63 protein-coding genes and 1 pseudogene (1 of these 64 only partly in view) are annotated in these 55802 nt (G+C 70.6%); 18 read left to right on the top strand and 46 right to left on the bottom strand.

The features are described 5' to 3' along the window. From SSMG_RS01150 to SSMG_RS01095, 12 genes are all read right to left on the bottom strand, one after another. Nucleotides 1–947, bottom strand: partial view of an efflux RND transporter periplasmic adaptor subunit gene (locus SSMG_RS01150; RefSeq protein ID WP_009071986.1) — the 5' portion only. The gene continues 304 nt to the left of window position 1, outside the view; the window shows 947 of its 1251 coding nt (coding positions 1–947); the start codon lies at nt 945–947; its stop codon lies beyond the left edge, outside the window. A gap of 64 nt (nt 948–1011) precedes the next feature. After that, a complete protein-coding gene (locus SSMG_RS01145; protein ID WP_037712180.1) occupies nt 1012–1350 on the bottom strand; it encodes a hypothetical protein in 339 nt (112 codons plus the stop codon). Nucleotides 1351–1399: 49 nt separating this feature from the next. Next, a complete protein-coding gene (locus SSMG_RS01140) occupies nt 1400–1870 on the bottom strand; it encodes a hypothetical protein (protein ID WP_009071983.1) in 471 nt (156 codons plus the stop codon). After that, nucleotides 1870–2442 (bottom strand): hypothetical protein, encoded by a 573-nt coding sequence (locus tag SSMG_RS01135; protein ID WP_009071981.1) that lies wholly within the window; start codon nt 2440–2442, stop codon nt 1870–1872. Before SSMG_RS01135 ends, SSMG_RS01140 begins: the two co-directional genes overlap by 1 nt. Before the next feature lie 20 nt (nt 2443–2462). Beyond that, on the bottom strand, nt 2463–3434 hold the full coding sequence (gene hemB, locus SSMG_RS01130; RefSeq protein WP_009071980.1) for a porphobilinogen synthase: 972 nt from the start codon (nt 3432–3434) through the stop codon (nt 2463–2465). A 93-nt stretch (nt 3435–3527) separates the two neighbouring features. Next, entirely contained in the window at nt 3528–5060 is a 1533-nt protein-coding gene (locus SSMG_RS01125) for a bifunctional uroporphyrinogen-III C-methyltransferase/uroporphyrinogen-III synthase (protein WP_009071977.1), read from the bottom strand. Between the two features lie 82 nt (nt 5061–5142). Further along, nucleotides 5143–6090, bottom strand: coding sequence for a hydroxymethylbilane synthase (hemC, locus tag SSMG_RS01120; RefSeq protein WP_009071975.1), 948 nt, complete (start codon nt 6088–6090; stop codon nt 5143–5145). After that, nucleotides 6091–7404: a glutamyl-tRNA reductase gene (locus SSMG_RS01115; RefSeq protein WP_009071974.1), complete on the bottom strand. Its 1314-nt coding sequence runs from the start codon at nt 7402–7404 to the stop codon at nt 6091–6093. Next, a complete protein-coding gene (locus SSMG_RS01110) occupies nt 7405–8466 on the bottom strand; it encodes a redox-sensing transcriptional repressor Rex (RefSeq protein ID WP_286156924.1) in 1062 nt (353 codons plus the stop codon). It lies immediately after the preceding gene. Between the two features lie 370 nt (nt 8467–8836). Further along, complete coding sequence (locus SSMG_RS01105; protein WP_009071970.1) at nt 8837–10393, bottom strand: molybdopterin-dependent oxidoreductase; 1557 nt, start codon at nt 10391–10393, stop codon at nt 8837–8839. A gap of 58 nt (nt 10394–10451) precedes the next feature. Further along, on the bottom strand, nt 10452–10685 hold the full coding sequence (locus tag SSMG_RS01100; RefSeq protein ID WP_009071968.1) for a glutaredoxin family protein: 234 nt from the start codon (nt 10683–10685) through the stop codon (nt 10452–10454). Between the two features lie 13 nt (nt 10686–10698). Beyond that, nucleotides 10699–12198: an AMP-binding protein gene (locus SSMG_RS01095; protein ID WP_286156923.1), complete on the bottom strand. Its 1500-nt coding sequence runs from the start codon at nt 12196–12198 to the stop codon at nt 10699–10701. Nucleotides 12199–12485: 287 nt separating this feature from the next. Here SSMG_RS01095 and SSMG_RS01090 point away from each other — a divergent pair, with 287 nt between their 5' ends. The 3 genes from SSMG_RS01090 to SSMG_RS01080 all read left to right on the top strand — a co-directional run bounded on the left by SSMG_RS01090 (nt 12486) and on the right by SSMG_RS01080 (nt 15443). Further along, nucleotides 12486–13196, top strand: a complete 711-nt coding sequence (locus SSMG_RS01090) for a sigma-70 family RNA polymerase sigma factor (RefSeq protein ID WP_009071965.1) — start codon at nt 12486–12488, stop codon at nt 13194–13196. Nucleotides 13197–13292: 96 nt separating this feature from the next. Next, the gene (locus tag SSMG_RS01085; RefSeq protein WP_050788103.1) at nt 13293–14384 is read left to right on the top strand and encodes a DUF5667 domain-containing protein; all 1092 of its coding nucleotides are present in this window, start codon (nt 13293–13295) and stop codon (nt 14382–14384) included. A 165-nt stretch (nt 14385–14549) separates the two neighbouring features. Further along, entirely contained in the window at nt 14550–15443 is an 894-nt protein-coding gene (locus SSMG_RS01080) for an HAD family phosphatase (protein WP_037712177.1), read from the top strand. A gap of 4 nt (nt 15444–15447) precedes the next feature. On the opposite strand, the gene SSMG_RS01075 is transcribed toward SSMG_RS01080, so the two are convergent. Continuing rightward, nucleotides 15448–15855, bottom strand: coding sequence for a RidA family protein (locus SSMG_RS01075; RefSeq protein ID WP_009071960.1), 408 nt, complete (start codon nt 15853–15855; stop codon nt 15448–15450). Between the two features lie 71 nt (nt 15856–15926). On the opposite strand from SSMG_RS01075, the gene SSMG_RS01070 reads away from it, so the two are divergent. Further along, nucleotides 15927–16538 carry a TetR/AcrR family transcriptional regulator gene (locus SSMG_RS01070; RefSeq protein WP_009071958.1) on the top strand — a complete coding sequence of 204 codons (612 nt, stop codon included), beginning with the start codon at nt 15927–15929 and terminating at the stop codon, nt 16536–16538. Between the two features lie 3 nt (nt 16539–16541). Here the strand turns inward: SSMG_RS01070 and SSMG_RS01065 are convergent, their stop codons facing one another. The 13 genes from SSMG_RS01065 to SSMG_RS01015 all read right to left on the bottom strand — a co-directional run bounded on the left by SSMG_RS01065 (nt 16542) and on the right by SSMG_RS01015 (nt 28442). Continuing rightward, nucleotides 16542–17531 (bottom strand): lysophospholipid acyltransferase family protein, encoded by a 990-nt coding sequence (locus SSMG_RS01065; RefSeq protein WP_353611741.1) that lies wholly within the window; start codon nt 17529–17531, stop codon nt 16542–16544. Between the two features lie 35 nt (nt 17532–17566). Further along, nucleotides 17567–18613, bottom strand: coding sequence for an NAD-dependent epimerase/dehydratase family protein (locus tag SSMG_RS01060; protein WP_009071953.1), 1047 nt, complete (start codon nt 18611–18613; stop codon nt 17567–17569). 261 nt (nt 18614–18874) lie between these two features. Beyond that, the gene (locus SSMG_RS43100; RefSeq protein ID WP_007030867.1) at nt 18875–18976 is read right to left on the bottom strand and encodes an AURKAIP1/COX24 domain-containing protein; all 102 of its coding nucleotides are present in this window, start codon (nt 18974–18976) and stop codon (nt 18875–18877) included. 198 nt (nt 18977–19174) lie between these two features. Next, nucleotides 19175–19390: a helix-turn-helix domain-containing protein gene (locus SSMG_RS01055; protein ID WP_033291067.1), complete on the bottom strand. Its 216-nt coding sequence runs from the start codon at nt 19388–19390 to the stop codon at nt 19175–19177. Nucleotides 19391–19763: 373 nt separating this feature from the next. Further along, entirely contained in the window at nt 19764–20576 is an 813-nt protein-coding gene (gene proC / locus SSMG_RS01050) for a pyrroline-5-carboxylate reductase (protein WP_037712173.1), read from the bottom strand. Nucleotides 20577–20600: 24 nt separating this feature from the next. Beyond that, the gene (locus SSMG_RS01045) at nt 20601–21431 is read right to left on the bottom strand and encodes a thioesterase family protein (RefSeq protein ID WP_037716391.1); all 831 of its coding nucleotides are present in this window, start codon (nt 21429–21431) and stop codon (nt 20601–20603) included. Nucleotides 21432–21592: 161 nt separating this feature from the next. Beyond that, the gene (locus tag SSMG_RS01040) at nt 21593–22396 is read right to left on the bottom strand and encodes a sugar phosphate isomerase/epimerase (protein WP_037712171.1); all 804 of its coding nucleotides are present in this window, start codon (nt 22394–22396) and stop codon (nt 21593–21595) included. 34 nt (nt 22397–22430) lie between these two features. Then, nucleotides 22431–23090, bottom strand: coding sequence for a hypothetical protein (locus SSMG_RS45910; protein WP_199785746.1), 660 nt, complete (start codon nt 23088–23090; stop codon nt 22431–22433). Next, nucleotides 23090–24166 carry a hypothetical protein gene (locus SSMG_RS45905; protein ID WP_199785745.1) on the bottom strand — a complete coding sequence of 359 codons (1077 nt, stop codon included), beginning with the start codon at nt 24164–24166 and terminating at the stop codon, nt 23090–23092. Before SSMG_RS45905 ends, SSMG_RS45910 begins: the two co-directional genes overlap by 1 nt. Before the next feature lie 148 nt (nt 24167–24314). Continuing rightward, complete coding sequence (locus tag SSMG_RS01030) at nt 24315–25298, bottom strand: Ppx/GppA phosphatase family protein (protein ID WP_009071943.1); 984 nt, start codon at nt 25296–25298, stop codon at nt 24315–24317. Nucleotides 25299–25485: 187 nt separating this feature from the next. Then, complete coding sequence (locus tag SSMG_RS01025; RefSeq protein ID WP_009071942.1) at nt 25486–26175, bottom strand: response regulator transcription factor; 690 nt, start codon at nt 26173–26175, stop codon at nt 25486–25488. Continuing rightward, a complete protein-coding gene (locus SSMG_RS01020) occupies nt 26172–27410 on the bottom strand; it encodes a cell wall metabolism sensor histidine kinase WalK (RefSeq protein ID WP_009071940.1) in 1239 nt (412 codons plus the stop codon). Before SSMG_RS01020 ends, SSMG_RS01025 begins: the two co-directional genes overlap by 4 nt. 150 nt (nt 27411–27560) lie before the next feature. Beyond that, nucleotides 27561–28442, bottom strand: coding sequence for an oxidoreductase (locus SSMG_RS01015; RefSeq protein WP_037712169.1), 882 nt, complete (start codon nt 28440–28442; stop codon nt 27561–27563). Between the two features lie 75 nt (nt 28443–28517). On the opposite strand from SSMG_RS01015, the gene SSMG_RS44565 reads away from it, so the two are divergent. Beyond that, entirely contained in the window at nt 28518–29144 is a 627-nt protein-coding gene (locus SSMG_RS44565) for a response regulator transcription factor (protein WP_037716389.1), read from the top strand. Then, nucleotides 29141–30052 (top strand): hypothetical protein, encoded by a 912-nt coding sequence (locus SSMG_RS01005; protein WP_199785744.1) that lies wholly within the window; start codon nt 29141–29143, stop codon nt 30050–30052. Before SSMG_RS44565 ends, SSMG_RS01005 begins: the two co-directional genes overlap by 4 nt. 146 nt (nt 30053–30198) lie before the next feature. On the opposite strand, the gene SSMG_RS01000 is transcribed toward SSMG_RS01005, so the two are convergent. The 7 genes from SSMG_RS01000 to SSMG_RS00970 all read right to left on the bottom strand — a co-directional run bounded on the left by SSMG_RS01000 (nt 30199) and on the right by SSMG_RS00970 (nt 37329). Further along, nucleotides 30199–30948: a phosphoglyceromutase gene (locus SSMG_RS01000; protein WP_009071935.1), complete on the bottom strand. Its 750-nt coding sequence runs from the start codon at nt 30946–30948 to the stop codon at nt 30199–30201. Between the two features lie 420 nt (nt 30949–31368). Further along, on the bottom strand, nt 31369–32196 hold the full coding sequence (locus tag SSMG_RS00995; protein WP_009071933.1) for a DUF4349 domain-containing protein: 828 nt from the start codon (nt 32194–32196) through the stop codon (nt 31369–31371). 66 nt (nt 32197–32262) lie between these two features. Then, on the bottom strand, nt 32263–32775 hold the full coding sequence (locus tag SSMG_RS00990; protein ID WP_009071931.1) for a YbjN domain-containing protein: 513 nt from the start codon (nt 32773–32775) through the stop codon (nt 32263–32265). Beyond that, nucleotides 32772–34070 (bottom strand): D-inositol-3-phosphate glycosyltransferase, encoded by a 1299-nt coding sequence (gene mshA, locus SSMG_RS00985; protein WP_050788102.1) that lies wholly within the window; start codon nt 34068–34070, stop codon nt 32772–32774. Before mshA ends, SSMG_RS00990 begins: the two co-directional genes overlap by 4 nt. A 13-nt stretch (nt 34071–34083) precedes the next feature. After that, the gene (locus SSMG_RS00980; protein ID WP_009071926.1) at nt 34084–34905 is read right to left on the bottom strand and encodes an alpha/beta fold hydrolase; all 822 of its coding nucleotides are present in this window, start codon (nt 34903–34905) and stop codon (nt 34084–34086) included. Nucleotides 34906–34933: 28 nt separating this feature from the next. Next, the gene (locus SSMG_RS00975) at nt 34934–36121 is read right to left on the bottom strand and encodes an Ig-like domain-containing protein (protein ID WP_009071924.1); all 1188 of its coding nucleotides are present in this window, start codon (nt 36119–36121) and stop codon (nt 34934–34936) included. Between the two features lie 176 nt (nt 36122–36297). Further along, nucleotides 36298–37329, bottom strand: coding sequence for a UDP-N-acetylmuramate dehydrogenase (locus tag SSMG_RS00970; RefSeq protein WP_199786118.1), 1032 nt, complete (start codon nt 37327–37329; stop codon nt 36298–36300). A 177-nt stretch (nt 37330–37506) separates the two neighbouring features. Here SSMG_RS00970 and SSMG_RS00965 point away from each other — a divergent pair, with 177 nt between their 5' ends. The 5 genes and pseudogenes from SSMG_RS00965 to purU all read left to right on the top strand — a co-directional run bounded on the left by SSMG_RS00965 (nt 37507) and on the right by purU (nt 41058). Continuing rightward, nucleotides 37507–38007 carry a DUF2505 domain-containing protein gene (locus SSMG_RS00965; RefSeq protein WP_009071921.1) on the top strand — a complete coding sequence of 167 codons (501 nt, stop codon included), beginning with the start codon at nt 37507–37509 and terminating at the stop codon, nt 38005–38007. Further along, entirely contained in the window at nt 37986–38786 is an 801-nt protein-coding gene (locus SSMG_RS00960; protein ID WP_009071919.1) for a hypothetical protein, read from the top strand. Before SSMG_RS00965 ends, SSMG_RS00960 begins: the two co-directional genes overlap by 22 nt. A 69-nt stretch (nt 38787–38855) precedes the next feature. Then, nucleotides 38856–39653: a DedA family protein gene (locus SSMG_RS00955; RefSeq protein ID WP_009071917.1), complete on the top strand. Its 798-nt coding sequence runs from the start codon at nt 38856–38858 to the stop codon at nt 39651–39653. Further along, nucleotides 39556–40161 (top strand): annotated as a pseudogene (locus SSMG_RS00950) (maleylpyruvate isomerase family mycothiol-dependent enzyme); the annotation flags it as partial. The gene SSMG_RS00955 and the pseudogene SSMG_RS00950, both read left to right, overlap by 98 nt. Nucleotides 40162–40185: 24 nt before the next feature. Beyond that, a complete protein-coding gene (gene purU / locus SSMG_RS00945) occupies nt 40186–41058 on the top strand; it encodes a formyltetrahydrofolate deformylase (protein WP_009071915.1) in 873 nt (290 codons plus the stop codon). A 116-nt stretch (nt 41059–41174) separates the two neighbouring features. Here purU and SSMG_RS00940 read toward each other — a convergent pair whose 3' ends face one another. After that, a complete protein-coding gene (locus SSMG_RS00940) occupies nt 41175–42221 on the bottom strand; it encodes an NAD(P)-dependent alcohol dehydrogenase (protein ID WP_009071913.1) in 1047 nt (348 codons plus the stop codon). Nucleotides 42222–42330: 109 nt separating this feature from the next. On the opposite strand from SSMG_RS00940, the gene SSMG_RS00935 reads away from it, so the two are divergent. Continuing rightward, on the top strand, nt 42331–42960 hold the full coding sequence (locus SSMG_RS00935; protein WP_009071911.1) for a TetR/AcrR family transcriptional regulator: 630 nt from the start codon (nt 42331–42333) through the stop codon (nt 42958–42960). Here the strand turns inward: SSMG_RS00935 and SSMG_RS00930 are convergent. Continuing rightward, nucleotides 42941–43885 (bottom strand): YafY family protein, encoded by a 945-nt coding sequence (locus SSMG_RS00930; RefSeq protein ID WP_009071909.1) that lies wholly within the window; start codon nt 43883–43885, stop codon nt 42941–42943. The two genes, SSMG_RS00935 and SSMG_RS00930, sit on opposite strands and share 20 nt — an antisense overlap. Before the next feature lie 62 nt (nt 43886–43947). Between SSMG_RS00930 and SSMG_RS00925 the strand changes: the two genes are divergently transcribed. From SSMG_RS00925 to SSMG_RS00915, 3 genes are read left to right on the top strand one after another with little or no spacing between them, the layout of a single operon-like run. Next, a complete protein-coding gene (locus tag SSMG_RS00925; RefSeq protein ID WP_009071907.1) occupies nt 43948–44340 on the top strand; it encodes a RidA family protein in 393 nt (130 codons plus the stop codon). Further along, entirely contained in the window at nt 44337–44741 is a 405-nt protein-coding gene (locus SSMG_RS00920; RefSeq protein ID WP_009071905.1) for an SRPBCC domain-containing protein, read from the top strand. Before SSMG_RS00925 ends, SSMG_RS00920 begins: the two co-directional genes overlap by 4 nt. 54 nt (nt 44742–44795) lie before the next feature. Continuing rightward, nucleotides 44796–45455 (top strand): haloacid dehalogenase type II, encoded by a 660-nt coding sequence (locus tag SSMG_RS00915; protein WP_009071903.1) that lies wholly within the window; start codon nt 44796–44798, stop codon nt 45453–45455. On the opposite strand, the gene SSMG_RS00910 is transcribed toward SSMG_RS00915, so the two are convergent. The 3 genes from SSMG_RS00910 to SSMG_RS00900 all read right to left on the bottom strand — a co-directional run bounded on the left by SSMG_RS00910 (nt 45445) and on the right by SSMG_RS00900 (nt 48037). After that, complete coding sequence (locus tag SSMG_RS00910) at nt 45445–46470, bottom strand: NADP-dependent oxidoreductase (RefSeq protein WP_009071900.1); 1026 nt, start codon at nt 46468–46470, stop codon at nt 45445–45447. The genes SSMG_RS00915 and SSMG_RS00910 overlap by 11 nt on opposite strands. A 114-nt stretch (nt 46471–46584) precedes the next feature. Further along, nucleotides 46585–47019 (bottom strand): SRPBCC family protein, encoded by a 435-nt coding sequence (locus tag SSMG_RS00905; RefSeq protein WP_009071899.1) that lies wholly within the window; start codon nt 47017–47019, stop codon nt 46585–46587. 100 nt (nt 47020–47119) lie between these two features. Further along, nucleotides 47120–48037 (bottom strand): ABC transporter substrate-binding protein, encoded by a 918-nt coding sequence (locus tag SSMG_RS00900; protein WP_037712162.1) that lies wholly within the window; start codon nt 48035–48037, stop codon nt 47120–47122. A 140-nt stretch (nt 48038–48177) separates the two neighbouring features. Between SSMG_RS00900 and SSMG_RS00895 the strand changes: the two genes are divergently transcribed. Both SSMG_RS00895 and SSMG_RS00890 read left to right on the top strand, forming a co-directional pair. Next, nucleotides 48178–48870 carry an ABC transporter permease gene (locus SSMG_RS00895; RefSeq protein ID WP_009071894.1) on the top strand — a complete coding sequence of 231 codons (693 nt, stop codon included), beginning with the start codon at nt 48178–48180 and terminating at the stop codon, nt 48868–48870. Continuing rightward, a complete protein-coding gene (locus tag SSMG_RS00890) occupies nt 48867–49580 on the top strand; it encodes an ABC transporter permease (RefSeq protein ID WP_009071892.1) in 714 nt (237 codons plus the stop codon). Before SSMG_RS00895 ends, SSMG_RS00890 begins: the two co-directional genes overlap by 4 nt. Here the strand turns inward: SSMG_RS00890 and SSMG_RS00885 are convergent. The 5 genes from SSMG_RS00885 to SSMG_RS00865 form a co-directional block, all read right to left on the bottom strand. Beyond that, nucleotides 49534–50922, bottom strand: coding sequence for an aromatic amino acid lyase (locus tag SSMG_RS00885; RefSeq protein ID WP_009071890.1), 1389 nt, complete (start codon nt 50920–50922; stop codon nt 49534–49536). The two genes, SSMG_RS00890 and SSMG_RS00885, sit on opposite strands and share 47 nt — an antisense overlap. 10 nt (nt 50923–50932) lie before the next feature. Beyond that, entirely contained in the window at nt 50933–51478 is a 546-nt protein-coding gene (locus SSMG_RS00880; RefSeq protein WP_009071887.1) for a YbaK/EbsC family protein, read from the bottom strand. 31 nt (nt 51479–51509) lie between these two features. Next, nucleotides 51510–51803, bottom strand: a complete 294-nt coding sequence (locus tag SSMG_RS00875; RefSeq protein WP_037712157.1) for a DUF2516 family protein — start codon at nt 51801–51803, stop codon at nt 51510–51512. 446 nt (nt 51804–52249) lie between these two features. Further along, entirely contained in the window at nt 52250–52939 is a 690-nt protein-coding gene (locus SSMG_RS00870) for a hypothetical protein (protein ID WP_009071883.1), read from the bottom strand. Further along, the gene (locus SSMG_RS00865) at nt 52936–53361 is read right to left on the bottom strand and encodes a helix-turn-helix domain-containing protein (RefSeq protein ID WP_009071881.1); all 426 of its coding nucleotides are present in this window, start codon (nt 53359–53361) and stop codon (nt 52936–52938) included. Before SSMG_RS00865 ends, SSMG_RS00870 begins: the two co-directional genes overlap by 4 nt. A gap of 110 nt (nt 53362–53471) precedes the next feature. Here SSMG_RS00865 and SSMG_RS00860 point away from each other — a divergent pair, with 110 nt between their 5' ends. Then, entirely contained in the window at nt 53472–54611 is a 1140-nt protein-coding gene (locus SSMG_RS00860; protein WP_009071879.1) for a methyltransferase domain-containing protein, read from the top strand. A gap of 10 nt (nt 54612–54621) precedes the next feature. On the opposite strand, the gene SSMG_RS00855 is transcribed toward SSMG_RS00860, so the two are convergent. The 3 genes from SSMG_RS00855 to SSMG_RS43090 all read right to left on the bottom strand — a co-directional run. Then, nucleotides 54622–55263 (bottom strand): AAA family ATPase, encoded by a 642-nt coding sequence (locus SSMG_RS00855; RefSeq protein ID WP_050788101.1) that lies wholly within the window; start codon nt 55261–55263, stop codon nt 54622–54624. 1 nt (nt 55264) lies between these two features. Next, on the bottom strand, nt 55265–55597 hold the full coding sequence (locus SSMG_RS00850; RefSeq protein WP_078560681.1) for a zf-TFIIB domain-containing protein: 333 nt from the start codon (nt 55595–55597) through the stop codon (nt 55265–55267). A 33-nt stretch (nt 55598–55630) separates the two neighbouring features. Further along, the coding region (locus SSMG_RS43090) for a VOC family protein (protein WP_286157013.1) at nt 55631–55802 on the bottom strand (172 nt) is incomplete at its 5' end.

Here is a 55802-nt window from a genome sequence, read left to right as displayed (position 1 = left end):
AGCACGCCATCGGCTTCCGCGACCGTGATGACGACGCTCGCCGACTGTCCGGGACGCAGTCCCGTCGGCGGATTCGTCAACGCCAGCTTCGCGCCGTAACTGACGACATTGCTGCTCGTGGTCGGCGTGAGGTCAATGCTGGAAACGGTCGCCTGCAACGGTTGATCCGGCGTCGCGTTCAGCGTGACCGTGGCTTTCTGACCGGTTTTGACCTTGCTCACGTCAATTTCCGCCACCGAGGTATTGACGACGAGACTGCCCATGTCGGTGATGTCGATAAAGCCCGTGCTGCTACTGCTGCTGGACGACGACTGCTGTCCGGACTGACCGCCGGAACCGGATCCGGAATTGGCCGAGGACGCGCCCGCCGAACTGTTGCTGGAACCGCTGCCCGTTTGCTGCCCGACTGTCCCGTTAATCGCGGTAACCGTGCCTGCGCCCGGCGCGGTCAACGTGGTCGCGGCGAGCGCCGTTTCCGCGTTGTCGACGTCCAGCTGCGCTTGATCCACTTTGGCCTGGAGCGACGCGGTGCTGCTCTGCGCCTGGGCCGCGGTCTGGTTCGCGGGCGGGTTGTCCTCCGCCGTCGTCAGGTTGTCCTCGGCGACCGCGAGGTTGGCCTTCGCGACCTGAAGTTGTTTGCTGGCCTGGGAAGAGTCGATCGTGGCGAGCTTCTGCCCGGCGCTCACGACGTCGCCGACCTTCACGTCGATGCTCGTAACCTTGCCGGACGTCGTGAAGTTCGCGACGCCGGTGTACGTGCTCGCGATCGTGCCCGCCGCCGAAACGGTCTGGGAAACGTTCGCGCGCCGGACCGGCGTCGTGCGGGTTTGCGCCTGCGCGGTGGAACTGCTCGGGGAAAAGGCCTGATAAATCCCGAAAGCCGCGCCGCCGAGCAGCACGACAAGGACTCCGTTGATCACCCAGGTTCGTGTGCGCAGCCGCGTCATGGGCGCAAGACTGCGGGGCCTGGTTAGCAGTCAGCTGTTGGTTCCCTGTGGGCCAGCTGTGTAATCAGTCCTTCTTCTTTTTGTGCCGCGCCCGCACCGCGAGCAGCAATTGCCGGACCGCGTCCACGACCAATACCGCGGACAGCGTGCCGAGGCCGAGCGCCCCGGCGATGTGTCCGCCGAGGTACCGCTGCGACGGCAACGGGGTGCCGTCGCCCGCCGTGGTGACGACCGGGACGACCCCGGCGTGCCACAGCGCGAACGCGATCCAGAGCACCGCTGCGGCCGCCACGACCTCGCCGAGCGCGACGAACGCGCGCCACGGCTGGTTGAGCTTCGTCTGCGGCTGGATTTCCTCCGGCGGCCAAAGCCCGGCTCCGGTCGGCTGGGGTAGGTCGATCACGGGGTCCAGCCTTTCAGGTTCGCCGCCGTTCCGCGTCCCTCGTGGGGGTTCAGTTCCGGGAGTCATCGGCCTGTTCCTCGGGTCGGTTCTTCGCGGCCAGCTCCGCGAGCGCGGACTTCAGCGCCTCGACGTCGCGGGCCCAGGCGAGCACCACCGTGCCGTCCGTCAGCTCGACCGGCAGCTCGTCGTACTTCCGCGGCACCGACCAGCCGCCGCCGAGCACGCGCGTCCCGACCGGGGCGCCGACGTCGGTCACCGAGGCAATCCGCTCGGCGGCCAGCGTCTCCCGCCCTTGCCGCAGCCCCTCGGTGGTGACCTCGAGCGAAAGAAACCGCCGCCGCGCGTAAACCCAGGGCAGCGTCAGCCCGCACAACGCGGCCCCGATCAGCACCCAGCCGACGACGTGCGTCGGCCCGCCGGTGGCCAGTTCGGCGAGCGCGCCCAGCAGCGCGAACAGCGGGCCCCAGATCAGCGCCGACCAGCCGACACCGGCCTCGGAGTACAGCGTCCTCGCCGCCATTACAGGTTCTTGCCGACCTTCGGGAAATAGTCCGCGACCTTCGGCAGGTACAGCAGGATCAGCATGACGACCAGCGCCAGCGAAGCGGCGAGCGCGAAAATGCTGCGGACTACGCCGAGTTCGAACACGACGCCGAGCACCGCCAGCAGCGTCGCGATGCTGCGCGCCGACCGCGTGCCCTCGCGGGCTTTCCAGGCGAACAGCACGAGCAGCGCGCCGAAGCACAGCGCGCCGATCAGCATGGCCCAGACGAGGACGTTGGCGTTGGCCTGCACCTGTGCCGGGTCGACCTTCTGGCCGCTTTGGCGCACCTGCTCGATCGCGTGGTCGACCAGCTGCTGCTTGAGCAAGACGGTGACGACCTGCCCGATCACCACGAGCACCACGGCCACGATCGCGAGCACGAACGCGACGTGCACCGGCGTCGGCGGCTTGGCCTTCGGCGCGATCTGCCCCGGCAGCACCGGATCCGGCGCGCGCCCGCGCTTGCGGCGCTCGTCGTCGGTGAGCCCGGAAAGATCGTCCGGGGTCACCTCGGCTGGCTTCGGGGTGTTCTTGTCCTTCTCGGCCACCCGAAAGACCCTACCCGGGCTCAGTCCAGCCAGGTCGCGGCCTCGGCCGCCCAGTAGGTCAAGATCAGGTCCGCCCCCGCGCGACGGATGGACGTCAGCACCTCGAGGACCGTGCGCTCACGCTCGAGCCAGCCGTTCGCCGCGGCCGCCTCGACCATCGCGTACTCGCCGGAGATGTTGTACGCCGCGACGGGAACCGGCGAGATGTCCGCGGCCGCCTTGATGATGTCCAAATAGGACAGAGCAGGCTTGACCATGACCATGTCCGCGCCCTCGGCGAGGTCGAGTTCGAGCTCGCGCATCGCCTCGCGCGCGTTGCCGAGGTCCTGCTGGTAAGTCTTGCGGTCGCCCTTGAGCTGGGAGTCGACGGCCTCGCGGAAAGGCCCGTAGAACGCGCTGGCGTACTTGACCGAGTAGGCCAGAATCGCGGTCTCGCTGTGCCCGACCTCGTCGAGGGCCCGGCGAATCACGCCGACCTGCCCGTCCATCATCCCGCTCGGCCCGAGCACGTGCGCCCCGGCTTCCGCCTGCGCGACCCCCATCTCGGCGTACAGCCGGAGCGTGGCGTCGTTGTCGACCACACCGTCCGCGTCGAGCACGCCACAGTGCCCGTGGTCGGTAAACTCGTCCAAGCAGGTGTCCGCCATCAACACGGTGGAATCGCCGAGTTCGCTGCGCAGATCCCGCAACGCGACGTTGAGAATGCCCTTCTCGTCCACCGCGCCAGAGCCCTGCGCATCCCGCTTCTCCGGAATACCGAAGAGCATCAGCCCGCCGACCCCAGCGTTAACCGCGTCGACAGCGGCCTTGCGCAAGGTGTCGCGAGTGTGCTGCACAACCCCAGGCATGCTGGCAATCGGCCGCGGCGCATCAAGACCCTCCGCCACGAACATCGGCAGAATCAGTTGCCGTGGCCGCAACGTGGTCTCGCTGACCAACCTGCGCATTGCCGGAGTAGTACGAAGCCTGCGGGGTCGCTGCTCAGGGAACACCCCTCCAAGGTACTCCCGCGCCTCCCCGGAAAGCCGTGAAGGGCTCCTTGAGGGAATCTGATTCCCTCAAGGAGCCCTTCACGGACAACAACCTCAGCTGCGCCGGGTGCGCTTGGCCTTGCGCGGCGGCGGCAACGCGCCCTCCGCACGAAGCCGGGCGGCGTGCTCGGCGAGCGCGTCCACCAGGTGCGGCACGTCGGCCTTCTCCGGCTGGACGTCCACTCGCAGACCGAATTCCACCGCGGTCTCGGCGGTCTTCGGCCCAATGCACGCGACCAGCGTGCGCGTGTGCGGCTTCCCGGCGATCCCGACCAGGTTCCGCACGGTCGACGACGAGGTGAAACAGACCGCGTCAAACCCGCCGGTCTTGATCATCTCGCGAGTCTCCGCGGGCGGCGGCGCGGCCCGCACAGTCCGGTAAGCCGTGACGTCGTCGACTTCCCAACCACGCTCGACCAGACCAGCCGACAGAATCTCGGTCGCGATGTCCGCCCGCGGCAACAGCACCCGGTTCACCGGGTCCAAAACGTCGTCATACGGCGGGAACTCGGCCAGCAGCCCCTCGGACGACTGCTCGCCAGTCGGCACCAGCTCCGGGATGATCCCGAACGACCGCACCTTCGCCGCCGTCGATTCGCCGACGCAGGCGATCTTCACGCCGGAGAACGCGCGCGCGTCGAGACCGAACTCCTCGAACTTCTCCCACACCGCGCGCACCGCGTTGGTGGAGGTGAAGACGATCCACTGGTACCGGCCGTCGACCAGGCCCTTGACCGACCGCTCCATCTGCGCCGGGCTGCGGGGCGGCTCGACCGAAATGGTCGGCACCTCGTGCGAGGTCGCGCCGTGGCCGCGCAGCCGCTCGGCCATCTCGCCCGCCTGCTCCTTGGTGCGCGGCACCAGGACCTTCCAGCCGTACAGCGCCCGCGACTCCCACCAGGACAGCTTCGACCGCTGCCCGGCGGCCTGCCCGACCGTCACGACCAGGGGGCCGACCAGCTCGCCCGCGTCGTTCGCGACCGAGGCGAGGGTGGTGTCCAGCGTGCGCTGGGTGTTGATGGTGCCGTTCGCGGTGACCGCGACCGGGGTGGTCGGAGCCAGCCCCTTCTCGGTGAGCTGGCTCGCCGCCTCGGCCAGGTGCGCCGAGGTCGCGTGCAGCACGATCGGGCCGGGGACCGCGGCCAGCGCGCCCCAGTCGACCTCGCCGCGGACGTCCGCCTCGGTGTAGGTGCCGCCGAGCGCGACCCCCGCGTACGCCGGCACCGCGGTGCCCGGCGCGACGCCCGGGATGACGTCGAACACGGCCGAGGTGCGAGCGACGGCCTGGACCTCGGCCACGACGGCCGGGCTGGTCAGCGGGTCGCCGGAGACCAGCCGCAGCGCGAGCCGGCCTGCCTTGGCCTCGGCGGTCAGGTCCTTCGCGACGTCGGACGGTTCGCCGACGGCGGGACGGACCTCGGCGTCGGGGGAGGCGAAGGCGAGCACGCTGGCGGGCACGTCCGGGTCGGTCACCACGACCTCGGCCTTGGCCAGGAGTTCCTGGGCGCGGACGGTGAGCAGCCCGGCGTCCCCGGGGCCCGAGCCCACGAAGGCGACGCGCCCGGCGGTCTTGCGAGCAGGGGTCATCGTTGGTGTTCTTCTCCTCTTGGGCGGCCGGTGCTCCGGCCGCTGGTGTCGGGCAGGTCGTGCGGGTCGGTGACGGCTGGCGTCACAGCGCGGGGCCGAGCAGCGCCCCGGCACCCAGGTCAAGCAGTTCGGCGGCCAGCTCCCGGCCGAGCTTCTCCGCCTCGCCGATCCCGGCGATCGCGGAAGCCCGGACCATGTCGACGCCGCCGTTCTCGCCTTCGACGGCAGCGGTGCCGCGCAGCGAGATCCGTTCCACCACCGCGCCCTCGTCGTCGAGGTCCTCGACGATCTCGGCGAGCGCGCCCACCGGCGCGCTGCACCCGGCTTCGAGCGCGGCGAGCAGAGCCCGTTCGGCCGTCACCGCGACCCGCGTGGTCTCGTCGTCCACCGCGGACGCGAGCAGGTGCTCGATGTCCACGTCGGCGGCCCGGCATTCCAGCGCCAGCGCCCCCTGCGCGGGGGCGGGCAGCATCTGGATCGGGTCGAGGGTTTCGGTGATCTCGTCCACCCGGCCGACCCTGGCCAGTCCGGCACGCGCGAGGACCACGGCATCCAGCTCGCCGTCGGTCACCTTGCGCATGCGGGTATCGATATTGCCTCGGATCGGCACGATTTCCAAACCGAGACCCAGCGCGCGCAGCTGAGCCATCCGCCGCGCCGCGCCGGTGCCGACCTTCGCGCCCGGCGGAAGCTCGCCGAGGGTGAGGCCGTCGCGGGCGATCAGCGCGTCGCGCGGGTCCTCGCGCGGCGGCACCGCGGCCAGCACGAGGCCGGCCTCGGGTGCGGTGGGCAGGTCCTTGTACGAGTGCACGGCGACGTCGATCTCGTTGCGCAGCAACGCTTCCCGCAGCGCCGAGGTGAACACGCCGACCCCGATCTGCGAGATCGGCGCACTGGAGAGGTCGCCGGGGGTGGTGACCGTGACGATCTCCACCTCCGCCCCGGTGGCGCGGATGGTGTCGGCGACGATGCCGGTCTGCGCGAGGGCGAGCTTGCTGCCCCGCGTGCCGATGCGAATGACTCTGGTCACTTACCGCTTCTTCTCGGTGTCCGGCGCTGTCGGGCTCGCCACGGCCGCAGGAGCCTGCGGGTCGAGGCAGAACAGTTCCCGCAACGCGTTGGCGTAGTCGGTGTCGGCCGTCTCGGCGGCCAGCTGCTTGACCCGCACCGTCGGCGCGTGCAGCAGCTTGTCGACCACGCGGCGAACCGTGCGGCCGACCTCTTCGCGAACCTGGCTGTCGAGTTCCGGCAGCCGGTTGTCCAGGCGGAGCAGCTCCGCGTCCACCACCTCGGCCGCGCGCCTGCGCAGCGCGGTGACCGTGGGCGTGACCTCGGCGCTGCGCTGTCCGGCGAGGTACTCGCGCACCTCGTCGAGCACGATGCCGTTGGCTTTGGCGGTCTGCCGCTCGGTGGTCGGGGCTCCCGCGTCGCGCATGCGGCGCTGGATCGTCTCCAGGTCGACCACGGTGACGTCGGCGAGTTCGGCGACCGCGGCGTCGACGTCCTTGGGCATCCCGAGGTCGCAGACGACCAGCGGACGCCCGGCGCGCGCGGGCACGTGCCCGGCGAGGAAGACCGCGTCCTGCGCCCCGGTGCACGCCACGACGACGTCGGCCAGCTCGACCGCCTCGGCGAGGGCGGACAGCGGCACCGAACGGGCCGGGATCCCCTCCGCGACGACCTTCTCGGCCAGCCGGACGGCGTTGGCTTCGGTGCGGTTGGCCACGGTGATCTCGGCGATCCCGGCCTTGCGCAGCTGCGAGGCGGTGAGCGCGCCCATCGAACCGGCCCCGACGATCAGCGCGTGCTTGCCCGCGATGTCCCCCGCGGCGGCCAGCGCCTCGGACACGACGGACGCGCCGAGCTGGTCGAGCCCGGTTTCGGAGTGCACGCGCTTGCCGACGCGCAGCGTGGTCTGGATCAGCTCGTGCAGCGTGCGGCCGACCGTGCCGGCGTCGCGCGCGGTCGCGTACGCGGACCGGATCTGGCCGAGGATCTGCGTCTCGCCGACCACCATCGAGTCCAGGCCCGAGGTGACGGAGAACAGGTGCTCGACGGCCGCGCCCGCGTAGTGCACGTACAGGCTGTCGTACAGCTCGGCGGGCTCCATCCCGGCCTTGCGGGAGAGCACCTCCGAGACGTCGTTGACGCCGCCGTGGAACGTCTCGACCACGGCGTAGACCTCGATGCGGTTGCACGTCGAGACGAGCATGACCTCGCTGATGTGCTCGGCCTGCTGCAGGTCGTGCAGGACCTTGGTCAGCTCGTCCGCGGGGATCGCCGCACGCTCGAGCGTGCCGAGATCCGCACTGCGATGGGAGAGCCCGACCGCCAACACGCTCATTCAGCGCACCACCATTCCGAGACCGCCGTCCGTGCCGGCGCCGTTACGTCCGCCGTTGCCATTGTCGGCGGCCCCGCCGGTTCCGGGTAACCCGGGATTCCCCTGGTTTTCCCCAGCGGACCCCGTGCTCGCCGCGCTGTCGGCGCGCCGGGCCACGTGGAACGAGAGGATCTGCAGTTCGACAGCCAGGTCGACCTTGCGGACCTCGACGTGTGCCGGCACCTGGAGCACTACCGGCGCGAAGTTGAGGATGCACTGGACGCCGCCTGCCACCAGCCTGTCGCACACCGACTGCGCGGCGGTAGGAGGTGTGGCGATGATCCCCACGGAAATCTCCCGTTCGGAGCAAACGCGAGGAATGTCGTCCATGTGCGAGACCGGGAGACCCCCCACGGGGACGCCGATCAGGTCGGGGTCGAGGTCGAAGAGCGCCTCGACCGGGAAGCCGCGGCCGGGGAAGCCGCCGTAGTTCGCGAGGGCGTGGCCGAGGTTGCCGATCCCGACCACGGCGACGCGGTGCTGCCGGGTGAGGCCGAGGATCCGCTCGATCTGGCTGACGAGCACCTGCACCTCGTAGCCGACGCCGCGGGTGCCGTAGGAGCCCAGGTAGGAGAGGTCTTTGCGGAGCTTGGCGGAGTTCACGCCCGCCGCGGCGGAGAGTTCCTCGCTGGAGACGGTGGTCGCGCCCTGCTCGGCCAAACCGGAGAGGATCCGCAGGTAGACGGCCAGCCGCGCGACGGCGGCCTCCGGGATCTGCTTCGCGCGGACCGCGGTGTCCTCCGCGTCGGAGACGGCGGGCATCTCGGCGGTCGGGGCGTTGTCGGCGTCGGGCGCGGGACGGGGAGTCCGGGCGGCGCGGCGGGTGCGGGGTTTGGCTTCGCTGTCCGCGGGGGTTTCAGCCTGGGCTTCGGCGGCGGCTCGGGCGGCTGCCCGGCTGGCGCGGCCGTTGCCGTTGACTCGCCCATTGCCCGCAGCGTGCTCTCCACCGCCCGCGACCTGGTCGTGCCCATTCTCCGGGTCCGCGGCGGAGTTTCCGTTGCGCGCCAAGCCGTTCTCGCTCACCGTGGCTCGACGGCGACTGCCCGCGGCGTGCCGTCCACCGGACCGGCGAGCGGCCGGCGGCGCGGATTCGGCACCCCCGGATTCGTCGCGGGGAGGCGTGGCCGGCGGTTCGGCACCGCCGCGCCCGCCCCGCTGTGTCACCACGCTGACTTCTCCTCAATCCGGCTTCGTGCCCGCGCTGTCCCCCACCTGCCTCGACCGGCAGTGGAAAACCAACCCTTGACCCCGCAGCTTCCGTCCGGTTCGATGCCGGTCCTCGCGGGGACGGGTTCCTACGGTAGTCCACTTGTGAACGCATGCACAAAGTCACTGGTCATCCGCATGACCAGAAGCACAACCCCGCTCGCGGCCGCGTAGAAGACGAGCAGGTTCAGGCGGCGGTGAACGGCACCGTGTGCCACCCGGTCGCGCCGTCCGGAACCGGGTCCGCCGGGTGGTCCGTCTGCGTGTACCCGGACTGGTCCGTCGCCCGCACCGTCACCGTGTGGCTGCCCGGCGGGACCGGCACCTCGGCCCACCACATCCGCCAGGTGTCCTTGTTGACCTCGGCCGAAAGCGTCGCCGGGAGCCACGCGCCCTGGTCCACCCGCACCTCGACCTTCGCGATCCCGACGTGCTGCGCCCACGCCGTCCCCGCGACCCGGACCTTGCCCGCGCGCACCGACGTCCCGCTGGCCGGCGCGTCGATCCGCGATTCGGTCTTGATCGGGGCCTGTTCCGCCCAGCCGCGCTGCAGCCAGTACGCCTGGCGCGCGTCCCAGGTGGTGAACTCCAGGTCGGTGACCCATTTGGTCGCCGAGACGTAGCCGTACAACCCCGGGATCACGATCCGCGCCGGGAAGCCGTGCTCGACCGGCAGCGGCTCGCCGTTCATGCCGATCGCCAGCATCGCGCCGCGGGCCGGATCGAGCGCGACGTTGGCCGGGGTGCCGCAGGTGAACCCGTCGACGCTCGTCGCGTACATCTGCTGCGCGCCCGCGTGCACGCCCGCCGCGTCGAGCAGGTCGACCAGGTCCACGCCGATGAAGTTCGCGGTGGAGATCAGGTCGCCGCCGACGTCGTTGGAGACGCAGGTGAGCGTCACGGTCCGCTCCACCAGCGGGCGGTTCCGGATGTCCGCGTAGGAGAAGCTCACCTCGCGGTCGACCATGCCGTGGATCTTCAGCGTCCAGTCCTCGGCCCGCACCTGCGGCACGACGAACGCGGTGTCGATCCGGTAGAAGCTCCCGTTCGGCGTGATGAACGGCGGCGAACCGAGTTTGTGGAAGTCCGCGTCCGGCGGCAGCGGCGGGGCTTTCTTCGCTGCGACCAGCGGCCCGATCGACGCGCGCGAGCCGGTCGCGCTGCCGGTCGTGGCCACGACTTCGCCGACGATCGCCGCCACGCCCGCGCCGGCCGCGATTCCCGCGCCGCGCTGCAAGACCTGACGACGGTTGAGTCCTTGCCGCGGTTCGGTTTCCGGCGGCAATGCCCGGCGATGCAGCCAGCTGAACACCAGCAGCGAAGCACCCAGCGCCAGCACCGGAGCCAGCAACGCGAGCTGTCCGACGTCCGTGCGCTCGAACACCGCGTAGATGCCGAACGCGCCGACCACGACCACCAGCAGCTGGCCCGGCAGCGGACGACTGCGCGAAAGCTGTCCGGCCAGCACCGCGAACCCGAGCAGCACCACGGCCAGGCCGATCTTGAGCACGGTCTTGTCGGCGGTCCCGATCGTCTGCTCCGCCCACACCACGACGGCGTGCGGACTGTGCGCGATCACGAAATCCGCGACCGCGACGAACGGCGACGCGCTGTATCCGACGAATCCGGCGACCAGATGCCCCACGCCCAGCGCGACGGCCAGCGAGACCAGGCCGATGAACGTCGCGATGCCCAGCGACAGGCGCGGCCGGGCGGTCGGCGGGGCTTCTTTCAACGCACTCACCCCACCATCTTCGGCGGGTGCGGCCGCATCTGGCCCGTTCGAAGCGGTTACGGGTTGCTTACCGCAGTGCCGCGCGCAGCCGTTCTTCCTCGACGCGCCAGTACCCGTGCTCGACGCCGTCGATCAGGATCACCGGCACCTGGTCGCCGTATTCGGCCTGCCATTCCGGGTCGCTGTCGACATCCGCGGTTTCCCACGGCACGCCCAGCTCGCCGCAGATCCGCGCGACGTCCGCCTCGGCCACCTCGCACAGGTGGCATCCTTCGCGGCTCATCACGGTCACTTTGTGCACGGGACCAGCCTAATCAGCGCAGCTTCAGCCGGCGCAGCTTCCCGGTCGCCGAATGCGGCAACGTCTCGGCGAACTCGACGGTGTGCGGCACCTTGTAGCCGGCGAGATTCGCGGCGCACTGGTCCACTACCTGCTGTTCCGACAACGCCGCGCCCTCCGCCGGCACCACAACCGCCTTCACCGCTTCGCCGCTTCGCTCGTCGACCACGCCCACGACGGCGGCCTCGGCCACCCCGGGCAGCTGCGAGATCACTTCCTCGACCTCGTGCGGGAAGACGTTGAAGCCGTTGACGATGATCAAGTCGTTGGCCCGGTCGACCAGGTGCAGGTCGCCGTCTGAGTCGAGGTAGCCGACGTCGCCGGTCCGGAACCAGCCTTCCGCGTCCGGCCCGTGCGCGCCGTCCGGCCAGTACCCGGAGAACAGGTTCGCGCCGCGCACCGACACCAGCCCGGTGCTGCCGCCCTCCTCGAACACGTCGTCCGGCTCGTCGGGGTCGAGCGGCAGTTCGTCCGCGGACCCGTCGGAATCCACCAGCCGCAGCTCGATCCCGCGCAGCGGCCGCCCGACCGAGCCGGGCTTCGGATAGCCGGTGACCAGCGTCGACGTCACCACCGGCGCGCATTCGGTGAGCCCGTAGCCCTCGTACACGTCGAGCCCGGCGGCCTCGCGGATCGCCGCGAGCACCTTCGGATGCAGCGGCGCGGCCCCGGACGTCAGCCGCTTCACCGTCGCCAGCCCGTGCGCCAGTTCTTCCGGTTCGAGCGCGGCGAATTCGTTGTACATCGCGGGCACGCCGGTGATCGCCGTGACGCGATGCTCGGCGCAGTCCTGGAGCGTCCGCCGGGCCTCGAAGCGCTCGGACAGCACCAGCGTCGCCCCGACCGCGGTCGCCATGAGCAGCCCCGGACCGAGGCCGTAGACGTGGAAGAGCGGGATCGACACCAGCACCCGGTCGTCGTGCTCGGTCACTCCGTCCACTTGGGACAGTTGGGCCAGGTTCGCCAGCAACGCGCGGTGCGAGAGCAGCACTCCGCGCGGCGGCCCGGTCGTGCCGGAGGTGTACGAAATGACCGCGATGTCCTCGCCGGAGCGGGCGAGGTCGACCGGGTCGCCCGGCTCGGTGCCGCGCGGCGGCAGACCGGTGACGCCCTCAGGCAGTTCGGCGTCGTCGCGCTGCACCACGCGTTTCGCGCCGCAATGCTCCAGCAGCCGTTCCAGTTCGGGCGCGGGGGCCTGCGGGGACAGCGGCACGGCGATGCCGCCCGCGCGCAGCACTGCGAACAGGGCGACCGCGAAGTCAGCCGACGTGGGGAGCCGCAGCACCACCCGGTCGCCCGGCTCGACGCCGGAGGAGACCAGCCGGCGTGCTTGCGCGTGCGCCGCCTCGTCGAGCTCTCGCCAGGTCAGCGTGACGCCCGTGCCCGTCTCGGTGATCGCCGTGCGCTCCGGCCAGCGGCCGGCCGCGTCGGCGAGCAGGCCGGCGACGCCGTGGGCGGTGCTGATCCGGTCCACCCCCACCCCTCCCGTTCCGTTGCGGATTCGTCATCTTGTCACCCGTAATGGGGATGCCGCGAGATCGTCGCACCTCTGCCTGACCGGGACACTACCTACTTCGCGGTAACAACACGTATGCTGCTGTGCGTCGCCGGGTGGCGTTGATCACTGCCGGGTGACCCGAACAAGGGAGTCGTCGTGCCGAAGCTGCCGGTCCACGAGGGTGTGGAACACGCGCCGCGGCACGCCCGCACGCCCTCGGGTACGCGCCCGGCCGCACCAGGGACAGCCGGAGGTGCCGCCCGATGACCCGTCCGATCACCCTGTCCGCCGCCGCGCACCGCGGTCCGGTCGCGATGTTCGCCGACCGCGTGTTCGGCTCGTCCGCGGCCGCCGTGCCGCTGCCCAAGGCCGAATCCGAACCGGACGCCGCCGAGGTCGCGAAGGCCGAGGCGTGGGAGCTGGTGCGGGCCGCGCAGGCGGGCGACTCCTCCGCGTTCGGCCAGCTGTACGACCGGTACGTCGACGTCGTCTACCGCTACGCGCTCTTCCGCCTCGGCGACCGCGACCTGGCCGAGGACGTCACCAGCGAGACCTTCCTGCGCGCGCTGCGCCGGATCACGTCGGTCAGCTACCAGGGCCGCGACGTCGGCGCGTGGTTCGTCACCATCGCCCGCAACCTGATCCTCGACCACGTGAAGTCCAGCCGGTTCCGGCTCGAGGTCGTCACCGACGAGGTCGCCGAACCGGGCGGCGTGCCCGGCGGACCGGTCGGACCGGCCGCCCAGGCCGGGCCCGAACAGCAGGCGATCGCGGGCGCGACCCGGGCCGAGCTGCTGCGCTGCGTCGCCGAGCTGGGCGAGGACCAGCGCGAATGCATTGTGCTGCGGTTCCTGCAGGGTCTGTCGGTCGCGGAGACCGCGCAGATCATGGACCGCAACGAGGGCGCGGTGAAGGCGCTGCAGCACCGGGCCGTCCGGCGGCTCGCGCAGCTGCTGCCCACCGGCTTGCGTTGATCGTTCAACGAACAGCCGTAACTTTTCCGGCGTCTTAATCGTTTCTCACGCAGACCGGCGGTCAGGGCCGGGCGTTGGGTGAGACGGAGCAGCACCGTGGGCGTGCCCGGGTGGTTTTCGCGTGGTCGGACCGAGAGCGAGCGGTTCGACGACGCGATCAATGCTTCCTCCCGGCAGCAGGCGGACGAGTTCGCCGAAGAGCTGGCCCTCGTCGGCGCCCTGCGCGAACTAGGCCAAGCCGGGGCGCCCGATCCCGCGACCCGGGCCCGGATCCGCGCCGAGATCGAAGGCCGCATCGGCGAACCGCTTCCGCGCCGGCGGTGGCGGCCGCGCATGGCCGACCTCGCCGCCGCGGGCATCGCGCTGATTCTCGGGCTGGGCGGCCTCACACTGCTGCTTTCGCGCGACGCCCTGCCCGGAGACGCGCTGTACAGCGTCAAGCGAGCCGGCGAGGTCACGTCGCTCGGCCTGACCTTCGGCGACGAAGCCAAGGCCGAGAAGCACCTGAAGTTCGCCGCGAACCGCGTCACCGAACTGGGCCGGATGAACGACGCCAGCCCGGCGGCGTACGAAACCGCGCTGCACGATTTCGGCAACGACGTCCGCGCGGGCGTGGCCGAACTCACCGAACTGGCGACCACGAGCGGCAACCGCACCCGGCTGACCTCGCTGGAAGCGTGGGCGCAGAGCCAGGCGCGGCAGCTGGAGTCGGAGCGGACCGGCATTCCGGCGTCCGCCCTCGAGGACTTCCGGCAGGCCCGTCTCCTGCTCGACCGGGTCCAGCAGCGGACTTCCGCGCTCGGCTCGCGGCTGAGCTGCTACCAGATCACCACCGGCACCACCGACGAACTGGGCCTGCTGCCCGCGCGCGGCGCGTGCACGCAGCAACCGCTGTCGCCCGGCGGCTCCACGCCGAGCAGCCCGCCTCCGCCGGCTCCCGGGACGAGCGTCCCGCCCTCGGACTCCCCGCTGCCGGTGCGCTCGGTCTCGTCGCCGACGCTCAGCAGCCCGGGCACGCCCACGCCGACCCGCACGTCGGCCGAGATCCCGCACCCGCCCGCGCCGCCGAGCTTCCCGCCGCCGATCACGGCCCCGACCTCGCCCCGGATCCCGACCCGGCCCGCGCCCCCGCCGGTCGTCTCGATCCCGCCGCTGCTGCCCGGGCTCCCGCCGATCGTCGTCGGCTGACGCGACCTTCGCCACTCCCCCGAGCCGTGATCAGCACAACCCGGCAACCCCTGTCCGAGGTCCCCGCCACATCTCCAACGGGTGAGTCGCCCGGTCGCTACCCTGTGCTGCAGGACCCGGTCGGCGTCGTCCGCCGGGACGTGCCCGAACCTGGAGGCGGTGTGCGTGTCAGCTTGGCGTGGCAAGGATAAGAGTCAGGAACTGGAGCGGCTCGCCACGCTCGCGGGCGAGGCTTCGGCCGAGGCGGCCGCCTCCTCGGCTCAGCTGGCGACGACGGTTCCGCCCGCGCCGCCCGACCTCACCGCGGGCGCCTTCTTCGACGTGGACAACACGATGATGATGGGCGCGTCGATCTTCTACTTCGCGCGCGGGCTCGCCGCGCGCAAGTTCTTCACCTCGGCCGACCTCGCCGGTTTCGTGTGGGACCAGGTCAAGTTCCGCATCGGCGGGCGCGAGAACAAGGCCGACATCAAGACCCACCGCGAGCGCGCGCTGTCCTTTGTGGCCGGTCGCACGGTCGAGGAGCTCACCACGATGAGCGAGGAAATCTACGACGAGCTGATGGCGGACAAGATCTGGTCCGGCACCCGCGCGCTCGCGCAGATGCACCTCGACGCGGGCCAGCGCGTGTGGCTCGTCACCGCGACGCCGATCGAACTCGCCGCGATCATCTCGCGCCGCCTCGGCCTCACCGGCGCGCTCGGCACGGTCGCGGAAACCAAGGACGGCGTCTACACGGGACGGTTGGTCGGCGACATGCTGCACGGCCGCGCGAAGGCGCACGCGGTCCGCGCGCTCGCCTCGCGCGAAGGCCTGAACCTCAAGCGCTGCACGGCTTATTCGGATTCGCAGAACGACGTCCCGATGCTGTCGGTCGTCGGCACCGCGGTCGCGGTCAACCCGGACAGCGGCCTGCGCGACGTCGCCCGCGCCCGAGGCTGGGAAATCCGCGACTTCCGCACCGGCCGCAAAGCCGCCCGCATCGGAGTCCCGTCGGTACTCGGCGCGGGCGCGGTCGCGGGGGCGGTCGCCGCGGGGATGGCGTACCGCCGCCGCTGAGGCTTCAGTCCAGGACTGCGGTCGCCTCGACCTCGACCAACAGGTCCGGCTCCGCCAGGAACGCCACGCCGATCCCCGTCAACGGGGCCTGGATCGCGATGCCCAGCTTCTTCTCCGCGCGCTGCACGCCCTCGACGAACTCGCCCATCTTCTCCGGCGACCACTCGACGAAGTACACCGTCAGCCGCGCGACGTCCGCGAAGGTCGCGCCCACCTCGGCCAGCGCCGCGGCCACGTTCAGGTAAGCCTGCTCGACCTGCGCGGCCAGATCCCCGTCCCCGACGTGCCCGCCGTCGGCAGTCCGCGCCACCTGCCCGGCGATGCGGACCGTCCTGGAGCCAGTCGCGACGGACACCTGGCGGTAGAGGCCGACCTGCGGCAGCGCAGCTGGGTTGACCAGGGTGACAGTCATGTTCTCCTCCTGAAGCCGGGAAAGATCATCGGTCCTTCAAACATAGCATTGCAATGCTATAGAATGCCGCCATGGCGAGGGCGAAGGATCCGGCAGTGCGCACCTTGCTGCTCGAACGGGCAGCGCAGATGCTCCGCACCCGCGAACCGATCACCCTGCGCTCGCTCGTCGCCGGGACCGGAGTGTCGACGATGGCCGTCTACACGCACTTCGACAATATGGACGGTCTCTGGAAAGCCTTGCGCCAGGAGGGTTTTACCCGTTTGGCGCACCGGATGGCCGAGGTCAGCCAGTCCGCCGATCCGGTGCGCGACCACGCCGCGCTGATCTCCGCGTACCTCGGCAACGCGCTCGACCACCCGGACCTGTACCGCGTGATGTTCGACGCCAACTTCGAGCTCGAAGACGCCCAAGCCGCCGACGACACCCTCGAATACCTGGTGCAAGCCGCCGCCCGAGGCCGCGACACCGGCCGGTACCGCGAAGGCCTCGACGCACTCGAACTCGCCACGCAAAGCTGGGCCATCGCGCACGGCCTGGTCTCGCTGGTCGCCAACGGTCCCTTGCCGCGCACCACGCTCGACCACGGCGCGCCTTTGCTGACCGCGCTGTTCGTCAGCGTCGGCGACGAACCTCAGCGCTGCGAACGCTCAGTGCGCCGCGGCTGGCGGCTGCCCGGCTGACGCTCAGCCGCGGAAAACGCTGCGCCGCTGCGAAAGTCGCCGGTATAGCGCGTGCTGGATCGACTCGCGCACCTGGTCGGTGAGCGTGAACACCAGCATCGGATCCTCGACCGCGTCCGGGCCGTAGTCGTCGGTGCGGATCGGTTCGCCGAATTCGATGGTCCACTTCGTCGGCAGCGGCACCGCGCCGAGCGGGCCCAGCAGCGGGAAGAACGGCGTCACCGGGAAGTACGGCAGCCCGAACAGCCGCGCCAGCACCTTCAGCTCGCCGATCTTCGGGTACGTCTCCTCGGCCCCGACCACCGACACCGGGATGATCGGCACGCCCGCGCGCATCGCCGCGGACACGAAGCCGCCGCGGCCGAAGCGTTGCAGCTTGTACCGCGCGGAGAACGGCTTCCCGACGCCCTTGAACCCTTCCGGCCACACGCCGACCAGCTCGCCGTTGGTCAGCAGCCGTTCGGCGTCGGCGTTGCAGGCGAGCGTCTGCCCGGACTTGCGCGCGAACGACCCGACCAGCGGCAGCTTGAACACCAGATCGGCGCCGAGGCCGCGCAGGTGCCGTCCGCCGGTCTCGTCGTGCACCGCGACCGCGGTCATCAACGCGTCGAGCGGCAAGGTGCCGGAGTGGTTCGACACCAGCAGCGCGCCGCCCGCCTTCGGCAGGTTCTCGACGCCGAAGGTGTCGACGCGGAACCACTTCTCGTACAGCGCGCGCAGCGGCGGCAGCAGGAGTGTCTCGGTGAGTTCGGCGTCGAACCCGAACTCGTCCACCGCGTAGTCGCCGGTGAGCCGATGCCGCAGGAAGGTCAGCGCGCTCCGCACCGACTCCGACAACGGATCGCCCGCGGGCTCGCGCACCGGACGGGACGGCTGCGCCGGGAACTCGACGACCGGCGCGTCCACCCGCTCCTCGACCGGTTCGCGCGCGTCGGCCGGCTTCTCCCGGCCGGGTCCATGCAGCGGAATGACCTGTGCCTCGGCACTGTTCACGGGATTCGCCTCGCTTCCGGCCCTCGTCGCGTGGCTCATCGGCGCGCCTGCCCGGTGGCGGCGGCCTCGAGCACCTTGCCGGCCAGCCCGGCCAGCGCGCCGCCGTCGAGCACCGGACGCAGGCCTCGGCCGGCCACGTAATCGTCGAACGCCTCGCGGGTGGTCCAGCGGGGCGTGTACCCGAACTCCTTCTTGAGCTTCGTGATGTCGACCGCGCGGCCGAAGTTCAGCAGCCGCACCTGGTCGGGCGAGAAATCGACCACCCGGGCGCCGCGCAGCAGCTTGCCGACCGACGGCACCACGGCCCGCGGCATCGGCAGCCCGACCCGGCCCGCCCGGCGGATCGCCTGCGACAGCGTCAGCACGCCCTCGGAGGCCACGTTGAACACGCCCGGCCGGTCTTCCACCGTCGCCATTTCCAGCACTGACAGCGCGTCTGACCCGTGCAACAGCTGCAGCCGGGAGTCGTAGCCGAAGACCGTCGGCACGACCGGCAGCGAGAAGTACCGGGCCAGCACGGTGTCGACCTCGGGGCCGATGATGTTCGCGAACCGCAGCAGCGTGATCGTCAGGTCCGGGCGGCGGCGGGCGAGGCCGCGCACGTAGCCCTCCATCTCGACCGCGTCCTTCGCGTAGCCGCTGGACGACGGCGGGATCAGCTCCGAATCCTCGGTGAACACCGCCTGCGAACGCGCGCCCGCGCCGTACACCGCGGCACTGGACTTCACCACGAGCTTGCGCACCTTCGGCGCGCGCTGGCACGCGGCGAGCAGCCGCATCGTGCCGATGACGTTGACTTCCTTGACCGCCGCGCGCCGGCTCGGCCCGGCCGGATGCGCGGTGCACGAGGTGTGCACGACCGTGTCCACCTCGGCGCTGCTGATCACCTTCGCGATGAGCGGATTGCGGATGTCGGCGCGGACGAACTCGGCGCGGCCCATCCGCTGCTGGATGTCCTTGGCGGGCGGGGCGGTGTCGACGCCGATCACCCGCTCGAGATCCGGATGCGCGCCGAGCCTGGCGAGCAGCTTCCCGCCAAGGTCGCCGGCGACCCCGGTGACGAGCACGATGTTCGAGGCCATGGAACTCCCTGATCGGCAGCAGTGTGCAAGACGGAGTGATCACTCGGGGTGCGCGAACTTGCACTCGCTGAAAGCATCGCGCTGATGCGCCTGCCATGTTACCGGCCAGGGACACCCTTCTGACCAGGGCTTACCTCGTTTTTACGAGGGACGTCCGGATTGCGATCCGCACCTCACTCGATCGGGCGCAGAAAGGCCCGAACATGAGTGTGGCCCGTCCAGAGACTGGACGGGCCACGAAACCTCAATCGCGAGGACGGCTCACTTGCCGGCCTTGCGCCGCTGCACGCGCGTACGGCGCAGCAGCTTGCGGTGCTTCTTCTTCGACATGCGCTTGCGGCGCTTCTTGATCACGGAACCCATGGGCGCTCCTCTTTGGTCGTCGGTCACGCTGCCCGGCGCAGCGTCCAACGGGTGGAGCGCACAGGCACGAGCGGTTTACCAGGCTACTAGCGTCCCGGCGCGGGCCGGTCGGCGGGCATGGTTTCACGCATGCCCGGCGACCGCCCGGACCCCGCCCCGCCACCGCCCTCAACGGAGCGGCGGAGCCACGCGGCGCCCTTACCCGACGTCGAAGTAAGCACCCTGCAGGTACTCGTGCACCGCTTTTTCCGGCACCCGGAAGGACTTCCCGACTCTGACCGCGGGAAGTTCGCCCGAATGCACCAGGCGGTACACGGTCATCTTCGAGACCCGCATCAGCGTGGCCACTTCGGCGACTGTCAAAAACTGGACCTGCCCTACCGCGGGCAAATCCTCCCTCTTGTTCGGCGACATGTTTACCGCGTCCTTCGACACGTGTCGCGCCACGAGGCTTCCCCACCTGTGGTATCGACACGCACGTGCTCTTCCGAGGGTAGCGGGACAGGTGGGACTCGTGCGACGCCTGTCACCAGGATGGGCCCTCACCTGGGCCTTCGCGTAGCCCGGACGGCCCAGCAGAGTCCGGTTTGCCGGATTCAGCCGACTGCCCCGCTACGGCATAGGCGACCCTGAACGGCCCAGCGGTCTCCGCCGGCACCTTCCCGCACCCCACGGCCCGAAGCGCCCCAATGTGGCATTGGGTGCATGCGACGCACCGAACGCCACATTGGGTGCGTCAGATGCACCCAATGTGGCATTGGGGCCGGTCCGGGGTGGAGGCGGGAGCTCAGTTTTCGTGGGCGCGGCCCAGCTCCTCGGAGCGGTCGCGGGCGGCCTCGATCGCGTCGAGCAGCGCCGCGCGCACGCCGTGCTTCTCCAGTTCGCGGATCGCGTTGATGGTCGTCCCGGCCGGGGACGTGACCGCCTCGCGCAGCAGCACCGGGTGGTCCTGGCCCTCGGCGAGCATCTTCGCCGCGCCGACCGCCGACTGGATGATCAGCTGCCCGGCCAGCGCACGCGGCAGCCCGAGCAGGATGCCCGCGTCGATCATGGCCTCGACCAGGTAGAAGAAGTACGCCGGACCGGATCCGGACAGCGCGGTGACCGCGTCCTGCTGCCGCTCCGGCACCTCGACGACCTGGCCGACGTGCGACAGCAGCTCCTTGACCGTCGCGAGGTGCTCGACCGTCGCGTGCTTGCCGGGTGAGATCGCGCTCATCGCCTCGCCGACCAGCATCGGGGTGTTCGGCATCACGCGCACGACCGGGACGCCCTCGGCGAGCCGGCGTTCGTACAACGCGGTCGGCAGCCCCGCGCACAGCGAGACGACCAGCGAGCCCGTCCCGAGCAGCGGGGCCAGCTCGTCCAGCACCGGCTCGATGTCCTGCGGCTTCACCGCGACCACGAGGATGTCCGCCCGCCGCGCCGCGTCCGCGACGGTCGCCGCTTTCATGCCCGGGTAGCGCGTCTCCAGCTCGCGCGCCCGCTCCTCGTACCGTTCGGTGAAGAGCAGGTCGCCCGGCTCGTGGCCGCCGTTGAGCAGGCCCGACAGCAGGGCTTCGCCGATCTTTCCCGCACCCAGCACCGCGATCACACTCATGCGCTTCAGCGTGCCAAACGCTGCTCAGCCGCCCGGTGCCGGGGCGAGCGCCAGCTGCCGCACCTGCGCGACGAGGCGGCCTTGGGCGTCCACGACGGTCGCGTCCGAGTCGAACCACGGCTCGTGCACCGAGCGCGATTCGACCAGGATCCGCAGCCAGCCGGGGGCCGGACGGGTGCGCACCAGCGAGGTCAGCTGGACGGTCGGGGCCCAGCCGTGCCTGCCGAGGTTCGCCACCACCGGCGGGTTGAGGTCGCCGGCCAGCAGCGAGAAGTACACGTCCGGCTGGCCGGTGCGCGGCCGCGCCCACATCCGCAGCCGGGGCGGGTCGCCGGTGCGGCCGGACAGGAACCCCGCGGTCGCCGGGTCCAGGCGGACGTCGCAGGCGGCGGACAGGTGGAACGGGCCTTCCGGGGTGTCCTTGCCGAGCTGCGGCGCGCTCGACGGCGGTTCGGCGGGCATCTGCGGCAGATCCGTCCATTCGGAACGGCGCATCGGCAGCCGCCCGACCGTGACCCTCGCCTCGACGCAAGCCCGCCCGCGCTGTTCGAGCGACACCGCGACCACCGACACCCGGCGGCCGACTTTGCGCACGTCGGCGCGCAGCAAAACCGGCCCGAGCGCGGGCGCGTGCAGGAATTCGGTGCTCACCGCGAGCGGGTCGACCGTCGCGTCCCCGCGCTCGTGCAACGCGGCGGCGGCGGTTTTCGCCAGCAACGCCACCAGAAACCCGCCGTGCGGATGGACCCCGATCGCCCATTCCGCGCGCAACGTCGCGGTGAACGTGCCGTCCCCGAGCGACCGGACCGAGGTGGCCGCGTCGAAGGCGGTCGCGGTGTCGTCGGCCGCGCTCACGGACAACCGGCCACGGCGATACGGCGCGTGGAACCGGGTCCGGCGAAATCTGGAGACGGCGATGGCAACGAGGTCACGCCCGCACTTTACGGTGCCCAGCCGCCTTCGCGAGCCGAGCCGGGCAGGGACCGCCCGGACAGCCGAGCAAGATCACCCGCGCATCATTGCCCGAGATGCAACCGGGCGAAGAGCAGGGCTTCCGCGAGCGCCCGGGCCCGCGACGCCGCACCCGTCGCATGCCGCGTGTTGACCTCCAGCACCACCTGACCGGAAAAGCCGTCACTGACCAGCTTCTCCAGCAATTCCGCACACGGCTGCCCGCCATGCCCCGGAATCAGGTGTTCGTCCTTCGGGATCCCCGTCCCGTCCGCCAGGTGGACGTGGCTCAATCCCGCCCCCATCCGGTCGGCCAGCGCCAGTGCGTCCATCCGTGCCGCGGCCGAATGCGACAGATCCAGCGTGTAATGCCGGAATCCGACGTCCGTCGGGTCGATCGACGGCCGGAAAGCCGAAACGCGGGCGTCCCGCGAGCCGCCCAGCGGGCGGACCTTGAACATGTTCTCCACCGCGACGTGGACCCCGCTGGCGTCCTCCAGCTCGTCCACCAGATCGCCGAACGCGTCGCCGTACCGGCGCTGCCAGCGGAACGGCGGATGCACCACCACCGTGCGCGCGCCGAGTTCCAGCGCGGCGTCCACGGAGCGGCGCAGGCGCACCTCCGGGTCCGGCGACCAGATCCGCTGCGTGATCAGCAGCGACGGCGAATGGATCGACAGCACCGGCATCCCGGTGCGCTGCGACCAGCGCCGGATCGCCGAGACGTCCTGGCTGATCGGGTCGGCCCAGACCATGACCTCGACGCCGTCGTAGCCGAGATCCGCGGCCAGCTCGAACGCCGCGCCCGCGCGCAGCGGCCACACCGAGGCAGTGCTCAAACCCACGGGGACGGGCGCGCTCTCACTCACGCGCCCATCCTGCCCCAGCGTCCTCGGCGGCCCGCTACTTGGCCACCAGCAACAGCGCCGCGGGCGACACCGTCACCACCAGACCGACCAGAATCGCCAGCAGAGTCGTCTGCAGGTCCTCGGCGCGGCGGATCTTCCGCACGATCCAGACCAGCGCGACGATCACCAGCAACGCACCCACGAGCGCGGCCGGCGCGAGGTTGACCCACAGCCAGTTGAAGCCCAGCCACACGGCGGCCCCGCCGACGACGCCCAGCGCCAGCTGCCCGGCCAGGGTCAGCCACTGCTTGCCCGCGGACACCGCGGGTTCCGGCTCGGCCTCCGGCGCGTCCTCGGCGACGGCTTCCTCGGGGTAGTCGTCGTACTCGTCGCCTTCGGCGTAGCCCTCGGCGTGCTCGTAGCCTTCGGCGTGCTCGTACCCGTAGCCGTCGTCGCCCTCGAAGTCCGGCTGGCTCTCCGGGTAACCGGACGGCTCGGCGAACTCGCGCTCGTACTCGGCGAGGTCGTCCTCGACCGGGTCCTTGCCGCCCGGCGCGAACGGCATCGGGGCCGGGTAGCCCGCGGTCGGCGGGCCCGCGTCGTAATCCGCGGCGGCGGGCGGGTACTCGTCCTCGTAACCGTCGTCGACGTAGTCGTCTTCGACGTAATCCTCAGCCTGCTCCGGCTTCGCCCCGGCGGGCGGGACGGCCGGCATCATGCCGACCTCGGTGTCCTCCAGCTGTTCCGCCTGCCGGCGCTGGCGCCAGCCGGCGAGACCCGCGGGCGGCGCGTCCTCGGCGACGCCCTCGGCGGGCGGGCCGTCGATCGCGTCGAACTGCTCGGTGTGCGGCTCCTGCTTCGGCGCCGGGCGGCGGGCCGGGGCGCGCCGCGGCCGGTTCGGAGGGGCTGCCGGAGCACCGGGCGCGGGGAACGCGCCGCTCGCCATCGGCGTCGCGGGCGGTTCCGGGGCGTCGCCGTCGAGACCGTCGAGCCGGAAGAAACAAAAACGCCCTCCGGCGGCGCGGACGGCGGAGGCGGGGCCGGACGACGGCGGACCGGCGGCACCGCGCCGCGGGTCTCCTCGTCGGCGGCCTGCGGACGCGGCGGACGGCCGCGCGGCGGCACCGGCATCTGCCCGGATTCCTGCGGCGGAGCGGGCGGACGCACGTAACCGGACTCCTGCGGCGCGGCGGGACGCAGGTAGCCGGTGCCCTGCGGACCGGCCGCGGGCGGCGCGGGGCGGGCGAACTGGCCCGACTCCTGCGGCGGCGCGGGCGGGCGCACGTAGGCCGAATCCTGCTGGCCGTTGGCCGGCCGCGGGTACTGCCCGGACTCCTGCGGCGGAGCCGGGGGACGCACGTACGCCGAATCCTGCTGGCCGTTCACCGGGTACTGGCCGGACTCCTGCGGAGCCGGGTACTGCCCGGAAGGCTGGCCGTTCCGCGGCGGCGGCGCGGCTTCCTGCGGCGCCGGGTACTGGCCCGAAGGCTGCTGCCCGGGACGCGGGTACTGGCCCGAGTCCTGCGGGGCGGGCTGCGGGGCCGCGCCCGGACGGCGGCGGCCGCCCGGGGGACGCGACGGAGGCGGCGGGGTGCCGCCCTCGGACGCCACCCGGTCGATGATCGCCTGCGGTCCGGTGTCGGTGAGGCCCGAGCGCCGCGGGGCGGCCTCGTCCTCGTCATCGGCCGCCCTGCGCCTGCGTCGCCGTCCGCCATCGACCTGCTGCCCGTGCTGGGCGAGCAGTTCGGCCACGGTCTTCTGGGGCTGGTCGCCGCCGGTCTGGTCCGTCATACCGTGCTGTCCAAAGCGCGCTCGGGGTTGGTTGTGGTCACTCGGGCACACCTGCCTCCGGAGCCGCGCGCGATCGACACCGTGCAGTGCATGTCCGTCACCTCTTCACCGTGCCTGGTCTTCGTCGGGCAAGTCCAGTCCGCTGCTGTCACCGGTCCTCCCCGCTCGCCGAAACGCCGGCGACCGCGGTCCCAGTTTCGTCCGCGCCGTTGGCGTGGTCCAACCGCCGCAGGATGACACCCTCTCGCAGCGCCCAGGGGCAAATCTCCAACTCCGTGAGGGAGAGCGCCCGCATCGCGGCCTGCGCCACCAGCGCGCCCGCCACGAGCTGGTGCGACCGGCTCGCGCTGACGCCTTCCAGCTGGGCCAGATCCGCGGCGGTCATCCGCGAAATGAAGGCGATGAGCTGGCGAAGGGCGGTGTCGGTGAGCGTACGGCGCACGCGGGGGCCCGCCGCCGAGGGGGCCGCCCCGGTCAGCCGGGCGAGCGAGCGGAACGTCTTGGAGGTCGCCACGACCCGGTCCGGAAGGCCCTGCGCGGCGACCTTCTTCGCGAGCCCGGCGAGCTGGTCCTCGAGCCAGGCCGACGTCGCGACGACCTCGGAACGGGTCGGCGGGTCGTTGCGGAAGCGGGTGCGGGTGGTGCGCCCGGCGCCGAGCGGGAGCGATTCGGCGAGTTCGGGTTCCTCGTCGCGGCCCATCGCGACCTCGAACGATCCGCCGCCGATGTCCAGCACCAGCAGTTTCCCGGCCGACCAGCCGTACCACCGGCGGACCGCGAGGAAGGTGAGCCGCGCCTCGTCCTCACCGGACAGGACGCGCAGGTCGACGCCGGTCTCGGCGCCCACCCTGGCCAGCACCTTCGCCGAGTTCTTCGCCTCGCGCACCGCGGAGGTCGCGAACGCCAGCACGTCCTCGCAGCCGAGCCGCGCGGCCGCGGCCTTGGCCGATTCGACCGCCCGGACCAGGCCGTCCTCGCCGGGACGGCTCAGTTCGCCGGACCCGGTGAGCTGTTCGGCCAGCCGCAGCATCGTTTTCTCGGAGTGCATCGGGGTCGGGTGGGCGCCACGGTGGGCGTCGACCACGAGCAAGTGGACGGTATTGGAACCGACGTCGAGTACCCCTAGGCGCACGAGGATTCAGCGTACCGGTCCCAGTGCCAGGTCTCGAAACTGTAACCAACTCCACTCGGATCCACATCAACTCAGCGTGCGCGGACCGGCACGGTGTGCACGGAAACCCGGACAAAAGCCGTGAAGGACTCCTTGGGGGAATCAGATTCCCTCAAGGAGTCCTTCACGGACGGTTCGAAAGGGCGGCTCAGGTCTCGAACTTGTAGCCGAGCCCGCGCACGGTCACCAGGTGCCGCGGCGAACCCGGGTCCGGCTCGATCTTCGAGCGGAGCCGCTTCACGTGGACGTCGAGGGTCTTGGTGTCGCCGACGTAGTCCGCGCCCCACACCCGGTCGATCAGCTGGCCGCGGGTGAGCACCCGGCCGACGTTGCGCAGCAGGTATTCCAGCAGGTCGAACTCCTTGAGCGGCAACGAAACCTCGCCGCCGTCCACGGTCACGACGTGCCGTTCGACGTCCATCCGCACCGGTCCGGCCGACAGCACCAGCGGCGCGAGTTCGCCGTCGCTGCCCGGCTCGCCGCCGCGGCGCAGCACCGCGCGCACCCGCGCGATCAGCTCGCGCGCCGAGTACGGCTTGGTCACGTAGTCGTCGGCGCCGAGTTCCAGCCCGACGACCTTGTCGATCTCGCTGTCGCGCGCGGTCACCATGATCACCGGCACCGCGGAACGCTGCCGCAGCTGCTTGCAGACGTCGGTGCCGCTCATCCCGGGCAGCATCAGGTCGAGCAGCACGATGTCGGCGCCGTTGCGGTCGAACTCTTCGAGCGCCTGCTGGCCGGTCACCGCGACCGCCGCGGTGAAGCCCTCCTTGCGCAGCAAGAAGGCGAGCGGGTCGGCGAAGGACTCTTCGTCCTCGACTATGAGAACCCTCGTCACAGGTTTCCTCCATGGTCTGGGCTGGAGACTTCCTGCCCGGTTGCCACGAGCCGGGGTGTCCGCTCGGGGGTCTTGTCCGGCCGCGCGGGCGCGGCCTTGCGTGCGGTGTCGGCGGGTTCGGTGCGCACGTGCGCGGGGATGCGCAGGGTGAAGGTCGACCCGGTGCCGGGACGGCTCCACAGGCCGACCGAACCGCCGTGGTTGGCCGCGACGTGTTTCACGATCGCCAGTCCGAGGCCGGTGCCGCCGGTGGCGCGCGAACGCGCCTTGTCCGCGCGGTAGAAGCGCTCGAACACGCGCTGCTGCTCGTCCTCGGCGATGCCGATGCCGCGGTCGGTCACCGCGATCTCGACCATGCCGTCGGCGAGCCGGCGCGAGATCGACACCGGGCTGCCCGCCGACGAGTACGCGACGGCGTTCTCCAGCAGGTTCGACAACGCGGTGACCAGCAGCGTCCGGTCGCCCTCGATGAGCAGGCCGCTCGGCGTGTCGGTGGTGATGGTGATGTCGGCGGATTCCGCGGACAGCGTGGTGCGCCCGAGCGCCTCGCGCACGACGGCGTCGACCTCGACCACGTTGAGGTCCGGCAGCCGCTCGGCGCCCTGGAGGCGCGACAGCGCGATCAGCTCGGTGACGAGCTGGCCGAGCCGGGTGGATTCGCGCAGGATCTTGCCGCCGAAGCGGCGGACCTCCTCGACGTCCTCGGCGGCGTCCAGCACGGCCTCGGTGAGCAGCGCGATCGCGCCGACCGGGGTCTTCAGCTCGTGGCTGACGTTCGCGACGAAGTCCCGGCGGACCGCCTCCAGCCGGATCGCCTCGGAATGGTCGACGGCCTCGACGACGGTGAACCCGTCGCCGAGCGGCCGGACCTCGCCGAGCACCGCCTCGGGCTGGCGGCGGCCGCGGTTCTCCAGCGGCGAGAGGTCGACCTCCATCGGCTCGTCGGTCTCGACCACCTGTTCGGCCGCCTTGCGCGCCCGCGGATCGGCCTGGTTCACCCGGACCAGGCCGAGTTCGTACGCCCGCGGATTGTGCAGCACCAGGTCGCCGAACCGGTTGAGCACGATGACGCCGTTGTTCGAGGAGCGGATCAGCCGTTCGAGCAGCTCCGCGACGGTCGGGCCGGTGGGCCGCGCCGCCTCTCGCCGGGCGCGGACCCTGGCCGCGAGGAACCCGGCGACCGCGCCGACGACAAGAGCGCCGATGGCCGTCAGCAGGACAACAGGCGTGGTCACGGGGGAATCGTAAGCATCCCGGTAGCCTTCCGGCCTAGTCCTGGAAGCCCTGTCGTGAGGCGAGTGACACCTGAGGGGTACATATTCGCCTCGGGGTCAGGCCCTGTTCACCCGATCGAGATGTTCCCGCCAAGTCGACCCGCTTAGCGCTCAGTGCGCGTCGAGGGTCTCGAGGTCCTCGTCGGACAGCTTCAGCGCGGCCGCGGCGACGTTCTGTTCCAGGTGTGCGGGGTCACCTGTGCCGGGGATCGCCAGCACGTGCGGGCCCTGCGCGAGCGTCCACGCCAGCCGCACCTGAGCGTCGGTCACGCCGTGCCGGCGCGCAACCTCGGCGACCCGTTCGTCGGACTGTCCACTCGCGCCGCTCGCGACCGCGAAGAACGGCACGAACGCCACGCCCTGCTCGCCGCACAGCCGCAACAGCTCGTCGTCCTCGCGGCGGGCGGACAGGCCGTACTGGTTCTGCACGCACACCACCGGCGCGATCGCCTGCGCCTCGGCGAGGTGTTCGGCGCTGACGTTGGAAATGCCCAGCTCGCCGATCAGTCCCTCGGCGCGCAGTTCGGCCAGCACGCCGAAATGCTCGGCGAGCGAGCCGGTGCCGCGCTCGAGGCCGGTGCCGATCCGCAGGTTGACGACGTCGATCCGGTCACGGCCGAGTTCGCGCAGGTTCTGCTCGACCTGGCCGCGCAGTTCGTCGGGACGGGCGAACGGCCGGAACTGGCCGGATTCGTCGCGCGACGGGCCGACCTTGGTGGTGAGCACGAGGTCGTCGCCGTACGGCGCGAGCGCGGTCTTGATCAACGCGTTGGCCGACCAGCCGGCTCCGAAGTAGAACGCCGCGGTGTCGATGTGGTTCACGCCCAGCTCCACGGCCCGGCGCAGCACCGAAATCGCGCGGTCGGCGTCGGCAGGCACGTTCGGGTCGAGCGAACCGCCGAGCCGCATCGAACCGAAGCCGAGCCGGTTGACGGTGCGGGAGCCGAGCTGCCAGGTGCCCGCGGCAGCGGCGGGAAGTGTCGTTCCGGTCATGTCTCCACTGTGCGGCGCGGCGGGTTCCGGCGGCGGAATTGGCAGCAAGCTGCCAACGCGGGAACACTGGACGCCGTGCCCCGAGCCGAGGAAGTCGCGTCCATCCGCGACGAACGAGAACTGGTCGAGCGCGCCGGACACCTGCTCGCCGGCGCCGACGAGTTCGCCTGCGCCGCGAACGACCTGCACACCTGGTCCGCGATGCAGAAATTCGCCCGGGAGCTGCCCGCGCGGCCGAAGCTGCGGGTCCGCAAGGTCTACCTGTCGCGCGTGCTGCTCGATCCGGCCGGCGCCGAGCACCTGCAGACGCTGCGCCAGCTCGGCGCGGAAGTCCGGATCAGCGACCACGAGATCAACGAGACGATCCTGCTCGACGGCCGCGTCGCCATCCTCGCCGCCGGGCCTGGCTACCACGTCGTGACCGCCCCGGATCTGGTGCGCGGAATCTCGTCGCTGTTCGAGGCCGCGTGGCGTTCGTCGACCGCGATGGAGGCGTACGAGACGCGGTTCGCCGAACTGCGCCAGTACACGCCACAGCTGCTCGACCTGCTGTCTTCCGGTTCCACCGACGAAAAGGCGGCCCGGGCGATGGGCGTCGGGCTGCGGACGTACCGTCGGCGGGTGGCCGAATTGATGGATGTACTGGGTGCGACGTCGCGGTTCCAAGCGGGTGCTCTCGCGCGGGAGGCGGGTCTGCTGTGAGGCGCGCTGTTCTCGCCGCGGCCTTGCTCACCGCCGGATGCGCCGCGTCCCAGCAACCCGCGCCGCCCGCGCCTTCTCCTGCTCCCGCACCGGCGAATGTGGCCTATGTGGACCCGCAGGCGACCAGCGACGCGATGTCCGGCATCAAGAAAGCCGTGGAGGCCGCGTTCAGCTACGACTCCACGAAACCGGACGAGGTCGCGAAAACCGAGCAGGAGTACCTGACCGGCGGGGCCCGCGCGCAGTTCGACAAGACGTTCGCCGAGGTCCGCGCCGAACCGGTGACCACGCAGACGCAGGTGATGGAAACCGGATTGGCCGAACTGACCCCGGACCACGCGCGGATGCTGGTCGCGGCCACCCAGCACAGCAAGCGTCCGGACGGGGCCAAGAACCAGGCCGGCGCGCTCATGCTGGTCACCGCGGTCCGGACGAGCGGGCACTGGCAGCTGGAGGACTTGAACTTCGACCCGCGCGGCCCGATCGCCTCGGCCGCCGCGCCGGCGAAAGGCCTTGCCGCGAACCGGGATTCCGCGGTCGAGGCGGCTCGCCGGGACGGCGGGGTGCTGATGACCGTCGACCCGCAGAACATCGACGGGAACTACGCGGCCTGGGAAAACGTGGCCGCGGAACCGCTGTTGACCGAATTCCGGAAGAGCCGCCAGGAAACCGTGGACCGCATCAAGCAGACCGGGACGAAGGCGACCTACGGCGCGGATTCGACGGCCGCGCTGACGCAGATAAGCCCGGACGGCACGCACGCGTCGGCGTTGCTGGCCGCGCAGCTGACGACCACCGGCGGCCAGCACCCCGGGGCCAACCGGCTGCCGGTGCACCTCGACCTCGTGCGCCAGGGCAGCGAGTGGAAGGTGTCCGGGATGAAGGCGATCACCGCTTCCGGCTCGTGAGCGGCGATGCCGGTGAGAACCGGTGCCGCCGCTCACCACGAAGCCACGCGACGCCGCACTGCCGCCAGACCGCCCACTCCGCTCGTGAGCGGCGATGCCGGTTCTAACCGGCGCCGCCACTCACGAGCGGGTCAGCAGCGGAGGGGTCAGCGGCCCTGGTTCGCGACCGCGGCGGCGGCTTCCTTCGCCGCCTCCGGGTCCAGGTACTCGCCGCCCGCCTTGACCGGCTTGAGGTCCGCGGTCAGGTCGTAGCGCAGCGGGATGCCGGTCGGGATGTTCAGCGCGGCGATGTCGTCGTCGGAGATCCCGTCGAGGTGCTTCACCAGCGCGCGCAGCGAGTTGCCGTGCGCGGCGACCAGCACGGTGCGGCCTGCCCGCAGGTCGGGGACGATCGCCGACTCCCAGTACGGCAGCAGGCGGGCCACAACGTCCTTCAGGCATTCCGTCAGCGGGGCCTGGTCGCCGAGGTCGGCGTACCGCGCGTCGCCGGACTGGCTGAACTCGTCCTTCGGGTCGATGGCCGGCGGCGGCGTGTCGTACGAGCGGCGCCAGAGCATGAACTGCTCCTCGCCGAACTCGTCCAGCGTCTGCTTCTTGTTCTTGCCCTGCAGCGCGCCGTAGTGCCGCTCGTTGAGCCGCCAGTCGCGCTTGACCGGGATCCAGTGCCGGTCGGCGGCGTCGAGGGCGATGTTCGCCGTGCTGATCGCCCGGCGCAGCAGCGACGTGTGCACCACGTCCGGCAGCAGCCCCGCCTCGGCGAGGAGCTGCCCGCCTTGCCGGGCTTCGCGCTCGCCGGTCTCCGAAAGGGGCACGTCCACCCAGCCGGTGAACAGGTTTTCCGCGTTCCACGTGCTCTGTCCGTGCCGCAGCAGCACCAGGGTCCCAAGTTCGGCCATGGCCACCAGCCTGCCAGAGCGCGCCAGCGCGGCCGGTAGTGCGTCCACCCCTCTACCCAGAGTGCGTTACCCGGGAGTAACACTTTCCCCCGACGCGCAGGAGGGTTGCCGACGAGCAGGCCAAAGAGTGCAAGGCGCTGCACACTGTTATCCCCGTCCGCAAATTTCACTCGAACGGAGTAACCAGTAGTCTTGTGATTACTGGTCGACATCTGACAGGTTGGGCATGTCCCGCTCAGCCGGATTCCACGCACTCCCGGCTGATCACGGGCAGTGACCGCGGCTCGTCTCCCCCCTGCCGAGCCGCGGCCCGCCGGCCCCGTTGGCATCCCCCTCGTCACCGGGTCCAGCAAGGCGGGACCTGCAGCGGGACGGCTCGAGATCGCGACTCCCCCTCCCTCGAGCCGTTCCGCCAGCCCCTCACTCCGCGGGCCTGGCCTTCCGCCGCCGCAGCCACCAGAACACCGCGCCGGCCGGGATCCCGAACGCGACCGCGAACGGCAGCAGCACCCCCAGCACGCGCACGAGCCCGGTGCAGAAGACGACGAACGCGTCCCATCCCCCGGACAGCCCGGCGAGGAAACCGCCGGACTCCGCCGGGGCGGCGGCCTCCTGCCGCGTCACCGAGAGCGACACGGTCGCCATCGCGACCCGTCCGGCCAGCGAAGCCTGCTGCCGCTCCAGCGACTCCAGCGTGGCCTGGCGGCTGGTCAGCTCGCTTTCGACGGACGCGATCTCGGACACCGACTGCGCCTTCGCCAGCAGCGCGCGCATCCGCTCGACGCTCGCCCGCTGGGTCGCCAGCCGCGCGTCCACGTCGACCACCTGCGCGGTCACGTCCTGTGCGCTGATTTCCCGCCGTTTCACCTGGCCGAGCCCGCTGAGCTGGTCGAGCACGCCGTCGAGTTTCTCCGCGGGCACCGACAAGGTCAGCGACGCGGAATCGTCCGTCGCGCTCTCTTGTCCGGGGTAACCGCCCGCACCGGTCGCGATCGACTTCGCGCGGGACACGACGTCGTCCGTCTTCGGGGTGGTCAGTTCCAGCCGCGCGCTGCGCGCCAGCTTGCGATCAGTCGCGCCGGGTTCGGGCACGGTCGCCTGCGCGTTCCCCTGCTTTGGCGCCGCCCCCTGCTCCTGCCGCTGCGCGGGCGCGACAGCCGACCTCGCCGAATCCGCGCTGTTGCCGCTGCATCCGGCCAGCAGCACCAGCGCGGCGCCCGCGAGCACGCATCTCCATCGAGTCCGCATTCCCGTCTCCCTCCAGTCGTTGGCGGTGAGACGAAGCGACTGGGCGGAGCCGTTGCACGGAATCGGTTACGACTCGGTCAACCCCGGTTCGTGCCCGCCGGCGGGTTCGGCGAGGTGTTTGAACGCCTGGAGATTCGCCAGCGATTCGCCGCGCGAGACGCGCCAGTCCCATTCGCGCTTGATGGACGTGGCGAACCCGATTTCCAGCAGGATGTTGAAATCGCCGTCCGCGGCCTCGAGCACCTGGCCGAGGATCTTGTCCAGTTCGGACTCGGTCACCGTCTCCTTGCCGAAGCGGCCGACGAGGTAGATGTCGCCCAGACTGTCCACTGTGTAGTGCACGCCGTAGAGCCGGGCGTTGCGCTGCAACAGGAACCGGTACACGTCCTCGTGCCGCTCGTCCGGACGGCGGCAGACGAACGCCTCCACCGAGAACGCGTGGTCGCCGTCCACGAGCCAGCAGTTGGTCTGCAGCTTCTTGGTTCCCGGCAACGTCACGAAATAACGGCCTTCGCCGCGACGGTCGTACTTGAGCCCACTTGAGTCCAAAGTGGACTTGATAGTCGCGTCAAGGCTCACACTGCCACCTCCGCCCGCAGTTCCAGCGCCTGCCGGAACGCTCTGGTCGCTTGAGCATAGATGTCGAGCAAGGAATCCGTGGTGCGCCGCCAGGAAAACCGCTGCGCGTGCCGCACCGCGTTGGACGCCAGTTCCGCGCGCCGGTCCGGCCGCAGCGCGACCGCGGCGAGCGCGTCGGCCCATTCCGCCGCACCGTGCGAGGGAACCAGCAGCCCGGAAACCCCGTGCGGCACCGCGACCGGCAGCCCGCCGACCTCCGCCGCCACCACCGGCGTGCCGCAGGCCTGCGCTTCGAGCGCGACCAGGCCGAAGGATTCGTTGTAGCTCGGCACCGCGACGACGTCGGCCGCGCGAAACACCGTGCGCAGCTTCAGCCCGTTCTGCGGCGGCAGGAACCGCACCTGCTCGGCGATGCCCAGCGACACCGCCAATTCCCGCAAGGCCTGCGGCTGCTCCAACCCGGTGCCGGACGGTCCGCCGACCACCAAAACCACCAGCCGCGAAGCCAATTCCGGCCGCCGGCGCAGCATTTCCGCCGCCGCGTGCAACAGCACGTCCGGTGCCTTGAGCGGCTGGATCCGTCCAGCGAAGGCAAGCACGACCGCGTCCGGGGACAGGTTCAGCTCGCGCCGCGCTTCCAGCTGCGAACCGGGCGTGAACCGTTCGAGGTCGACACCCGGCGGCACGGCGTGCACCGCGTGCGTCGAAGCCCCGTAAAGGTCGACCAGCTGCCGAGCCTCGACCTGTGTGTTCGCGACGAGACAGTCGGCCTCGGCGACCACCTGTTCCTCGCCCATCACGCGCGTCCGCGGCTCGGGCTTGTCGCCCTCGGCGAGCAGCGCGTTCTTGACCTTGGCCAGCGTGTGCGCGGTGTGCACGAGCGGCACGCCCCACCGGTCGCGGGCGAGCCAGCCGACCTGGCCGGACAGCCAGTAGTGCGAGTGGATCAGGTCGTAGTAGCCCGGCTCGTGGAACGCCTCCGCGCGCAGCACGCCCGAGGTGAACGCGCACAGCTGCGCGGGCAGCTCGTCGCGCGCCAGCGGCTCGAACGGCCCGGCCGGCACGTGCCGCACCGTGACGCCGGGGGCCAGCTCGGCCAGCGGCGGCTGCTCCGACGAGGTCGCCCGCGTGAAGACCTCGACCTCGATGCCGCGCCGCGCCATCTCCTGCGCGGTCTGGCTGACGTACACGTTCATCCCCCCGGCGTCGCCGGTGCCCGGCTGCTCGAGCGGGGAGGTGTGCACGGACAAGACCGCGATCCGGCGCGGCTCAGCGATGAATCCCTTGAGGGTCACCTGGTCACTCCTGCTACTCGGCTGCGTCCCCGGCGAACCGCCGCAGCACGGAGTTGAAGTCCTCCGGCTCCTCGACGAACGGCAGATGCCCGGCCTCAACGAACCAACGCAGGACCGCCCCCGGAATCTTCCCGGCCGAATACTCTGCCGCCGAAGGATCCACCACCCCGTCGGCCGACCCGTGCACCACCAGGGTCGGTTTGTCGACCGCGGCGAGCACGTCGCCGCTGCCGATGTCCCGCCGGAACAGCGCGCCGCGCACCGCGGGCGGCACCGAAAGCGAGCTACCGAGCAACGCCTGCGCGTACGCACCCGGCACCTTCGGGCTGGCCTGGGCACGGGTGAACTCGACCAGCGCGGGGATCGCGACCTCGGCGTCCTCCGAGAGCGCGGCGGGCAGCGCGGCCCGCATGATCGGGCCAGTCGCGCCGCCCTCGCGCTTGCGGCCGATCTCGGTGATCGCGCCCACGAGCACGATGCCGCCGAGCCGTGCGGTGCCGTGCTCGCGCAAGTAGTCCGTGATCACCAGCCCGCCGTAGGACCAGCCGACGACGATCGCGTCCGGACCGGCGAAGTCGAGCACCGCGGCGAGATCGCCCGCCCACCGCGCCGGATCGTCGTAGCCGTCCTTCGGGACGTCGGATGCCCCGTGCCCGCGCAGGTCCATCGCGACGAGCCGGAACCGCTCGCTCAGCGCCGGGTCGGCCAGCTGGGCGGACCAGGCCGCGGCGGACTGGGCCCAGCCGTGCACGAAGACGATCGGACGCGCGTTGTCCGGGCCCTCGACGCGCAGTGCGATCCGCACGCCGCCGGCCCCGGTTACCTCAGTGTTCACTTCTACTTGTTAGCAGACCGCTAGTGGATCACTTCGCGGCCGACATCGACTTCCAGGTCGGCCAGTCGTAGAACCAGTCCTTGACGTCGGAGCTGGTCGGGCTGCCCAGCCGGGAGCCGGTGACCTCGACCGGGTCGCCGATCATCGCCGAATCGAAGTAGGCCTTGGCGTCCGCCTCGAGCAGGTTGACGCAGCCGTGCGAGTTGTTGGTCTTGCCGATCGCGGCCGCGTTGTCCTGGTTCTCGTGGATGAACTCGCCGTGGTTGGAGAACCGGCAGGCCCACTTCTTGTTGACGTTGGTGTAGCCGTACCGGGCGTTGTCGAACACCGCGTGCGGCTCCTTCGACATGATGATGAAGGTGCCGTTCGGGGTGTTGCGCTGGACGTCCGAGTCGAGCCCGTTGGAGCACGGGTAGCTCGCGCTCTCCGCGCCGCCGCGGTAGACCTTCATCACATGGTCCGGCGTGTGGATCTTGACCACCTGGTTGCGGCCGATCTTGAACTTGGTGCTGACGTCCGATTTCACGTAGACGCCCCCGCCGAGGTCCACGCCGTACAGGTTCGCCTCGACCTCGACGGTCGTGTTGGCCGGCCAGTACTCCTTGGGCCGCCAGTCGACCTGGTTCGGCGACAGCCAGGCCCACGAGCCCTCGACGTCCTTGCTGGTCTTGACCTTGAGCGCCTTCTCGACCGCCGCCCGGTCCTTCGGCGCGCCGCCGTTGAACTTCACGCTGATCGGCATCGCGACGCCCACCTCGGCGTCGTCGCCCGGGTTCAGCGTGGCGCGCACCGTCTTGGCCGGGCTGACCGTGGCGAACGACCCCTTCAGCTCAGCGGGCCGCTGGTCGGTGCCGGTCGCCTTGGCCGCGTAGTTGTAGGTCTTGCCGTAGCCGAGCGGTTCGGAACTGGTCCAGGACAGGCCGTCCGGGGCGAGTTCGCCCTTGATCTCGTCGCCGCCCTCGTTGGTGAGCTTGACCTCGGTCAGCTTGCCTTCGGTGACCTTCACCACCACCGGCTCGCGCACGCCCACGTCCTTGGCCCCGACGGCCGGGGTCGCGGTGAGCTTCGCCACCGGGGCGGCCGGCTTGCCGCCGTTGTCGCCACTGCCGCCCTGCGGCGACGCGGTGCCGTCATTGCTGCCGCCCGAGCACGCGGCGGCCAGCGCCGCCGCGCCGGTCGCGAGAACGGCCTTGAACACCGTACGGCGCTCGATCACGGTCTTACCTCCACTTGTCCCCCGCACCGGCATCTCCCACGCACATCAGCGCCGGTGAGCGACTCGACGTTACCTGCGAACCGGAAATTCCTCTCCATCCCGCAAGACGTTTCACCCGGCGCCCGGTTGCTGCCGATTTATTGTCGATTGACTCGCCCGGGTTACCCCGGGAGCCGTCAGAGCGAACAGTTGATCAGCAGTGGTTCCGGATACAGCCGCACGCCGAACCGCGCTTCGACCCCGTCGCGGACCTCGCGAGCCAGCGCGAGCAGATCCTCCGTACTGGCCCCGCCACGGTTCGTAAGCGCCAAAGTGTGCTTGGCAGACAGCGAAACGCGCCCGCCCGGACCGGGGTACCCCTTGCCGAACCCAGCCCGCTCGATCAGCCACGCGGCGGACAGCTTCACCCCGCCGCTGGCCGGGTACTGCGGAATCTTGCCCTCGGTCGACTCCGCGATCCTCGCGAGCACCGCCGGCGCTTCCTCCTCGGGAACGATCGGGTTGGTGAAGAACGACCCCGCACTCCACGTGTCGTGATCAGCCGGGTCGAGCACCATGCCCTTCCCGCGCCGCAGCCCGAGCACCGCTTCCCGCGCCCGCGCGGCGGGGACTTTCGCATCGATTTCGACCCCCAGCGTGCGCGCCAGCTCGGCGTACCGAATAGGCGCGGACTGCCCGCTGGGGTCGATCCGGAACCGCACACTGAGCACCACACCGCGGTCTGTGCCCTTGAGCACACTGGTGCGATAAGCGAAGCCCAACTCGTCGGCCTTGACCGTCCGCACCTCCTTGGCGGCCCGGTCGTACAACTCCACGGAGACGATCGATTCGGCCACTTCGCCGCCGTACGCCCCGACGTTCTGAATCGGCGTCGCCCCCACCGACCCCGGGATCCCGGAGAGACACTCCAGCCCGCCAAGCCCGCTGTCGACGAGCGCGGCAACGAACGCGTCCCACTCCTGCCCAGCAGCAACCTCGACGACGTCGCCATCGCGAGTCCACCCGGTGTTGGCGATCCGCACGAGGGTCCCGTCAAACCCCGCATCCCCCACCACGAGATTCGACCCACCACCAAGCAACAACACCGGCTCGCCGGACTCGTCCGCCGCGCGCACAGCGGCGACAAGCTCGTCAGCAGTGGTGGCGGTGATAGACCGGCGCACTGGTCCACCGAGACGGAGGGTGGTGTACTCAGCGAGACGGGTCAGGCCAGGCGTTTGAGCGGCATTCACGAGGCCTAACGCTACAGCCCGTTATCCGGCACTATCCGCTAATACTATCCAGCAACGCCACGGCTGAAACCCGATCGCGTTCAAGGTGAAGGCACAAGCTGATGCTGGCTCCGTCAGAGCTGCCGGCCGTCACCACCCGGTACTGTCCGCTACATGGGATCCCGCATCGAGCACCGCGGCGAATTCGACGGCTCGCTCGAAACCGTCTTCACCGCAGTAGCCGGAGAAGAAGCCCTCCGCGCACGCCTCGCCGCGCAAGGCGGAGAAGACGCCAAACTCCTGACCTACACCGCCGAAGGCGACTCCGTCCGCTACGAACTCCAGCACGGCATCAAGGCGGCCAAGCTCCCCCAAGCCGTCCGCGCCCTGCACAAGGGCGACATCATCGTCAACCGCACCCAGACCTGGAAGCGGTCCGGCGACGAGTACACCGGCCGCTCCGACGTCAGCGTGGGCGGCGTCCCCGGCGAAATCAGCGCCTCGACCTACCTCACCCCGAAGGACGGCAAGGTCGTCCTCCGCACTACCGGCGAGGTCGTCGTGCGCATCCCCCTCTTCGGCGGCCGGATCGAGGAGTTCGTCTCCGAGCAGGTGGTCAACCTGCTGCGGAACGAGGACGAGTTCACCGCACAGTGGCTGGCCGAGCACGCCTGACCCCGGTGGGAACCCCGACCAGGGGCACCACCAACCCCAACCGGTTGCGCCGGGTCGACCGCTGGCTCGCGAGCGACCCGGCCGTCACCCGGCTGCTGCGTCGGGGCGAAAGTCCCCTGGTCGTCGATCTCGGCTACGGAGCGTCGCCGGTCACGACGGTCGAACTGGCCCGCTGGCTGGCGCGCGTGCGGCCGGACGTCCGGGTGCTCGGGCTCGAACTCGACCCGGAGCGCGTCGCCGCCGCCCTGCCCGCCGCTGATCCGCCCCGGCTCGACTTCCGGCGCGGCGGCTTCGAACTGGCCGGAACGCGGCCGGTCCTGGTGCGCGCGTTCAACGTGCTCCGGCAGTACGCCGAAGACGAGGTCCCGGGCGCGTGGCAGCTGATGCTCGACGCGATGCCGCCGGACGGTCTCCTCGTCGAAGGCACCTGCGACGAGATCGGCAGGCTGGTCACGTGGGTCGCGGTCGGTGCCGACGGTCCGCGCACCCTGACCCTGTCGCTGCGCCTCGCCGAACTCGACCGTCCGTCCACAGTGGCCGAACGACTGCCGAAAATCCTCATCCACCGCAACATCCCCGGCGAACGCGTGCACGCCCTGATGTCCACTTTGGACGAATGCTGGGCGGCCGCCGCACCGCACCGTTCGTTCGGCGTGCGGGCCCGCTGGACCGCCACCGTCGCCATGCTCGCCGACCGCGGCTGGCCGGTCATCGGCAATCCGGAGCGCCGCAGGCTCGGCGAGCTGACCGTGGCCTGGGAGAGCGTCGCGCCGCGCTGAACCCACCTGTTCACCGCCCGCACCCCGCTGGGTCATCCCGTGGTGACCTTCAGTGCTGACGATGAGCGGGTGGAACTGCTGGAACACGTCACCGAGCTGATCCGGGGCACGCTCGGCTCGCCCTGGCTGTGGGTGCTCGTGTTCGCGATCGCCGGGCTGGACGCGCTGCTGCCGTTCATGCCGAGCGAAACGACCGTGGTGACCGTCGCCGTCCTGATCGGACCGGACCTGGGCAGGCTCGCCCTGCTGGTCGTCGTCTCGGCCGCCGGCGCGTGGGCGGGCGACTGTCTCGGCTACGCCGTGGGCCGCGCCGCCGGACCGCGCGCGGTCGCCTGGCTGCAGCGCGGACCGTCCGGACGGCAACGCTACGAATGGGCCCGCGACCAGGTCCGCCGGCAAGCGCCGCTGCTGATCATCGCCGCGCGCTACCTGCCGGGCGGCCGCGTCGCGAGCGCTCTCGCCAACGGCAGCCTCGGCTATCCGCTGCGCCGGTTCGTTCCGCTCGACGCCCTGGGCGCGGCGTTGTGGTCGCTGTACAGCGCGCTGATCGGGCTCGCTGGCGGGGCCGCGTTCGCCGATCGGCCGGGCTACGGCCTGCTGCTGTCGTTGCTGCTCGGGCTGCTGCTGGTCGTGCTGATCGAATTCGGCCGACGGGTGCGCGTGCGCAGGCTACGGTCAGGGCATGGACGCGCCACGTCTGCTGGAAGCGATCGACATCCACGCCGACCGGATCAAGGCCGCGACGCTCGCCGCGGGTCCGGCCGCGCCGGTCCGGAACTGTCCGAAGTGGACGGTGCAGGACCTGGTGACACACCTGACGGCGGTGCTCTCGTACACGGTCGCGGCGATCACCGACCGGAATGCTGAGCCACCGCGCGCGAGCACCTGGGAGGACGCCCTCGGCTGCTGGGACGGCCAACGGATGGCCGTGCGCGAAGCCCTGCGCCGTCCGGCGGACACCCCGCTGCGTTCGCCGTTCCCGCACGGCGGCCCCGTCACCGTCGAAGACTGGACGCGCCGGCTCGCGCACGAGTTCGCCATCCACCGGCTCGACGCGGAAAGCGCCCTGCTCACGCCGCCGGTCACGCGGTACCGGACGGAATTCGCCGAGGACGGCATCGACGAGTTCCTCGCCTTCCTGACCCCGCGCCGCGCGAAGCCGAGCGGCCGCGAGGGGATCGTCCAGGTCAGCACCGACACGCGGACGTGGACCGTGCTGCTGCGCGCCGATCAGCCGCCGACGCTGGGCGAAGGCGTCCCGGACCTCACGCTCGCCGGCCCGGCCGACGACGTCTACCGCGCGCTGTGGGGCCGTCCGAACCACGCCGGGAAAGTCGGCGACGCCACCCTTCTGGAGCCCCTCGCAGCGCCCTGACCAGCGGCCGGAGAGAATGGGCGCGTGTCAGATCCCCAGCGTTACGTGCTCACCTTCGGCTGCCCCGACCGCACCGGCATCATCGCCCGCATCTCGGGCTTCCTCGCCGACCACGGAGGAATGATCGTCGAGGCGGCGTATCACACCGACCCCGACTCGGGCTGGTTCTTCACCCGCCAGGTCGTCCGCGCCGATTCGCTGCCGTTCGACGCCGAGGGATTGCGCGAGCGGTTCGGCGCGGTCGCCCGCGAACTGTCCGCCGAGTCGAGCTGGCAGGTGCGCGACACCGGCGAGCGGCCGCGCGCGGTCGTGCTGGTCTCGAAGGCCGGGCACTGCCTGTACGACCTGCTCGGCCGGGTCGCCTCCGGGGAACTGGACGTCGACATCGCCGCGGTGATCGGCAACCACGATTCGCTCGCGGACATCACGCGCGCGCACGGGATCCCGTTCCACCACGTGCCGTTCCCGGCAGGCGACCCGGACGGCAAAGCGGCCGCGTTCGCCCAGGTCCGCGAACTGGTCGACGCGCACGACCCGCACGCGATCGTGCTGGCGCGGTTCATGCAGGTGCTGCCCGCCGACCTGTGTGCGGCGTGGGCCGGACGCGCGCTGAACATCCACCACAGCTTCCTGCCGTCGTTCATCGGCGCGAAGCCGTACCACCAGGCGCACACGCGCGGCGTGAAGCTCGTCGGCGCGACCTGCCACTACGTCACCGCCGACCTGGACGCCGGGCCGATCATCGAACAGGACGTGATCCGCGTCGACCACGGCGATTCGGTGCAGGACATGGTGCGCAAGGGCCGCGACATCGAGAAGGTGACCCTCGCCCGTGGCCTGCGCTGGCACCTGGAAGGCCGTGTTCTGGTGCACGGCAACCGCACCATGGTGCTCTGACGCGCTGGCTCTCTGTCCCGCAGACGTCCCGTGAAGGGCTCCTTGAGGGAATCCGATTCCCTCAAAGGAGCCCTTCACGGACCTTCACCTGGCATGGGAGCGCGCTCGGCGAGGGGTCAGCCGATCGTCGAGGTGTCGATCACGAAGCGGTACCGCACGTCGCTGTTCTCGACCCGCGCGTACGCCTCGTTCACCTGGTCCGCGCTGATCGTCTCGATCTCCGCGCCGACGCCGTGCTCGGCACAGAAGTCCAGCATCTCCTGGGTCTCCGCGATGCCGCCGATCATCGAACCGGCCAGCACGCGGTTGCCGCCGAGCAGGGAGAAGACGTTGTACTCCAGCGGTTCCCCCGGCGCGCCGACGTTCACCATCGCGCCGCCGACGCGCAGCAGGCTGAGGTATGCGTCGACCGGCAGCTTCGCCGAGACGGTGTTGAGGATGAGGTCGAACCGGCCGGCGAGCGTCTCGAAGGTCGACTCGTCGCTGGTCGCGTAGTAGTCCTTCGCGCCGAGCCGAAGGCCGTCTTCCTGCTTCTTCAGGCTCTGGCTGAGCACGGTGACTTCCGCGCCCATCGCGACGGCCAGCTTGACCGCCATGTGCCCGAGCCCGCCGAGGCCGACGACGGCGACCTTCTTGCCCGGCCCCGCGCCCCAGCGGCGCAGCGGCGAGTACGTGGTGATGCCCGCGCACAGCAGCGGCGCGGCGACGTCCAGTTCGATGCCCTCCGGGATCCGGCAGACGAACGCGTCCTTCACGACGATCTGCCGGCTGTATCCGCCGTAGGTGTTCTCGCCGTCGAAGCCGACCCCGTTGTAGGTCTGCACGTTGCCCTTGACGCAGAACTGCTCCGACCCGGCGCGGCAGTACTCGCATTCGCCGCAGGAATCGACCATGCAGCCGACCCCGACCCGGTCGCCGACCCGGTACTTCGTGACGTCCGAGCCGACCGCGGCGACCACGCCGGCGATCTCGTGGCCGGGCACCATCGGGAAGATCGCGGTCCCCCAGTCCTGGTGGACCTGGTGCAGGTCGCTGTGGCAGATGCCGGCGTACGCGATGTCGATCAGCACGTCGTCCGGCCGCAGGTCGCGGCGCTCGATCGTCGTCGGCGCGAGCGGTCCGCCCGGCGTCGCGGCGGCAATGGCGGAGGTGGTCGTGGTCATGAAGGCCTCCTGGGTGTCCCGGCCGGTCCGGGACAAAGTCGATGTAAGAACCCTCTTACATCGACTACCGTAGGCCTCGCCTTATTCCTCGACACGAGCACGATCGGGTGTGACGCACGACATGGCGGCGCAGTACCACCATCGCAATCTGCGCGCCGAGCTCGTGCGCGTCTCGCTCGATCTGATCGCGGAGAACGGGATCAAGGGCTTCTCGGTCGCCGAAGCCGCCCGGCGGGCGAAGGTTTCCACCGCCGCGCCGTACCGGCATTTCCCGGACCGCGCGGCGTTGCTGGCCGCAGTGGGCACGGTCGCGGCGCGCCAGTTGCGCGAACTCGCCGAGGAGGCAGCCGCCGCCGAGACGGACGAAGGCGCCGCGCTGGCCGCCGTCGCCGCCGCGCACACCCGGTACCTGATCGACACCCGGATCGGCCTGCACGTCTTCTTCGCCTCGGAGCTGGCTGACGTGCAGTACGTCGAACTGCACGATGCCCGCCGCGAACTGGTCGACGCGTCGCTGCTGCGCTGCCTCGCGATCGCGCCGGACCCGGCGATCGCGCTGGAGCTGATGGAACAGCTCCACACCCAGGCGTACGGCTACGGCGATTTCTACCTCAACGGCGTCTACCAATGGCTCGGCTATCCGACGGAGCAGGTCGTCGCGAAGTCGCGGCGCGCGGCGCGGATCGTGATCGAGGCTTATCGCGCGAGCAATCCGGCGATCAGCCCGGCGGAGTGGTGACGTAGCGGGCCGCCAGCCAGGAACCGAAGGCGTGCAACCGATCGGCGAGCGCGGACGGTTCGAGGACGTCGAAGTCCACGTCCAGGTAAGCCAGCCAACGCGCGGCCCAGTCGAGGTCGTCGGTGCCGAACCGGAGTTCGCATTCGTCGCCGTCCCCGACCACCGTGGCCACACTCGGGTCGACGAGTTCCCGGACCAGGTCGGCCGAGGTGTGCACCTGGCCCCGGACGCGATACCGCCACCTCGCATCCGTGATCAGATCGGCCACAGTGGACGGTGGTTCCGGCGCGGGCAACTTGCTCCCCAACGGCTGGACCGCCTCGATCCGGTCCACCGCAAAGGTTTTCCAGTCCGCGGCACCGCGCGGGCACGCCACGAGGTACCACTGCCGTCGCACCGTGACGAGCCGATAAGGCTGCACATCCAAGGGTTTCGCGGACGGAGCGTCCAAGGCTCGATGTCGGATCCGGACCGCTTCACCAGCCCGGCAAGCCAACGCGAGCGGCACCAGGATGTCCCGGGCGGCCTGCCGGAAAGGCTTGCCCGGCAACGATTCCACGCTCGCGAGCGCGGCAAGCCGAGCCTGCCAGCGCGTCGGTACCACCTGGGTCAGCTTGGCCAGCGCGGTCACCGTGGCGGTTTCCAGGCCGTCGACCGCCACCGCGGTCTGCAGGCCGAGCGAGACCGCGGCGACTTCGTCGGCGTCCAGCAGCAGCGGTGGCATCGCGGTCCCGTGCGCGAGCCGGTAGCCGCCGACCCGGCCCGGTTCGCCGTCGATGCGATAGCCGAGTTCGCGCAGCTGAGCGATGTCGCGCCGCGTGGTGCGCTCGGTGACGCCGAGCCGGGCCGCGAGGTCGGTGGCCGAGATGCCCGGGCGCGCCTGCAGCAGGGCCAGCGTCTCCAGGCGACGGCTCGTGGTGGTCATGATTTCGATTCTCGCGCAAAACTAGGACAGTATCCGACTGGGTATCCGGTCATCCTTGGTTCATGACTCAACTGCTCCGCCCCGAAGGGCTCGTCCAGTCCCCCGCCTTCACCCACGTCGCCGTGGTCCCGCCGGGCGCGACCACGGTCTACGTCGGCGGCCAGAACGCCGTCGACGCGAGCGGGAAGCTCGTCGGCGGAACTGACGTCGCCGCGCAGGTCGAGCGCGTGATGGCCAACCTGAAAACGGCACTGGCCGCCGCGGGCGCGACCGTCCAGGATGTGGTGATGCTGAACATCCTGCTGGTCGAGGACGTCGACCTGGCCCAGGCCTACCCGGTCGCCGCCGCGGGCCTGGCGGGCGCGACGCCGCCGGTGACCGCGCAGCGCGTGGCTGGGCTCGCCGTGCCGGGCGCGCTCGTCGAGGTCAGCGCGATCGCGGCGGTGGCCCGGTGACCGTCGGGAAGACCAAGGACGCGGGCTGGCAGATCGGGGTGTCGAAGACGGTCGGCCGCTCCGCCGAAGAGGTGTGGGACTTCATCACGTCTGCGGAAGGCGTGGCGATCTGGCTCGGCGAGGGGGTGACCGTCCAGCCCGAACCTGGCGTCGGCTACGAGACCGCCGACGGAATCCGCGGCGAGACGCGCAGTTTCCGCGAACTGGACCGGATCCGGCTCACCTGGCAGCCCGCCAGCTGGTCGCACGAGACGACGCTGCAGCTTGCGGTCCGCGCGAGCGGCGCGGACAAAGCGATGCTGCGCATTCACCAGGAACGGCTGGCCGACGCCGCCGAACGGGAGCAGCAGCGCCGCCATTGGCAGGGAGTTCTCGCCGAATTGATCACCGCGCTTGCCTAGCCCGCGCCCGACGGAGGACCCTGGTCTTCGAGCGGTTCACCGGCAGGAGGCGCGATGCTGTGCGTGTTCGATGTCAACGAGACGCTGCTCGACCTGAAGGTGCTCGACCCGCTGTTCGCCAAATTCACCGGAGACCCGCACGCGCGGCAGGAATGGTTCACGCTCGCGATCCACACCGTGCTCACGGTGACCGCGGCCGGCCAGTACCGCGATTTCGCGCAGATCGCCGGGGAAGCCGCGGCCGCCGTGTGCGCGCGGCACGGCCATGAACTGACCGACATCGAACTGGCGAAGGTCGGCGACGGCCTGCGGGCGCTGCCCGCACACGCCGACGTCGTGCCCGGCCTGGACCGCTTGCGCCAAGCCGGGCACCAGGTCGTCGCCCTCACGAACTCGCCGCTCGCGACCGCCGAGGCGCAGCTGCAAAACGCTGGCCTGGCAACGAAATTCGACCGGATCTTCTCCGCGCAGCAGGTCAGCAGGCTCAAGCCCGCGCCGGAGCCGTACCTCCAGGTGCTGCGTGCCTTCGGCGTCGAACCCGGCCAGGCGGTGATGATCGCCGCGCACGGCTGGGACATCGCCGGGGCACAAGCCGCGGGACTCCGGACCGCGCTGCTCGCGCGTCCCGGAGTCCATCCGCTGCCCGGCCTTCCCGCCGCGACCTACACCGCGGCGACGCTGCCCGAATTGGCCGAGGCGATCGTCAGGAACTGAGGCGCACCAGCATCTTTCCGGTGTTGGCCCCGCTGAGCAGGCCGAGGAAGGCGTCCGGCGCGTTGCGGATGCCGTCCACAAAGGTCTCGGAGTACTTGATCTCGCCGGACGCGACGAGCGGCGCGACCTCGGCCACGAACTCCTGCATCAGGTGCCAGTGGTCCAGCACGAGCAGGCCGCGCATGGTGATCCGCTTCGCGATGAGCTGCACCAGGTTGCGCGGGGCCGGCGTCGGCTCGGTGGCGTTGTACTGCGAGATCATGCCGCAGATCGCGATCCGGCCGTGCAGGTTCATCGACGCGATCGCGGCTTCCAGGTGCTCGCCGCCGACGTTGTCGAAGTAGACGTCGATGCCCTCGGGCGCGGCCGCGGCGAGCTGCTCGGCGACCGGTCCGTCCTTGTAGTTGAAGGCGGCGTCGAAGCCGAGTTCCTCGGTGAGGTAGCGGACCTTCTCCGCCGAACCCGCGCTGCCGATCACGCGCTTGGCGCCCTTGAGCCGCGCCAGCTGCCCGACGAGCGAGCCGACCGCACCGGCCGCGCCGGAGACGAAAACCGTGTCGCCCGGCTTGAATTCCGCGCTCACCAGCAGCCCGGCGTACGCGGTGAGGCCCGGCATCCCGAGCACGCCGAGGTAGGTCGACAGCGGCGCGACGGAATCGTCCACTTTGACCGCTCGCTTGGCGTCGAGCACCGCGTGCGTGCGCCAGCCCGCCTGGTGCAGCACGTGGTCACCGACCGCGAAGTCGTCCACAGTGGACTCGACGACCTCGCCGACCGCGCCGCCCTGCATGGCCTCGCCCACCACGAACGGCGGCGAGTAGGACTTCACGTCGTTCATCCGGCCGCGCATCGCCGGGTCGACGCTCATCACCAGGTTGCGCACCAGGATCTGGCCGGGACCCGGCTTCGGCACCTCGGTCTCGACGATGTCGAAATTGTCCATGGTCGGGACGCCGTGCGGACGGGCCGCGAGCCGGATCTCGGTCGCCTTGGCGGGCGTTGCGGGTGCGTTCACCGTCGAACTCCGTTTCGTTCAAGCCGGACTGAAGCGGGGCGCGCGCCCCGTCTACCCCGGCCAACGGAGAAACCGGGGCGCGCATTCCGATTGTCCCCGGAGCTGTGGCCAGCGCTACACGATCTCCGCGAGCTTGCCGAGCACGCCGTCGTAGATCTTCTTCAGCCCGGCCGGCGCGAAGGTCTTCTCGAAGAAGCCGCCGATGCCGCCGGCGCCGTCCCAGCTGGTCTGGATGCGGACCAGCGAACGCTCGCCGGAGGCGGTGACGGTCCAGGTGGTGACCATGCTGGAGTTCGCGTCGGTCTCGACGAAGGTGCCCGGCGACGGTTCGGTCACCGTGGCCGCGACGTCGCGCACGCGCTTGGACGTGGCCTGCAGCTTCCAGCTGGCCTTCGTCCCGGCTCCCACGCCGCCCTCGCTGACCTGGTAGTCGCGGTAGTGCTCGGTGAGCAGCTTCGGCCGCGTCTCGGCGTAGTCCGCGACCAGCTCACGCACGCGTTCCACCGGCGCGTCGATCGTGCGCTCCGCGGTGGCCGTGACCTTGCCCATGTCGTTTCCCCTGCTCTCGTCGGTTTCCGCCGCAGCAACCTTCGCACACGCGCGGAAACCCCGGGAGCGGCGGTACGCACCCGCCGCTCCCGGGAGAGCGTCAGGACAGGCCCTGCTGCTTCAGCCAGTCCTTGGCCACGTCGGCGGCGGGCTCGCCGTCCGCGTCGACCCGCTTGTTCAGCTCGCGCATGCCGTCGGTGGTGAGCTTCGCGCTCACCGCGTTGACGACGTTCGCGAAGTCCGGGCCGCGTTCGTCGAGCACCTTCTTGTTCACCGCGGGCACCACGTTCTCGGTGGGCACGATGGCGAGGTCGTCCTTGAGCGCGACGTACTGCGGGTCGCCGACCAGCGGGCTGACCGAGTCGACCGGGATGACCGTCACCGCGCCGGAGTTGAGCTGCTGCACGCGCGGCCCGGCTTCCTGCACGGTCTGGAAGGTGATGTTCGTCAGCTTGTAGACGTCCGTGAAGCCCTTGAAGCACGGCAGCCGCTTCTCGCACTCCGGCGCACCCGCCATGACGACCTTGTCGAGCTTCTTCAGGTCGCTGATCGACGCGATGCCCTTCGACTTCGCGAGATCGGCCTTCACGATGTAGGTGTTCTTGTCCTCGGCGGCGGCGTAGTTCAGCAGCCCGACGCCCTCCGGCGCGAAAAGCTTCTCCAGCTGGTCGTGCTCGGCCTTGGCGTCCTTCGTGGCCTCCTTGCCGAAGCCGGTCGTGATCGCCGCGCCCTGGTACTCCGGCAGGAACTGCAGTTCGCCGGACTTCAGCGACGGGTAGACCAGCTCGCGCGAGCCGAGGTTCAGCTTCCGGGTGACCGGATAGCCCTTGGCCTCCAGCGCGCCCGCGTAGATCTCGGCCAGGATCTGGCTGTCGGTGAAGTTGAACGAGGCGACGACGATCGGAGCGCCGCCCTTGCTCGGCGCGGCCGGCTGGTCGCTTCCCCCACCGCACGCGGTCAAGCCGAGCGCGGCCGTCGCCAGCAGCGCGGCCACTCGGATGTTCCGGGTCCAGCGCACGTGTCCCCACACTCCTCAGTTCACTCGTTTGTGGGAATGGACCCTAACCGCGCCCCCCGACAGAAACCACTGGTTAGGAATCCTCGCCACGGAATCCCAAGGGCCGGAATATTGTCGCTCGATCGGGGTAAGGTCACGCCGTGCACGCGTCCGTCACCCCGCTGCTGGCCGACAGCAGCCGCCCCCTCTTCGAATGGCGGTGGGTCGAACGCAACGCCGACGCGATTCTGCAGCGGCTCGGCGAGCACATCGCCCTCACCGCGACCGCGCTCGGCGTCGGCCTCGTGCTCTCGCTCGCGCTGGCCACGCTGTGCCTGCGCTACCGCTGGTTCTATCCGTTTGTCGTCGGCGCGGCGGGCGCGCTCTACGTGATCCCGAGCCTGGGCGCGTTCGCGCTGCTGGTTCCGCTGCTCGGGTTTTCCTTCGCCACCGCGGTGATCCCGCTGGCGACGTACACGCTGCTGATCCTGATCCGCAACATCGTGACCGGCGTGCAACAGGTGCCGACCGAGGTGCGCGAAGCGGCGATCGGCATGGGCTTCACGCCGCGGCGGCTGTTGTGGCAGGTGGAGCTTCCGCTCGCGCTGCCGGTCGTGATCGCCGGGCTGCGGGTGGCCGCGGTGACGACGATCGGCCTGGTCACCGTCACGTCGCTGCTCGGCAAGGGCGGCCTCGGCTACTTCATCCGCGCCGGCATCCAGACGACGGTCCCGAACCCGAGCCCGATCATCGTCGGCGTCGTGTTGTCGATCGCGCTGGCCGTGCTGGTCGATTTGCTGCTGTGGCTGAGCGAACGCGCGCTGGCCCCGTGGGCTCGGAGGGCCGCGCGATGAGCTTTTTCGAGCAGCTGAGCCACTGGCTGGCCGATCCGAACCGCTGGAGCTGGACCGATCCGGCCGGGATTCCGTTCCGGACCGTGCAGCATCTGTGGTTCTCCGCGCTGGCGCTGGCGCTCTCGATCGTCCTGACCGTCCCGCTCGCGCTCGTGCTCGGGCACTACCGGCGCGGCCAGTTCCTGGCCAGCAGCGCGGTGAACATCGGCCGGGCGATCCCGAGTTTCGGGCTGATCATCCTGTTCTGGTTCCTGGCCAGCCGCTGGGGCGCGAACACGGACTTCTGGCCGCTGCTGCTCGCGCTCGTCGCGCTGGCGCTGCCGCCGCTGTTCACCAACACCTACGCCGGGGTGGTGCAGGTGGAACAGGAGGTCGTCGACGCGGCGCGCGGCACCGGGTATCGCGAATGGCAGATCATGTTGCGCGTGGAACTGCCGCTGTCGTCGCCGGTGATCGTGGCCGCCGCGCGAGTGGCGTTCCTGCAGCTGGTCGCGACGGTCGCGATCGGCGCGATCGTCAACGACGGCGGCGGCCTCGGCCGCTACATCGTGGACGGCTTCGCCCTCGGCGAGCAGGGCCACGGCGAAATCTTCGGCGGCGGCCTGGCGGTGGTCGTCCTGGCGTGGGTGTGCGAGGGCTTGTTCGCGCTGCTGACCAAGCTGGCTACGCCTCGCGGTCTCGCACTCCAGCAGGCCCGTCGGGACTCGTGAGGCAGACCTCGGCCAGCCGGTCGATCTCCGGCCCCAGCGACCGGTCGACCACCACCGGTTCGATCCTCTCCGCGAGCCAGGCGTAGGTGTCACTGAGCTTCGGCGCGCCTGAGGTTTCGCGGAGATACCGCGCCTGCCGTCCGGCGATCAGCTCGCAAGCGGTGATGGCGAAGAAGTGTCCGAGGACGGTCTCGAGTTCGGCTCCGGCCTGGCTGGCAAACGCTTGCACGTCCTCCTGACCAGCGGAGGTGTCCAGCGACCCGAGCGTCGCCGGAGCGGCTAGACGGCGCATCGCGTGCAGCTCGCCCGCCGCGCGTTTGTGCAACGGCGTCAGTCCGGCCTGCGGCCCCGGATCCACCGCGAGCTGCGGCGGCAAACCGCTGAACTGTGGGTCGAGGAGGCGATGGAGGCGCTGTACCGAGGCCTCCGCCGCATGGATCAGCGCGGCTTTGACGGCGTCCATCCTCAGCCCGAGCGCTGCGGCGTGATAGCCGGTGGTCGGGAGGAACTCACCGTCCACGAAGGCTGGGGAGTCCGCCGGCGTTTCCCCGGAGTCCTGCAGGGTTTCCCGTAGTTCCTCGACAGTGCGGCTGACGTATCCGAGCACCTTCGGGCCAACTCGCACCGAGATCGGCGCCTGCACGACTCCGTCTTTCGCGGCGGCCCCTTCGATGAGTTTCTCGACGCGGGTGCCGCGGTAGATCGCTTGCGGTGCGCCGAGAACGTCCACGGTGATCGCCGCGCAGAGCGTCTGCCAATCGATCAGCCGACGCGCGCGTTTGCCGCAGACCCACGCGTACGCCTCGGCCAGCGGCGAACCTTGGATGAGGCTCGCCCCTTCCTTCGGCCCCAGCACGAACGGCTGCACGCTGCGCTTTTGCAGCGCTTCCGCCGCCGGGACCTCGGCACCGTCCTCGATGACCGTGCCGAGCCCGACGAAGGTCTGGAACGCGTGCGCGAGCGGGATGATCTCGCCCGCGCTGCCGAGACTGTCTCTGGGGACGGCCGGGAGGAACCCGTCGTTGAGCCGGTCCGCGAGGAAGGTGACCAGCTCGGGGCTGACCGCCGCGTCGCCGCGAAGAAAGCCGCGCAGCCGCATGCGCAGCAACGCCCGGGTCAATTCCGGCGACAGCCACGGTTTCCCGCCGACCGCCCGGCCGACCAGCAGATTCCGCTGGTGCTCGGCCTGCTGCGCGACGGTCAGCCGGGTCCCGGCGAGCCGTCCCATGCCGGTGTTGACGCCGTAGATCGGGGTGTCGTCGCTCAGCGCGGCCAGCATCGCTTCGCGCCGCTGCCTGAGCGCTTCGAGAGTGCCCGGGCTGATTTCGACTGGTTCGTCCACTATGGACAGTTCAGCGCGCGAGCCCGTCGATGACCTCGGCGTTCGGCAGCCCCGCGAGCGCCGCGCCGGAGATCAGGAGCTTGCTGCCGCGAATCCCGCTGCCGATCACCAGCTCCGGCGCGTCCGCGACGGCTTGGTCGATGAGGATCGGCCAGTCCGAGGGCAACCCGACGGGCGTGATGCCGCCGTACTCCATGCCAGTGAGGGAAACGGCCTCGTCCATCGGCGCGAAGGACGCCTTGCGCACGTCGAGCCTGCGCTTGATGACGCCGTTGACGTCGGCGCGGGTGGTCGCGAGCACGAGCGCCGCGGCGAACCGGACCTCCCCGGCCCGCTTGCCGGCGACCACGACGCAGTTCGCGGACGCGGCCAACGGCGACCCGTAGGCCTCGCAGAACGCGGCGGTGTCGGCGAGTTCCGGATCGATCTCGGTGACGCCGAGGTCGTCCGGCGCGGGCATCGCGGCCAGCGCCTTGGCGACGGGCTCGGCGAGCAGGTCGGTACGGGTCGGGGCGGGAACGACGGTGAGGCTTCCGGCGATAGTCCAGGTGGTCACCGGCCCGAATGTAATCCGCCGGGCGCCCCGGTCACCAGTTGCGGTGGCCCCGCTGCACCTCGATGAGCTTCGGCCGCACGTCGACGATGTAGACGAGCGCCGCCGCCATCGCGGGCACCCAGAAGATGAACCCGGGCCCCTGAATCTGGAACAGCACCAGGGCGAGCGTGGCCCCGCCGGTGATCAGCATCCAGATCGGCTTGGTCTTGCGATCGGCCGCCGAGTACGCGTCGGCTCGCTGGAGCAGCGCGTGAACGAAGGCGAAGAGCCCGACCAAGGCGCTGCCCCAGTGGATGACCCAGAGGATCCAATCGGCAACCAGCACGACGCCAGCTTACGGCAAACCGCCCACGCCGCCCGCTCCCCCGAACCCCGGCCTCGCCACGTGACTGCTGGTCAGGATCGGGTCGGCGGCGTTTGGCCACGGTTTGCCGCGCCGCCGGGGACCCGGGGTGACAACGGTCACTTCTCGCCTGCTTCTCGCGAACCCAGGTCGAGCCCGACGAGACTCAGCCGAGTCGGGTCCGACCCGGCACCGCAACCGCCTCACACTGCGGCCCGACCACACCGCCAAACGCCGCGACCGCCCACGACAGCCGGGCCAAAACAGCACACGGCGGCCGGGCCAACCCTCGGCCCGGCCGCCGTGCGACCCCTCGATCTTCAATTCTCGCCCGGGGCGACTCCGGCGCAAACCGAGTCACCCCAACGGTTCCGGCACCGGAGTACCGAACCGCCGTCAGCGCGGAAGCCGCGGCAGGGAAACCGCCGTCACTTCTCCGTCTTCGGCGCGGCGGCCGGCTTCTTCGCGTTCGCCGTCGTCGTGCTGGTGGTCGTGCGGCGGGCCGGGGTGGCGGTCTTCGGCGCGGTGCGGTTCGCGGCCTTGCGGGCCACCGACCGGGTCTCGTGCGCGACGTTCTCGCCGATCTCCTCGACCGCGTCCGCCGTCTCGCCGGCCACCTCGGTCACCTTGCGGGCGGCCTTCTCGCCGGCCGAGCGGGTGCGCTTGGTGACCTTCGCCAGCACGCCGTCGACGCGCTCGCGGGTCTCCTCGGTCAGGCCCTCGACGCGCTCCTGCGCGGCGGTCAGCGCGTCTTCCAGCTGCTCGATGGCCTTCTTGACCTGCGGCTGCGCGGCGATCTTGTCCCACGCCTGCTCGCCGGACTCGGCCAGCTTGTTGTACAGCTTCAGCGCGGCCTCGGTGTACTCGTCGATGGCCTTGCGCAGTTCGGCCGGGTCGAGCTTCTCGCGGAGGCTCTCGACGTCGGTCGGCAGCTCCTCGAGACCCTTGCGGGCGGCCTCGGTGTTCTTGGTGACGTTGGCGCGGGCCTTGGCGACCGCGTCGGTCACGGCCTGGCTGGCCAGGTTGCCGGCGCCGAGCGCGGCGAGCAGCGGGGTGCGGACCTGGTCGAGCGCGGTGTTGACGGCCTTGCGGACGTCCTCGGTCTTGGGCGTGGTCATGCCGACTCCTCAGTGGTGTCTTGGGTGGTCTTCGGTGCGGTGTTCACGGCGGCGTTTTCGCGCCGGAAGGACTCGTAGACGTCGAGCAGGACCTGCTTCTGCCGTTCGGTCAGCTCGGCGTCCGCGCGGATCGCGTCGCCGACCGGGCCGCCGGTCGGCAGGTCGAGAATCCCGGCCTGCACGTACAACGCTTCGGCCGAGATCCGCAGCCCCTTGGCGATCTGCTGCAGGATCTCCGCGCTGGGTTTGCGGACCCCGCGCTCGATCTGGCTCAGGTACGGATTGGACACCCCGGCGAGCTTCGACAGCTGGCGCAGCGAAATCTTCGCGGAACTGCGCTGCTGGCGGATGTACTCGCCGATGTCGGAGGCGATGTCCGCGACCTTGTCCATGGGGCGCTGTGCTCCGCCGGGTTCTGTCATCCGGTCACCTCCTCGCGACCTACTCGACAGTACGCTCGCGTGCTAGCTATTGCAAGCACCCTGCTTGCAACCATCGGGTGTGGTTCCGCTCACCCCGTTACCCTGGGCTTATGCGGGCCCAACGGTTGCGTCGTCGGCTGGTGCGGCACCTCGTCGAAGAGGACGTGCTGCACGACGAAGCGTGGACGCGCGCCTTCGCCACCGTCCCGCGGCACGTGTTCCTGCCGCGGTTTTTCGTGCCCGCCGGCCACCTCTGGGCGGCGGTCGACCGCAGCGACCCGGATTGGCTGGACCGCGTCTACTCGCGCGACGTCCTCGTCACCCAGCTCGACGACGACCCGGCGCTCTGGGACCGCGCCCGCGCGCACGGACCGGTCCCCGGCGTGCCGACCAGTTCGTCCAGCATGCCCGCGATCATGGCGATCATGCTGGAAGAACTCCTGGTCCGCGACGGCGATCGGGTACTGGAGATCGGCACCGGAACCGGCTACAACGCGGCTTTGCTGTGCCACCGCTGCGGTTCCGGCCAAGTGTCCACAGTGGACATCGACCCGGCCATCGCGGCCGCCGCGCAGGAACGCTTGACCTCCTGCGGCTACGCCCCCGCGTGCGCCACCGGCGACGGCGCACTCGGCTTCCCGGCCGGGGTGCTCTTCGACCGGATCCTGTGCACCGCGTCGGTATCGCGGATTCCCCTTGCCTGGCTTGCTCAAACACTCCCCTGCGGCCACATCGTGACCACCCTCAACCGCCCGCTCGGCGGCGGGCTGGTCCGCCTCACCGCCGGTGAAGGCGCGACGGCCGAGGGCAAAGTCCTTGCCCGGGACGGCCGCTTTATGCCTCTGCGCGCGCATCGCCTGCCGCCGCTCGCGGAACTGCCGCCCGCTGAGGAGGCACAATGGCGTCCGACGGAGCTTTCGATGACGGATGTGCTTAAGCCGCAACGGCATTTCGAGTTTTTCGCGTCGCTGGAGTTGCCTGACGTTCGCCCGGTGCACGTAGACCCGAACGGCGCCTTCGCGCTGTCTCATCCGGACGGTTCCTGGGTCCGCACCCGTCGAACCGACTCCGGTTTCGAGGTGGCGCAAGGAGGTCCGCGCGCGCTGTGGGATCTCGCCGAGGACGCACACCGCCGCTGGGAATCGCTGGGGCGGCCCGGCCGTTCGCGCTTCGGCCTCACGGTCACCAGCGACGAGCAGACTTTCTGGCTGGACGATCCGCAATCCGAGAACCGCTGGCCGTGCGGCTGATCGCGGGTGCCTACGCACCAATTCCTAGGTCCGACCCAATTCTGGCCCGGACCCACTTTTCCACCGCGGTCACGACGTCGTCGAGCCGGGCCTGCGTGGTGTCGATGGACTCGACCTGCCCGCGTATCCACAGGTTGAACTCGAGCATCTCCTCGATGCGCGGCTCGTCCCACTCCCGCCACGCCGGCCGGGCGCGCAGCCGACGCCGGAGAGTCTCGTTGTCCGCGACCAGAGCCAGATAGTGCACGTCCGAGAAGAAAACGCGCTCTGGCAACGGTTCCAGCTCCTGGGGAGCGACCGTCCCGCACAATACGACCGGCCGTCCGTTCTGGTGCAGCATCGCCGTCATCCGCAGCCAGGCCCCGCGAAACGCCGGATTCCCCGGGACGTCGTCGCGCAACGCGCCAGTCCACAGCACGTCCTGCTCCAGCACGACCGCCTCGCCCGCCAACCGCTGCGCCAGCTTCGGCCCGACTGTCGATTTGCCGCCCGCGCTCGGCCCCGTCAACGCGAACAACGGCAGCCGCCGGAACGGCCACCGATGTCCGCATTCCGCGCACCGCAAGAGGTCCCCGTCGGCCTGTGGACAACTCGCCCGGTCGCCGCAGGCCGGACAGATCCGCAGATCGAGTGCTACCGGAACTGTGGACAACTCAGTCGAAGAGGTTCTCGAGGAAACTGCGCTTGCGGCGTCCGCCGTACGGCCGCGGCGAGTCCGCGTAACCACCGCGGTACGGCCGGGGCGAGTCCGCGTGCCCGCCTCGATACGGACGCGGCGAATCCGAATACCCGCCCCGGTACGGGCGAGGCGAATCGGGACGGCCGTACGGCGGTGGCTGCTGCCGGTAGAACGCGCTCTCCGCGCCGGCGATCTGCTCCAGCTCGCCGCGGTCGAGGAAGATCCCGCGGCAGCCGTCGCACTGCTCGATGTGGACGCCGTTCTTGTCGACCGTGCGCATCACGTTCTGACACTTCGGACAAATCACGCATTTGACCCTACGCGGATACGCCGCGCCGTGTCAGCAGGCGCAGAGGCAGAACGGGTGGCCGACCGGATCGGCGTACACGCGGAAGGTCTCCGGGGAATCGTCGAGCAACTTCGCGCCCAAGCCGAGAACGCGCTGGTGAGCGGCCTCGAGATCGGGGACGTCGAGATCGAGATGCGCCTGCTGCGGGCGGTCCTGCGACGGC

This window comes from Streptomyces sp. AA4, from assembly GCF_000158875.1.
Classification (GTDB): domain Bacteria; phylum Actinomycetota; class Actinomycetes; order Mycobacteriales; family Pseudonocardiaceae; genus Amycolatopsis.
This window is presented reverse-complemented; position numbering and strand designations above follow the sequence as displayed.

Bases quoted from the DNA above. Each gene is read 5' to 3' on its own strand.
- SSMG_RS01140 (WP_009071983.1), bottom strand. From the start codon at position 1,870: ATGGCGGCGAGGACGCTGTACTCCGAGGCCGGTGTCGGCTGGTCGGCG.
- SSMG_RS01125 (WP_009071977.1), bottom strand. From the start codon at position 5,060: ATGACCCCTGCTCGCAAGACCGCCGGGCGCGTCGCCTTCGTGGGCTCG.
- SSMG_RS01115 (WP_009071974.1), bottom strand. From the start codon at position 7,404: ATGAGCGTGTTGGCGGTCGGGCTCTCCCATCGCAGTGCGGATCTCGGC.
- SSMG_RS01090 (WP_009071965.1), top strand. From the start codon at position 12,486: ATGACCCGTCCGATCACCCTGTCCGCCGCCGCGCACCGCGGTCCGGTC.
- SSMG_RS01075 (WP_009071960.1), bottom strand. From the start codon at position 15,855: ATGACTGTCACCCTGGTCAACCCAGCTGCGCTGCCGCAGGTCGGCCTC.
- SSMG_RS01070 (WP_009071958.1), top strand. From the start codon at position 15,927: ATGGCGAGGGCGAAGGATCCGGCAGTGCGCACCTTGCTGCTCGAACGG.
- SSMG_RS01060 (WP_009071953.1), bottom strand. From the start codon at position 18,613: ATGGCCTCGAACATCGTGCTCGTCACCGGGGTCGCCGGCGACCTTGGC.
- SSMG_RS43100 (WP_007030867.1), bottom strand. From the start codon at position 18,976: ATGGGTTCCGTGATCAAGAAGCGCCGCAAGCGCATGTCGAAGAAGAAG.
- SSMG_RS01055 (WP_033291067.1), bottom strand. From the start codon at position 19,390: ATGTCGCCGAACAAGAGGGAGGATTTGCCCGCGGTAGGGCAGGTCCAG.
- proC (WP_037712173.1), bottom strand. From the start codon at position 20,576: ATGAGTGTGATCGCGGTGCTGGGTGCGGGAAAGATCGGCGAAGCCCTG.
- SSMG_RS45910 (WP_199785746.1), bottom strand. From the start codon at position 23,090: ATGCCGGCCGTCCCGCCCGCCGGGGCGAAGCCGGAGCAGGCTGAGGAT.
- SSMG_RS45905 (WP_199785745.1), bottom strand. From the start codon at position 24,166: ATGACGGACCAGACCGGCGGCGACCAGCCCCAGAAGACCGTGGCCGAA.
- SSMG_RS01015 (WP_037712169.1), bottom strand. From the start codon at position 28,442: ATGACCGGAACGACACTTCCCGCCGCTGCCGCGGGCACCTGGCAGCTC.
- SSMG_RS01000 (WP_009071935.1), bottom strand. From the start codon at position 30,948: ATGGCCGAACTTGGGACCCTGGTGCTGCTGCGGCACGGACAGAGCACG.
- SSMG_RS00995 (WP_009071933.1), bottom strand. From the start codon at position 32,196: ATGCGGACTCGATGGAGATGCGTGCTCGCGGGCGCCGCGCTGGTGCTG.
- SSMG_RS00965 (WP_009071921.1), top strand. From the start codon at position 37,507: ATGGGATCCCGCATCGAGCACCGCGGCGAATTCGACGGCTCGCTCGAA.
- SSMG_RS00940 (WP_009071913.1), bottom strand. From the start codon at position 42,221: ATGACCACGACCACCTCCGCCATTGCCGCCGCGACGCCGGGCGGACCG.
- SSMG_RS00930 (WP_009071909.1), bottom strand. From the start codon at position 43,885: ATGACCACCACGAGCCGTCGCCTGGAGACGCTGGCCCTGCTGCAGGCG.
- SSMG_RS00925 (WP_009071907.1), top strand. From the start codon at position 43,948: ATGACTCAACTGCTCCGCCCCGAAGGGCTCGTCCAGTCCCCCGCCTTC.
- SSMG_RS00915 (WP_009071903.1), top strand. From the start codon at position 44,796: ATGCTGTGCGTGTTCGATGTCAACGAGACGCTGCTCGACCTGAAGGTG.
- SSMG_RS00905 (WP_009071899.1), bottom strand. From the start codon at position 47,019: ATGGGCAAGGTCACGGCCACCGCGGAGCGCACGATCGACGCGCCGGTG.
- SSMG_RS00890 (WP_009071892.1), top strand. From the start codon at position 48,867: ATGAGCTTTTTCGAGCAGCTGAGCCACTGGCTGGCCGATCCGAACCGC.
- SSMG_RS00870 (WP_009071883.1), bottom strand. From the start codon at position 52,939: ATGACCACGCCCAAGACCGAGGACGTCCGCAAGGCCGTCAACACCGCG.
- SSMG_RS00865 (WP_009071881.1), bottom strand. From the start codon at position 53,361: ATGACAGAACCCGGCGGAGCACAGCGCCCCATGGACAAGGTCGCGGAC.
- SSMG_RS00860 (WP_009071879.1), top strand. From the start codon at position 53,472: ATGCGGGCCCAACGGTTGCGTCGTCGGCTGGTGCGGCACCTCGTCGAA.